The sequence below is a fragment of the uncultured Dokdonia sp. genome (assembly GCF_947492815.1).
Lineage (GTDB): Bacteria > Bacteroidota > Bacteroidia > Flavobacteriales > Flavobacteriaceae > Dokdonia.
The window spans coordinates 57672-110484 of record NZ_CANLOB010000017.1 but is presented as its reverse complement, the minus strand read 5'-3'; the positions used below and the strand labels follow the sequence as shown (position 1 = coordinate 110484).

General features: G+C 34.2%; 40 protein-coding genes and 1 tRNA gene (1 of these 41 running past the window's edge). 21 read left to right on the top strand and 20 right to left on the bottom strand.

The annotated features are described in order from the left end of the window. Positions 1–165 precede the first annotated feature (165 nt). From Q1A01_RS15395 to prfB, 11 genes are all read right to left on the bottom strand, one after another. Positions 166–241 (bottom strand) — tRNA-His (locus tag Q1A01_RS15395). Between the two features lie 113 nt (positions 242–354). Further along, the gene (locus Q1A01_RS15390; RefSeq protein WP_299682791.1) at positions 355–1431 is read right to left on the bottom strand and encodes a M28 family metallopeptidase; all 1077 of its coding nucleotides are present in this window, start codon (positions 1429–1431) and stop codon (positions 355–357) included. Positions 1432–1554: 123 nt separating this feature from the next. Next, positions 1555–2673: a DNA polymerase III subunit beta gene (dnaN, locus tag Q1A01_RS15385; RefSeq protein WP_299682788.1), complete on the bottom strand. Its 1119-nt coding sequence runs from the start codon at positions 2671–2673 to the stop codon at positions 1555–1557. Between the two features lie 121 nt (positions 2674–2794). Continuing rightward, on the bottom strand, positions 2795–4483 hold the full coding sequence (gldG, locus tag Q1A01_RS15380) for a gliding motility-associated ABC transporter substrate-binding protein GldG (RefSeq protein WP_299682785.1): 1689 nt from the start codon (positions 4481–4483) through the stop codon (positions 2795–2797). A 16-nt stretch (positions 4484–4499) separates the two neighbouring features. Then, positions 4500–5213 (bottom strand): gliding motility-associated ABC transporter permease subunit GldF, encoded by a 714-nt coding sequence (gldF, locus tag Q1A01_RS15375; protein ID WP_299682782.1) that lies wholly within the window; start codon positions 5211–5213, stop codon positions 4500–4502. 361 nt (positions 5214–5574) lie between these two features. Continuing rightward, a complete protein-coding gene (locus Q1A01_RS15370) occupies positions 5575–7320 on the bottom strand; it encodes a helix-turn-helix domain-containing protein (RefSeq protein WP_299682778.1) in 1746 nt (581 codons plus the stop codon). An 83-nt stretch (positions 7321–7403) separates the two neighbouring features. Continuing rightward, positions 7404–9839 carry a TonB-dependent receptor gene (locus Q1A01_RS15365; protein WP_299682775.1) on the bottom strand — a complete coding sequence of 812 codons (2436 nt, stop codon included), beginning with the start codon at positions 9837–9839 and terminating at the stop codon, positions 7404–7406. Between the two features lie 89 nt (positions 9840–9928). Continuing rightward, positions 9929–10282: a hypothetical protein gene (locus Q1A01_RS15360; protein ID WP_299682772.1), complete on the bottom strand. Its 354-nt coding sequence runs from the start codon at positions 10280–10282 to the stop codon at positions 9929–9931. Positions 10283–10331: 49 nt separating this feature from the next. Next, a complete protein-coding gene (arsC, locus tag Q1A01_RS15355; protein ID WP_299682769.1) occupies positions 10332–10673 on the bottom strand; it encodes an arsenate reductase (glutaredoxin) in 342 nt (113 codons plus the stop codon). 48 nt (positions 10674–10721) lie between these two features. Beyond that, a complete protein-coding gene (locus tag Q1A01_RS15350; RefSeq protein ID WP_299682766.1) occupies positions 10722–11339 on the bottom strand; it encodes an HAD family phosphatase in 618 nt (205 codons plus the stop codon). 84 nt (positions 11340–11423) lie between these two features. After that, a protein-coding gene (prfB, locus tag Q1A01_RS15345; RefSeq protein ID WP_299682763.1) for a peptide chain release factor 2 occupies positions 11424–12528 on the bottom strand; the annotation gives its coding sequence in 2 pieces (ribosomal slippage) (positions 11424–12464 and positions 12466–12528; 1104 coding nt in all). Positions 12529–12712: 184 nt separating this feature from the next. On the opposite strand from prfB, the gene Q1A01_RS15340 reads away from it, so the two are divergent. The 4 genes from Q1A01_RS15340 (at position 12713) to Q1A01_RS15325 (ending at position 18686) form a co-directional block, all read left to right on the top strand. Next, a complete protein-coding gene (locus Q1A01_RS15340; RefSeq protein ID WP_299682760.1) occupies positions 12713–13807 on the top strand; it encodes a hypothetical protein in 1095 nt (364 codons plus the stop codon). 99 nt (positions 13808–13906) lie between these two features. After that, on the top strand, positions 13907–16306 hold the full coding sequence (locus Q1A01_RS15335) for a zinc-dependent metalloprotease (RefSeq protein ID WP_299682757.1): 2400 nt from the start codon (positions 13907–13909) through the stop codon (positions 16304–16306). A gap of 49 nt (positions 16307–16355) precedes the next feature. Beyond that, a complete protein-coding gene (locus tag Q1A01_RS15330) occupies positions 16356–17378 on the top strand; it encodes a GntG family PLP-dependent aldolase (RefSeq protein WP_299682754.1) in 1023 nt (340 codons plus the stop codon). Positions 17379–17579: 201 nt separating this feature from the next. Then, positions 17580–18686, top strand: a complete 1107-nt coding sequence (locus Q1A01_RS15325) for an OmpA family protein (RefSeq protein ID WP_299682752.1) — start codon at positions 17580–17582, stop codon at positions 18684–18686. Between the two features lie 153 nt (positions 18687–18839). Here the strand turns inward: Q1A01_RS15325 and Q1A01_RS15320 are convergent, their stop codons facing one another. From Q1A01_RS15320 to Q1A01_RS15300, 5 genes are all read right to left on the bottom strand, one after another. Further along, a complete protein-coding gene (locus Q1A01_RS15320) occupies positions 18840–20027 on the bottom strand; it encodes an aspartate aminotransferase family protein (RefSeq protein WP_299682749.1) in 1188 nt (395 codons plus the stop codon). Between the two features lie 11 nt (positions 20028–20038). Further along, complete coding sequence (locus Q1A01_RS15315) at positions 20039–21859, bottom strand: OstA-like protein (RefSeq protein ID WP_299682746.1); 1821 nt, start codon at positions 21857–21859, stop codon at positions 20039–20041. 148 nt (positions 21860–22007) lie between these two features. Continuing rightward, a complete protein-coding gene (locus Q1A01_RS15310; RefSeq protein ID WP_299682743.1) occupies positions 22008–23282 on the bottom strand; it encodes an adenylosuccinate synthase in 1275 nt (424 codons plus the stop codon). Positions 23283–23291: 9 nt separating this feature from the next. Then, positions 23292–23744 (bottom strand): transcriptional repressor, encoded by a 453-nt coding sequence (locus tag Q1A01_RS15305; RefSeq protein ID WP_089371066.1) that lies wholly within the window; start codon positions 23742–23744, stop codon positions 23292–23294. A 29-nt stretch (positions 23745–23773) separates the two neighbouring features. Next, positions 23774–25978, bottom strand: coding sequence for a bifunctional (p)ppGpp synthetase/guanosine-3',5'-bis(diphosphate) 3'-pyrophosphohydrolase (locus Q1A01_RS15300; RefSeq protein ID WP_299682794.1), 2205 nt, complete (start codon positions 25976–25978; stop codon positions 23774–23776). A gap of 156 nt (positions 25979–26134) precedes the next feature. On the opposite strand from Q1A01_RS15300, the gene Q1A01_RS15295 reads away from it, so the two are divergent. Both Q1A01_RS15295 and Q1A01_RS15290 read left to right on the top strand, forming a co-directional pair. Continuing rightward, positions 26135–27079, top strand: a complete 945-nt coding sequence (locus Q1A01_RS15295; RefSeq protein WP_299682739.1) for a calcium/sodium antiporter — start codon at positions 26135–26137, stop codon at positions 27077–27079. A 3-nt stretch (positions 27080–27082) separates the two neighbouring features. Beyond that, positions 27083–27508, top strand: a complete 426-nt coding sequence (locus tag Q1A01_RS15290) for a hypothetical protein (protein ID WP_299682736.1) — start codon at positions 27083–27085, stop codon at positions 27506–27508. A gap of 114 nt (positions 27509–27622) precedes the next feature. On the opposite strand, the gene Q1A01_RS15285 is transcribed toward Q1A01_RS15290, so the two are convergent. Continuing rightward, complete coding sequence (locus Q1A01_RS15285; RefSeq protein WP_089371064.1) at positions 27623–28633, bottom strand: glutamine synthetase beta-grasp domain-containing protein; 1011 nt, start codon at positions 28631–28633, stop codon at positions 27623–27625. A gap of 199 nt (positions 28634–28832) precedes the next feature. Between Q1A01_RS15285 and Q1A01_RS15280 the strand changes: the two genes are divergently transcribed. The 10 genes from Q1A01_RS15280 to Q1A01_RS15235 all read left to right on the top strand — a co-directional run bounded on the left by Q1A01_RS15280 (position 28833) and on the right by Q1A01_RS15235 (position 42747). Next, entirely contained in the window at positions 28833–31019 is a 2187-nt protein-coding gene (locus Q1A01_RS15280; protein ID WP_299682730.1) for a glutamine synthetase III, read from the top strand. 491 nt (positions 31020–31510) lie between these two features. Further along, positions 31511–32956 carry a hypothetical protein gene (locus tag Q1A01_RS15275; RefSeq protein WP_299682728.1) on the top strand — a complete coding sequence of 482 codons (1446 nt, stop codon included), beginning with the start codon at positions 31511–31513 and terminating at the stop codon, positions 32954–32956. Between the two features lie 305 nt (positions 32957–33261). Further along, positions 33262–34701 carry a curlin gene (locus Q1A01_RS15270; RefSeq protein WP_299682726.1) on the top strand — a complete coding sequence of 480 codons (1440 nt, stop codon included), beginning with the start codon at positions 33262–33264 and terminating at the stop codon, positions 34699–34701. 97 nt (positions 34702–34798) lie between these two features. Then, positions 34799–36259: a curlin gene (locus tag Q1A01_RS15265; protein WP_299682723.1), complete on the top strand. Its 1461-nt coding sequence runs from the start codon at positions 34799–34801 to the stop codon at positions 36257–36259. Positions 36260–36366: 107 nt separating this feature from the next. Further along, positions 36367–37821, top strand: a complete 1455-nt coding sequence (locus Q1A01_RS15260) for a hypothetical protein (protein ID WP_299682720.1) — start codon at positions 36367–36369, stop codon at positions 37819–37821. Between the two features lie 172 nt (positions 37822–37993). Next, a complete protein-coding gene (locus Q1A01_RS15255) occupies positions 37994–38539 on the top strand; it encodes a hypothetical protein (RefSeq protein ID WP_299682702.1) in 546 nt (181 codons plus the stop codon). A 30-nt stretch (positions 38540–38569) separates the two neighbouring features. Continuing rightward, positions 38570–39364, top strand: coding sequence for a CsgE family curli-type amyloid fiber assembly protein (locus tag Q1A01_RS15250; RefSeq protein ID WP_299682700.1), 795 nt, complete (start codon positions 38570–38572; stop codon positions 39362–39364). 7 nt (positions 39365–39371) lie between these two features. Beyond that, positions 39372–39779, top strand: a complete 408-nt coding sequence (locus Q1A01_RS15245; RefSeq protein ID WP_299682698.1) for a curli assembly protein CsgF — start codon at positions 39372–39374, stop codon at positions 39777–39779. 24 nt (positions 39780–39803) lie between these two features. Further along, positions 39804–41231, top strand: coding sequence for a CsgG/HfaB family protein (locus tag Q1A01_RS15240; protein WP_299682696.1), 1428 nt, complete (start codon positions 39804–39806; stop codon positions 41229–41231). Beyond that, positions 41221–42747 carry a carboxypeptidase-like regulatory domain-containing protein gene (locus Q1A01_RS15235; RefSeq protein ID WP_299682694.1) on the top strand — a complete coding sequence of 509 codons (1527 nt, stop codon included), beginning with the start codon at positions 41221–41223 and terminating at the stop codon, positions 42745–42747. The genes Q1A01_RS15240 and Q1A01_RS15235 overlap by 11 nt, the downstream gene beginning before the upstream one ends. A 353-nt stretch (positions 42748–43100) precedes the next feature. Here the strand turns inward: Q1A01_RS15235 and Q1A01_RS15230 are convergent, their stop codons facing one another. Continuing rightward, positions 43101–46448, bottom strand: coding sequence for an ankyrin repeat domain-containing protein (locus Q1A01_RS15230; protein WP_299682692.1), 3348 nt, complete (start codon positions 46446–46448; stop codon positions 43101–43103). A gap of 346 nt (positions 46449–46794) precedes the next feature. Here Q1A01_RS15230 and Q1A01_RS15225 point away from each other — a divergent pair, with 346 nt between their 5' ends. Then, positions 46795–47976: an AIR synthase related protein gene (locus tag Q1A01_RS15225; RefSeq protein WP_299682690.1), complete on the top strand. Its 1182-nt coding sequence runs from the start codon at positions 46795–46797 to the stop codon at positions 47974–47976. A 170-nt stretch (positions 47977–48146) separates the two neighbouring features. Here Q1A01_RS15225 and Q1A01_RS15220 read toward each other — a convergent pair whose 3' ends face one another. Continuing rightward, entirely contained in the window at positions 48147–48332 is a 186-nt protein-coding gene (locus Q1A01_RS15220) for a hypothetical protein (protein WP_299682688.1), read from the bottom strand. Positions 48333–48575: 243 nt separating this feature from the next. On the opposite strand from Q1A01_RS15220, the gene Q1A01_RS15215 reads away from it, so the two are divergent. Next, entirely contained in the window at positions 48576–49700 is a 1125-nt protein-coding gene (locus tag Q1A01_RS15215) for an aspartyl protease family protein (RefSeq protein WP_299682686.1), read from the top strand. Here the strand turns inward: Q1A01_RS15215 and Q1A01_RS15210 are convergent. Next, positions 49690–50190, bottom strand: a complete 501-nt coding sequence (locus tag Q1A01_RS15210) for a peptide-methionine (S)-S-oxide reductase (RefSeq protein ID WP_299682683.1) — start codon at positions 50188–50190, stop codon at positions 49690–49692. The genes Q1A01_RS15215 and Q1A01_RS15210 overlap by 11 nt on opposite strands. 90 nt (positions 50191–50280) lie before the next feature. On the opposite strand from Q1A01_RS15210, the gene prfA reads away from it, so the two are divergent. The 3 genes in view from prfA to Q1A01_RS15195 are tightly spaced (at most 9 nt apart) and all read left to right on the top strand, a layout consistent with a single transcriptional unit that may run on beyond the window. Continuing rightward, positions 50281–51360, top strand: a complete 1080-nt coding sequence (prfA, locus tag Q1A01_RS15205; protein WP_299682680.1) for a peptide chain release factor 1 — start codon at positions 50281–50283, stop codon at positions 51358–51360. Next, positions 51360–52181 (top strand): orotidine-5'-phosphate decarboxylase, encoded by an 822-nt coding sequence (gene pyrF / locus Q1A01_RS15200; RefSeq protein WP_299682678.1) that lies wholly within the window; start codon positions 51360–51362, stop codon positions 52179–52181. Before prfA ends, pyrF begins: the two co-directional genes overlap by 1 nt. A gap of 9 nt (positions 52182–52190) precedes the next feature. Beyond that, on the top strand, positions 52191–52813 hold the 5' portion of the coding sequence (locus Q1A01_RS15195) for a helical backbone metal receptor (RefSeq protein WP_299682675.1). 163 nt of this gene lie beyond the right edge of the window; 623 of the gene's 786 nt are visible here — the first part of the coding sequence; its start codon is at positions 52191–52193; its stop codon lies beyond the right edge, outside the window.

Genomic DNA, 52813 nt, shown 5'->3' with positions numbered 1-52813 from the left:
ACAATTCAGAGGTGTCAAAAATGTAGAATTCTTCCTCTTTAGATTAACTAGAATATTTGCATAAACACAACAATTGGTCTTGATCCGTATAAACTTTTCTCCTTATTATTTTGATGATATTATTGTAAACAAAAAAAGTCCTTCAAAAGAAGGACTTTATAATCTGGGTGGAAGATGGGGCTCGAACCCACGACCCTTGGTACCACAAACCAATGCTCTAACCAACTGAGCTACAACCACCATTTTAATTAGCGACTGCAAAGATAATCAATATGATCATATAACCAATTATTTTATAAAAAAAGCTTCGTATTTTTTTTACGAAGCTTTCTATATATGGTTGGTTACCCTAAATTATGATTTAGGAACTGCTTTGTCTACAACTGGTCGGTCTTTGCGATTTGCTAATTCCCAAGCAGTTGCAAAAACAAGCTTCACACGTCTTAGATATAATGGGTAATTAATTTTATCAGGAGTGTCTGTTATTTTATGATAATCTTCATGTACCCCATTAAAATAAAATATGATAGGAACATTGTGTTTTGCAAAATTATAATGATCTGAACGGTAATAAAAACGATTTGGTTCGTTTTCCGCATTATAACGGTAATCCAAATTCATATTGAAATACTTCATATTTACTGCTGCAGAAATTTGATGAAGTTCTGTACTTAATTTATCAGACCCAATAAGATATATATAGTCATTGTCATTTAGGTGTTCAAAATCATTACGCCCTATCATGTCTATATTTAAATCTGCAATAGTGTTAGCAAGTGGATATACAGGGTTTTCTGCATAATATTTTGAACCATAAAGACCTTTCTCTTCTCCAGTTACGTGAAGAAATAAAATAGAACGCTTAGGCGGGTATCCATCTTTAATAGCTTGTTTAAAAGCCTCTGCCATTTCTAATAAGGCAATAGTTCCAGATCCGTCGTCATCTGCTCCGTTATATACATTTCCTTTAGAATCCATTCCAACGTGATCTAAATGCGCCGAAATGACTAATACCTCTTCAGGTTTTTCAGATCCTTTTATAAAAGCAAGAACATTTTCAGAATCATTTAATCCGCTATTTCGTCTAAAAAATTCCTTTGGGACTTTTTGAAAGTAGTTTCCATCTGGTGTTCCAGAGGCAATACCAATTTCTTTATAATAGTTACGTAAATATTCGACTGCTTTTTTCTGACCAGGCTCTCCTGTATTTCTTCCTTCCATTTCATCACTAGCATATACATAGAGCATTTCCTTAAGCTCATCTTCTGTAATTGTGGCTAAATATTTAGGAAGTACCTTGTCACCATCTCCTTCTAGTGAAGTAACATCTATATAAACAGGTTTGTCTGGAGTACTGATCTTCTTTGATTCTTTACAAGAAATTGTAATAGCACTCGCACTACAGGCGAGTATAAAAAGTAGTTTTTTCATTAAAATGATATTATAACAGGAGCTAAAGTACTTAAAATTAATGGGAAAATACGAGGAAAATAATTCTCAAAAAAAAAGCGACTTCACAATATGAAAGTCGCTTTTTTACAATTAACACTTAATCTAGTTATTGAGCATCACTGGCATTACAAGCATTGTAACGCTTTCTCCTTCGTCTAGGCCGTCTATAGGCGTTAGAATTCCAGCTCTGTTGGGTAGGGACATTTCTAAAGAAACGTCATTTGCATTCATATTATTAAGCATTTCTGTTAAGAAACGCGAGTTAAATCCAATTTGCATATCATCACCTTGATAATCACAGGTAAGGCGCTCTTCTGCTTTATTACTGTAATCAATATCTTCTGCAGAAATATTTAATTCTGCTCCTGCAATTTTTAAACGTATTTGATGTGTGGTCTTATTAGAGAATATAGACACACGACGTACAGAGTTTAAAAATTGATTACGATCTATGGTAAGTCTATTCGGATTCTCTTTTGGAATTACTGCTTCATAATTAGGGTATTTCCCATCTATAAGACGACAAATAAGCTCTACATTATCAAAAGTATATCTCGCATTAGAATCATTGTAAGCTACTGTTACATCATCATCATTAGCTCCAAGAATACTCTTTAATAAATTCAACGGTTTCTTAGGCATGATGAATTCAGCGGTTTGTGAAGCTGTTACATCTGTACGGTTATACTTTACAAGTTTATGAGCATCTGTAGCTACAAAAGTAAGCCCATCTGTAGCAAATTGGAAAAATACACCACTCATTACGGGACGTAAATCATCATTTCCACTAGCAAAAATGGTGTTACTGATCGCTGTTGCAAGAATGTTTCCTGGTATTTTAACTACACTAGGATCTTCTAATGATACTGCATTTGGAAATTCAGCACCATCTGCATAGGCAAGTGCATACTTACCATGATTAGAACTAATCTCTACGGTATTGTTTTCTTCCTGTGTAAACGTAAGTGGTTGCTCAGGAAATGTTTTTAAAGTATCAAGAAGTAACCTCGCTGGTAGTGCAATAGTTCCTTGATCTTCAGATTCAACCTCCAGTTTTGACATCATGGTTGTTTCTAAGTCTGATGCAGAAACCGTAAGTGAATTACCATCTAATTCAAATAAGAAATTATCTAAAATGGGAAGTGTGTTGCTATTATTAATAACACCACCTAAGACCTGTAATTGTTTGAGTAAGTATGAACTAGAGACTATAAATTTCATAGTAAATGTTGGGTTTGCTATTGCAAAATTTGAATTGTTTGAAATTGTATTTCTGATACAGAAATATCTACTTACAAATATATTTTAAAAGCTACGGTCTAAGAAAGAAACTTATTAACAGCTATCTTGCATATTTACGTTTGCGAAGTGTAAAAAATAGGGTTCCAAAAATTAGAAGTATCGCTAGCGGAAGCCCTATTGTTAAGGCTTGCCACTTGTTAATGCTGTTTACAACTTTTGGAGTGTCCAGAAATGGAAGGGCAATATCTTTGCTGCGTATGTTAATAAGACCATTGTCATCAAGAAGATAATTGACTGTATTCAGCAAAAACTCTTTATTTCCGTACTGTCGTCTGGTAAAATAATCAAAGCCTAATTCTAATGGGTTTCCTTTGCCATCAACATCATTTGCAATAAGATCTCCGTCGGCAATAACCACCATTTTAGATGTTCTTTTTGCGCTTTCGCGAAAGCGTATACTGTCTAACGTAAATGGGCGAATTCGATTTTTAAATGCTGATTCAAATGGTCCTTCTAAAAGTACAGCCAGTGGTTGTGGACCTGCTTGATAATCTTGCTCATTAGGTTCGATTGATATTTGATCTAATGAAATTTCTTGAGGAGTGCCTTCTAATCGTGTAAGCACGCTAGAAGATAGTAATACTGTTTTTTTAATAGAAGATGTATTGTTAAGAACTTCTATTTGATTGGCATAGTTAAAGCGTACAGGACGTTCAATATTCGTATTAATAGGATGTGTGTTAAAAGAAGGAGTGACGGGTTGGTAAAACCAAGGTAACTCCTGATACTTTGATTGACTTCCATCTCCAGAAGCTAGACTTAAAGGTGCTGAATATAAATCTTTCACCAATACAGGATTGATGCGAATACCATATTTAAAAAATAGATCGTTTAGATTTAAATTTCTAGGAAATGCTAATGCTTTTCCATCAGTATTTCGCAGGCTGTCATTCTCCATTGCCACAGCATCGATAAGCCATAAGGAGTTTCCCCCATTAAGTATATATTGATCCAATACAAACTTTTGAGCATCTGTAAATGCTTTGGTAGGTTTTGCAACAACGACAAGATCAAATGTGTTTTGTAATGCGCGTAGCGCTTTTTCGGGATCTTCAGAAACAGCACTCATGGGAAAAGGAGCAATGCTATAAGTTTCTCCAAGTTTAAGAAACATATCTGCAATCTTAGCATCCGGAAGTTCTCCATTATCTTTTAGTACAGCAATACGCTTAGTTTTTGCATTTAAAATACGGTTAAAACCATCTATAAAAGCATATTCTAAGTTTTGAATAGAAGCATACACAAATTGCTCTGGCGATGCTCCAGCAATATTTTTAATAAGGGATATGGGTACCGCTTTTCCATGATGATTTGCAGTCGCCCAAGGAAAAAGTGTCTGTTTTGTTTCTTCTCCATTACGTTTTACGGTAAGTGGAAGTGGTGTCATACCAAAACTAACAAACTGTTGTGTGACAGCATTTGCGTCGGCATTATTTTCTACAGGATTTGAAATCGAAAAAGTAACATTTGGATTGTAATTGGAAATTTCTTCTAATAAATATCGTGTCTCGTTTTGAAGCTTTCTAAATTCAGGTTGAAGATCACCTTCCAAGAAAACATCTACAATAAGCGGACTTTTTATTTGGTCAATGACAGCCTTTGCAGGATCGCTTAGGGTGTATCTTTTATCTTGCGTAAGATCATAACGTTTATGAAAATGGGATGCTATATAATTCACTACGATCAAGGCAATGATAGCAGGAATAAGAGCAGGTATTTTTTTTAACATTTTCACGAAAGGATACTTATCTGGTTTTTTGTAATTTATTTTTGGTTAGATATATGAAAAATGCAATAAGGCTTATAAAATAAATGACATCTCGTGTATCGATAACACCTCTACTAATACTGTCATAATGTGTTTGCATTCCGAAATTAGCTATAAATGTACTTGTGTAACTCGCTATACCTTCTATTCCAAAATAAAATATAAAGCAGAACAGTACTGCTGTGATAAATGCAACAATTTGGTTGTCAGATAGGGTGGAAGCATAGATTCCCATGGCACTAAAACTAGCGGCTAAAAGAACTAATCCTATATAAGATCCTATAGTAACACCTACATCTAAGTTTCCAACTGGATTTCCTAATTGATGAATGGCTATTACATAAATAAGTGTAGGAAGTATAGCAATAATTAAAAGCACTAGGGCACCAAAATATTTTCCTAAAACAAGTTGTAATGTAGAAATAGGTTTTGTTAAGAGTAATTCTAGGGTTCCTGTCTTTTGCTCATCACTAAAACTACGCATAGTTATAGCAGGGATAAGGAAAATAAAAATCCAAGGCGCTAACTGAAAAAAAGGAGCTAAATCTGCAAATCCAGAACCAGGAATATTAAACTCTCCTTCAAATACCCATAGAAATAAACCCGTGACAACTAGAAATAAACTAATCACCAAATATCCTATTGGGGAAGCAAAAAATGAATTAATTTCTTTTTTTAAGATTGCTAGCAAAGACTCTATTTTTAATAGGGGTTGTTTAGAATGTAAATCTAGTATAGTTTTTTAAACTGTAAAAGTTTATTAGTTATAAATACTAATACTCGTATAACTTAGATGTGTTATAAATATTTCATAACATGTTTAAAAAGAATATAAAATCCATAATCTAATACGTGATGATGGGAGTGAGGTTTCTGTTTTATCACAAGGTCATTGATTTTAGTTTATTTGTGTGTGCAATTCATAGAATGCATATACGTTATAAAATAATTTCAATATGTTACAATATAGCAATGGTATTAAACTTAGGTATAGAAACTTAATATACTTTCTTAGTATAAAAATAATTCTAAAACTTTTATGAAAAATTAATTCAGGTTTTTGCCTGTTTTTTTAAGTGTTTTATAAAATAAGATGGATTAAGACCCGTAGCTCTTTTAAAGGCCGCGGTAAAAGATTCGGAATTATTAAACCCAGCTTCTTCACTTATCCCTTTAATTGTATAGTGTTGGATTTTAGAATTATTTTTAAGTTCTCTTATGGTGTAATCTATTCTAAGATCATTTATATAGTGAATAAATGTTTTCTCTTTATAGATATTAATTATTTTAGATAAGTATCGTGTATTTGTTGAAAAACGTTTTGCCAATATATTTAAAGTAATATTTGATTTTAAAAAATGATTGCCTTGTTCAAAATGTTTTAACTGATTTAAAATACTTAAAACCAAATCCTTGTCTATTTTGATTTCTTTGTCATCTATGTTTTTGTGTTTTCTGGTCTTTTTTTCTTCTGAGTTAGGTTCTGAAATTAATATGTTAAAACGCTTTTTATAAATTTTATGCTTTCTTAATTGAAAAATAAGTAATAATCCTAGAAGGCATACAATCATTATTAAATAAGCTGTTCTATTTGAAAGAGAAGAATTTGTATGTTCTAAATTCTCAATTGCTTTCTCCTTACTTTTTAATAAAGTAGGAGTATCATATTCGGCATGGAGTTTATTTAAGGTCTTTATTTTTCGTTCACTTATGATGCTATCAAAAACTAAGATTTTATTGATGGTTTGTATTTGAGAAATGTATTTTTTTTCTTTCTCATACTTTTTAGATAGGAATTCGTAAATTTCTCTAGTTTCTGGTATAACGGTATTATATGCATCTAGCAAAGAATCTGTTGTAAGGAAATATCTTTCTGTTTCTTTTTCGTTTTCTGATAATGCTAAATTTAGTTTTCCTAAGTAAAATTGAGATAAAATATAATGTTTAGGAAAAAAAGTAGTGAAATCGTTTACGTTTATACGTCCACAAACATCTTCAATTTTTTCTTTAGCATCTTTATAGTTTCCTTTATAATATTGATTTATTCCTTCATTAATTGTAGCGGCATCCTTATAAGTTTTAAATAAGGAATCATTAATTGATTGACTGGAAATACGATTATAGTAATAGGTGGCAGAATCGTATTTTTTTAGATATCTCATAGCTTCTGCTATGCTAATTTCTAATTCCATTTTTCCAATTGGATTTAATGAATCTCTTTTGTTAGTAGAAGTTAGATAAGAATATCTTTTTTTGTAAAGGGAAATCGCTTCATCATATTTTCCTATAGCGCTTTTTATTGTTGCGATTGATTGAATGTTAAGACCTATATAGAAGTCTGACTCATATTTTTTTGATAGTTCTAATGCCTTTAAACGATATACTAATGATTTCTCATATTCATATTGATTACTGTAAATGATGCCAGCTATTCCATATACTTGTATCAATCTTGGGTTTTCTACTCCTTTACTTTCAGATATAGCAGTTTCTATTAGACTAATTTGCTTTTCTTTATCTTTTTCATATGCGGCTAAATTACTGAGCGCATAAAGTCTATGAATAGTATCATTATTGACTGTTGCCTTTTCTAGATAAGTAGAAAGGTAGGAATTAACTTTTTTGGAGTTATTAATATTTTTATATAGCTGCTTATATAAGTAACCATAGGACTTATCCTTAAGCGAATCTGGAATAGTATAAGGAGTTTTGTTTTGAGAATAGGTGTGAGTTGTAAAACTTAAAATAAGGAAAAGTATCGAGGCGTAAAATATTTGTTTATACGTTTTTACGTTCATGAAATAATAACTTTTTTTGAAAAATACTCATTTTAATTATAAGTATCTATTATCAATCAAAGTAATTATCTATCATAGATAATTTATCCTTCAAAATCTTCTTCTCCACCACCGAATCCTCTTCCTGAACGCTCTCGTTTTTTCTTTTGATTAAAACGATATGTAAATGATAGATTTATAGAACGTTCTCTAAATTGAAACTCACTTTCTCCAGGAAAGGGAAAGTTTACAGTAGCTCTACGTACACGAGAATTAAAAATATCTCTAATGTTAAGTGCTAAAGAAGCTTTTTCCTTAAATAAATCTTTACTAAATGCGAAGTCTGCTGAGAAGATCCCTTCATTTTCATTTTGTGCATTTACAGAGGGACCACGATAATTGATACGTGTTTGCCAATCAATACGACCTGGTAAAGTATACTTGTTGTTAAGTCTAGCTGTCCATGTAAAGTTACTAGCCCCAAAATCAATACCATCAAACTCTCCAACAGTTTCTGAGTTAAATACATTAATATTTGCGTTTACTCTCCACTTTTTCGTAGGTGAATAGGTAAGTGTTGCTTCGACACCAATTCTATCATTCCTTGATAGATTGATGGGGGTTCTTGTTAAAACAGCTTCTTCTTCACCATTTACAATCGTAGTAGTTCCTGTATCTAAGAAAACAAACTGGAAGGTGTCTTCGGTACGCCTAAAGAATATAGAACCATTCAGGGTGAGTGATTTACTAATTTTATTAAGGTATCCTAAGTCTACACCATTTGATAAACTTGGATTAAGGTTAGGGTTACCCTGAAAAAACGTCGTAGCACTTGATCTAGATGGAAACGGATTTAAAAAGAACCCACGAGGCCTTCTAATACGTCTGTTATAACCAAAGCTAACAGTCTCCTTTTCGTTTAATTCATAGTTTAAATTTACTGTAGGAAAAAAATTGGTAAAATCTCTACTATTAAAATCACTAACAGTCTGCTGGTCAATTTCAATATCAGTATATTCCATACGTAAGCCTAGTAAGAAATTGAATTTATTTATTTTGCTTCCGTATTGTGTATATAATGCATGAATATTTTCTTTAAATATCAAACTGTTGGTCAGGTCTGTATTCAATAATAATGCTCCATTTTGATTATCATCATCTATACTATTATCAAATACAATAAAATCAGTATCTAAATCTCTAATATTTCCTCGATACCCAGCTTCAAAACGAGCATTATCTCCAAGAGGTTGTACAAAATCTACTTGTGCAAAGAAACGGGTTTGATCTTCTATCGTTTCGTTAGTTTCTAGTTCAGTAGGAATACTTGTGTTTAGCGAACTATTTCTAATATCAGTAAATTCTGTTTCTTCTGAGTTTTCATATTGAAATTCTATAGACAGATTTCCATCGTTTTCCCATCTTTTATCAAAATTTAAACTAAACTGTGTTGTAAGATCTACTTCTGTTTCTGGTGCAAAACGTTGTGATAAAAAGATATCACTCCCAGAGGTTTGTGTAATATTATTTACAGATTCATTTTCATTATCACTATCTCTAACTACCGCAGAAGCTGTAATGCTAGTATTATCATCTATATAATACTCAACACCAAAGTTTGCAGTAAGACCACCACGTTCTCTACTAAATTCTCTTTCCTCAAGTAGCGAACCATCATTTTCTATACGACTTGTAAAGCTATTACCTTCAGAACCTCTGATGTTATAGCCTCCAGTAGCAAAAATATTGAAATCGCCAGTTCTGTAGTTTACATTTCCAGAAATACCTTTTGTTCCAAAGTTTCCTATGTTGGCAGTAACGGCACCATTTAACCCTTGTAATTTACTTCTTCTAAGAATGATATTAAGTATTCCAGCACTTCCCTCTGCATCATATCGAGCAGATGGAGATGTAATCACTTCTACACGCTCTATGGACTCTGCAGGAAGTTGTCTTAAAGCATCAGTTCCGCTTAATCCTATAAGACCTGAAGGTTTTCCATTAATTAAGATACGTACATCATCATTGCCTCGCAATGCTACATTCCCTTCTACATCTACAGTTACTGATGGTACATTGTCTAAAACATCAGAAACGGATGCTCCTCTTACCGTTAGATCTTTACCTATATTATAAATTTGTTTATCTAATTTATATTCTACCGTTGTTTTTTCTGCGATAACAGTTACTTCTTCTAAGGTAGCAGCATCAATTTCTAAATTAACAGTGCCTAAAGAAGTGTTTTTAAATAATTTTTGAGCTTTGAGTATAACAGGTTGAAATGAAATATATTCTATTTTTATATCATATACCCCGGCAGATGTTTTAATCGAAAATGTTCCATCTGTATTTGTGATCCCTCCATTAACGTTTTCTGGGTTACGACTATTTATAAGTGTAATGGTCGCATATTCTAAAGGCACAGCACCTTGTTTGTCTTGTACCTTACCAGATAGTGTGATTTCTTTTCCTTGTGGCGATTGTGCTTGAAGCGAAAAAATAACAAAAAAAAGTAAAATAGCGATAATGATTGGTTTCATTTTATGAATTTTCGTCGAAATTACTCCATAAAAAAACGCCAGTTGTTAAACTGGCGTTAATCTGTATGTTAAACAGTAGTTAAAAGAATTTATCCTTTTCTAATGTCCTTTGCTAGTTCTTGGAATTTTGCATATTGAGTTTCATCAAGTATGTTTTTCATATTTGAATCTTCTCTATCGTTTATTTTTTTAAGCTTCTCTGCTTTTAAATCTGCTGTCATTCCAGTAGACTCAGTTACTGTTTTTCTAGATTGAGCAAAAACACCCATAATTTTAGTTACTGAAGCAACTTGCTGTGGCGATAGATTTAATTTCTGAGTTAACATCTCAACAACTCCTGTTTGTAAAGAACTTTTAACAGGAACTTTCTGAGCTGATACTTGTGCTTGAGCAACTCCTAATCCTAGGAAACATAGCGCTACAATTGCGATTATTTTTTTCATAATGAATAAGTAATATTATTTAGATAGAATTTAATTTTATGGTGTCAATTTACAAAATAGATTTAATATTTGAGGGTGGACGACCTATAATTGCTTCTTTTCCATTCACAACAATGGGTCTTTGTATTAATTTTGGGTGAGTCGCAAGGGCTTTTATGATTTCATTATCAGTTAGTTCTTTGCCTTTATAACTTTCCTTCCATATCGTTTCTTCTATACGTACAAGTTCTATAGGTTTAACCCCTAATGTATTTATTAGACGCTCTAATGTAGGAACAGGAAGCTGTTCATCCATATACTTTATGATTTGAAAGCGCTTGCCAGAGGCTTCAACAATGGCTAATCCTTCTCTACTTTTTGAACATTTCGGGTGGTGATATATTTTGATCATAATGGGTTTGCTTTCGTAAAAGCGGACTAAAAAATTAATGGTTGTTATTTATATAGTAATTCCTAAGGTTCTTAATTGTATTTCTAATGTAGGCGCATTTTTAAAATGAATACCAGTAATACCAACAGCTTCACAGCCTTCTATGTTTGCATAGCTATCATCTATAAAAACGGCCTCTTCTGGTTGTATATGATATCGTTCAAGCATAAGGTTATATATATTGGCAAATGGTTTGCGCATATGTTCATCTCCGGAGACAAGAATTCCTTCAAACCATTGTAACCAAGGGAACTTTGCAATAGCTTTTGGCCATGTCTCTCCACTCCAATTGGTTAATGCTAAAACCCTATAATTAGGGTTGTCTATTAATTTTTTTAAGATGGCTAGTGTTCCCTCATGAGCAAAACCTAACATTTCTTCCCAGCGTCCATAATACATTCTGATAAGGGATTCATATTCTGGAAATAGAGCGATACGTTCTTCGGTAGCTTTGGCTATTGGATAGCCAGCATCCTGATTTACATTCCAATCCCAAGCACATATATGCTGTAAAAACCAATCCATTTTTGCGCGATCTCCTCTAAATTCTTTGAGATACACATATTCTGGACTCCAGTCTATTAAGACACCTCCTAAATCAAATATGATTGTTTTAATTTCTTTCATACTTCTTTTTACGCTTTATCGCTTTGCTCTCCCTCTGGTCGTGAATCTCACAAGTTCGATTTCGCGAAAGCGTATATATCTTACTTATAATTGATCACTTGCTTCTTCTTGTCCCATAGCCATAAGATAACTCTTTAAAAAGGCATCTATTTCTCCGTCTAATACTTTTTCGGGCTGTCTATATTCGTAATTTGTACGATGATCTTTTACACGCCTATCATCTAATACATACGATCGTATTTGTGATCCCCATTCTATTTTCATCTTACTAGCTTCTATATCCTGACGCGCTTCCATGCGTTTGCGTAATTCGATTTCATATAATTGCGATCGAAGCATTTGTAGAGCAGTAGCTCTGTTATCATGCTGAGATCTACTATCAGAACAAGAAATCTTAATACCGCTAGGGAAGTGGGTAAGCTGAACTTTAGTTTCTACTTTGTTTACATTTTGTCCCCCTGCTCCAGAAGATCGTGCTGTGACAATTTCATAATCTGCAGGATTTAGATCAATTTCTATAGTATCATCTACGAGTGGGTATACGTATACAGAGGCAAATGATGTATGACGTTTTGCATTACTGTCAAAAGGAGAAATACGAACCAATCTATGTACGCCATTTTCACTTTTAAGCCATCCAAAAGCAAATTCTCCATCTATTTCTAGTGTTACGGTATTAATACCAGCAACATCACCTTCTTGAAAATTAAGCTCTTTTACTTTATATCCTTTCTTTTCTGCCCACATTAAATACATACGCATAAGCATACTCGCCCAATCACAGGCTTCTGTACCACCAGCACCAGCAGTAATTTGTAAGACAGCACTCATTTCATCTCCCTCTTCAGAAAGCATATTTCTAAATTCAATATTCTCTAATAGATCTAATGTAGTGTCATATTGATTGAGAACCTCTTCTTCAGAAGCGTCACCTTCCTTTGCAAACTCATACAATACTTCAAGGTCTTCAGCTAGAGAATTTACCTTTTCATAATCTTTGACCCATTTTTTCTTAGAGCGAAGTATTTTCATAAAAGCTTCAGCTTCTTTTGCATTATTCCAAAAGTTGGGATCAAACGTTTTCTCTTCTTCGTTTGCTATTTCAATAAGCTTTCGATCTATGTCAAAGATATCTCCTTAAGCTAGTAATGCGCTCTTGGAGTGATTTTAATTGTTCTGCTGTAATCATAATGGTTGTAAAGTAGATATCAAAAATAAAAGATTACAATAGAACTTCAATGATTTAATTGAGATACTTATTAAGTTTATATGATGATTCATTGAAATTTCTGACATAGTATTTATATAGAAATTTTGTAATTTTATTGAATAACACCGACATAGCAAAGTATACTATTAAAAAACTACACGCTATGATACGTACTTCTTACCTTTTATTATTTCTAACGATGTTCCTTTTTTCTTGTACTTCAGATACGGGAGAAGATGAATTACTTGTTTCTAATACAACAACACTTTCTGAATCTATAAGTGATGTTACAGATAATCAAAATGAAATACAAACATTAGGTGAGATTCAAGACATACGAGGTAATGACGGCTGTACCAATGTGGTAGTTGTTAATGGATATGCATATGCTACTTGTGGCGCTACCATTCAAATAGCAGAATTAGCAACAGATCAACGTAGTGCTGTATCTATTGCGGCAGATGATATTGCTGTAGATCCTGTTAATGAATTATTATTTATACAAAGAGGGACTACGATCCAAATGCTTACCTATTCAGATCCATCAGCGCCTGAAGTTGTGGCTACTGTTTCTGCAAACTTTGCCATCTTTTCTGGGCTATCAGCAGCCAATTGTGTACTTGCTGTTTCTGGAGGTGCTGGCGGTTCGAACACTCAAATTTTTAATTACTCAGCATCACAAGGTACATTAGAATTAGCTACCAACGGTATTCCAATTGTCGATAATCGCACAGGAGCTCCAGATGTTTTTGTAAGACCTGTTTCGGGAGGAGCACAAGGGTTTTACTCGCAAGATTTAGGAAATGTAGCCAATTGGGGTATCCAGATTGTAAATTTTAATGGAGCGGGAGAAGTCTTATCTATACCAGATGTTATTGTTTTGACTCCAGGACAATTCCAAGGACCGTTTGGAGCGCCTTTTGGACCTGCAAACTTTCCAGTAGAAAGTGAATATCTTAATGGAAGCTTGTATGTCGCAAACTTTGCTGCAAATGGAATAGAAGTCATCGATCTTGATGCTAATAATGCAGTGTCTCAAATCCCTTTAGGGTATGAGCCTACTAATATAGGCACAGATGGCGAATTTCTTTTTGTAGTTGGCGTTACTCATACGGAAGTAGATGTTATAGATCCTTCGTCTTCAAGTGTGATTATATCTTTAGGAACTTTAAATCAACCTACGGGTGTTGCTGCAAATGAGACACATGTGGCAGTTGCTGATCAGTCATTAGGTCTTGTCGTTATTCCTAGATCATAGTTGTTTATAACTGTGTATATTTTATGTTGATGGATTTCTAATTACGCTTTCGCGAAAGCGTACAAACCCCTATCTTAGGTCTCTTCAAATACAAGAGATATGAGAAAGACGTTATTAGTATTATGTATCGCTGTTTTTTATGCTGTAACTGCTAATGCCCAATTTTTAGAAGGCAAAAAAGATCTTCAAACACAGGATGGATATTTTAAGGTGCATTACGATGAAAGTGCAGATAAACTTTATCTTGAAGTTGATAAAATAGATCAAGAGTTTTTATATGTACATTCCTTGCGTACGGGTCTTGGTTCTAATGATATTGGTCTTGATAGAGGGCAGTTAGGAGGCTCTGCAATTGTATACTTTAAAAAAGCAGGTAATAAATTATTATTAGTACAACCTAATCAGAATTACAGGGCAAATACCTCTAATGAGTTAGAACGTAAATCTATACAAGAAGCTTTTGCGACATCTGTATTATATGGTTTCCCTATTAAAGAAACAAAAGGGAATACTTATGTGATTGATGTTACACCTTTTCTAATGGAAGATACACATGGTGTTGCGTCGCGTTTAAAATTTCAAAAAGAAGGAAATTATAAAATAGATAAGAATAGAAGTGCTTTAGCTATGGAGCGCACAAAGAGTTTTCCTAAAAACACAGAATTTGAAGCATTACTAACATTTAAAGGACAACCTACAGGTAGAAATATACGATCAGTGGCACCAGATGCTTCTTCAGTATCTCTTGTACAGCATTATTCTTTTGTAGAATTACCTGATGATGGATATACACCTAGAGCTTTTGATCCTAGAGCAGGAAATATTTCTACTACCTATTTAGATTATGCAACTCCTGTACAGGAGCCTATTCGTAAGCGATATGCGAATAGACACCGATTACTTAAGAAAAATCCAAATGCTGCCGTAAGTGAAGCTGTAGAGCCTATTATTTATTATTTAGATCCAGGAACGCCTGAGCCTGTTCGCTCTGCATTATTAGAAGGTGCTAGTTGGTGGAATCAGGCCTATGAAGCCATTGGTTTTAAAGACGCTTTTCAAGTAAAGATGTTACCTGAAAATGCAGACCCTATGGATTTACGATACAATGTCATTCAATGGGTGCATCGTAGCACACGGGGTTGGAGTTATGGAGCAAGTGTTACCGATCCTCGTACTGGAGAGATTATTAAAGGGCATGTTAGTTTGGGAAGTTTACGTATACGACAAGATTTTTTAATTGCGCAAGCACTTATGAACAAGCCTTTTGCACAAAGTGATGACAATTACCAGCCTATGTTAGAAATGGCATTAGCACGTATACGTCAGTTAAGTGCTCATGAGGTTGGACATACTATTGGTTTTGCACATAATTTTGCCGCAAGCCCTAATGGTAGAGCTAGTGTGATGGATTATCCGCACCCAACATTACGATTAAAAAATGGTACTGTAGATTTTTCAGATGCATATGCTACAGGAATAGGAGAGTGGGATAAAGTAACAGTGGCGTATAGTTATGGGATTGTACCTACAGGTGTGACAGAAAATGATTATTTAAATAATGTACTAGAAACTGCAGAAAAAAACGGATTGCGTTATATTACAGATAGTGACGCAAGACCACAAGGTGGTGCTCATTATAAAGCTCATCTTTGGGATAATGGTACGCAAGCAGATGAAGAATTAGAAAATGTACTTGAACTACGTAAGCATGCTATTGCTAACTTTTCTGTTGATAATATACGTACAAATGAACCGTATTCTGTATTGGAAGATGTTTTTGTGCCTCTTTATTTTTATCACCGTTATCAAACGGAAGCAGCTGTTAAAATGATAGGAGGACTAGATTATAATTACGCAATAAAAGGTGATACTCAGATTAAAGTTACAGAAGTGTTAGATGCTAAAGCACAAAAACAAGCGCTAGAAAGTGTGCTTAAGACCTTAAAAGCAAATGCACTTATGATCCCTAAAGATAAACTGGCATTATTCCCGCCTAGAGCTCATGGGTATAATCGAACGCGTGAGAGTTTTAAAAGTAAAACAGGTGTTGCTTTTGATGCGTTAGGTGCTCCGGCTACCGCAAGTGATATGACATTAGGATTATTATTACATCCAGAACGTGCTAATCGATTAGTGCAACAAAAAGCACTAGATGCAAAACAATTAGGTTTACAAGAGATGTTAGAGATATTAGTTAAAGAGACATTAAATAGTAAAGAGAAGGATGCTTATAAGAATGAAGTTCAGACTACAGTTAATTATAATGTGGTGAAACATCTTTTAAACTTGTATGTGCATCCTAATGCAATTCCACAAACAAAAGCAACTGTAAAGTATGTGTTGCGTTCTAAAATTCTTCCTTCTTTAAGTATGACGAATGCGAATGATATGAATATGATAGATCAAATCAAGAAAACATTGGATAAGCCTGAAACATTTAAAGTGCTTCCTTCTCCAAAAATTCCAGATGGTTCTCCTATTGGATGTTTTCAAGAATAGTATGCACACATTTATTAGAATGATATAATTAATTCGCTATAATTTTTTTATGAAAATAGATTTACGATCAGATACACTTACTAAGCCCACTCCAGAGATGTTGGAGTTTATGATGAATGCCGAAGTAGGTGATGATGTATATAAGGAAGATCCATCTGTAAATGAATTAGAACGTCGTATTGCAACTATGTTCGGAATGGATAGTGCATTGTATTTCCCGACAGGGAGTATGACAAATCAAGCAGCTATAAAAATTCATACACAACCGGGGGAACAATTAATCGCAGATGCGTATGCACATGTGTATAATTATGAAGGAGGAGGTGTCTCTTTTAATAGTGGGGTGTCTTGTAAACTATTATCAGGACATAGGGGGATGATTACAGCTTCCCAAGTAGAAGAAGCCATCAACCCACCAGATTTTTATCATAGTCCGCTTACGACTTTAGTTTGTTTAGAGAATACCACTAACAAAGGAGGAGGTGCTTGTTATGATTTTGAGGAAATTAAAAATATAAAGAAGGTTTGTGATCAACATGGTTTAGGGTTTCACTTAGATGGAGCACGTCTATGGAATGCTATGGTGGCTAACAATGAAGACCCTAAAAGTTATGGGGAAGTATTTGATACGATTTCGGTATGCCTATCTAAAGGGTTAGGAGCACCTATGGGATCTGTACTCGTAGGTAAACAACAATTTATGGACAAGGCTATTCGTGTGCGTAAAATACTAGGAGGAGGAATGCGTCAGGTTGGATACATGGCTGCTGCGGGTATATATGCGTTAAATCATCATATAGATAGAATGGCTATTGATCACCAAAGAGCTAAAGAATTGGGGAGCCAATTAGAAAAAATAGCTGTAGTTACATCTGTTGAACCTATTGATACAAATATTGTCATATTTAAGCTTGCTGAAGGACCTTTAAAACAGCGATTTATGGAGGAGCTAACGGAAAAACAAATTTTTATAAGTGATATGGGGCAAGGAAAGTTACGTATTGTTACACATTTGGATTATTCTGAAGCACATCATGAACGTTTCTTAGCGTTTTTACAGAAATTTAAATAGATGATTTTCTTCCAATTTTAATGATAAATGTAATTGTACTAGTTAAAAGTCATGTAATTTGTGTCGTTTAACGGTTTATTAGTGTATTTCATCTATGTTAATGCTTTCCCAATTTATGTTAAAGGATATGTTAAAACGAATCATATATTTTTGTACTTTTAATATGATTTCCAACACATTAACTTTAAACTATCAATTATTATGAAGAAAATTTTATTATTATGTGCTGCTTTCGGTCTTGTTTTCGCTTCAGCTAACGCTCAAGACTTACCAGCAAATCCAGAACCAGGAAAATGTTACGTGCGTTGTACTACTCCTGATATTTATGAAACGCAAACGGTACAAATTCAGAAGACTCCAGCTTATAAAGTATTAAAAGTTGTACCTGCTCAATACGAAACTCAAACAGAAAGAGTATTAGTAAAAGAAGCTTCTAAGCGTCTTAAAGTAATACCAGCTACATATAAAACAGAAACTGTTTCTTATGTAAAAAGTACTTCTGGATCTTCTTTAAAAATTATTCCAGCTTCTTTTTCTAATGGATCAGAAACTATCGAAACTAAATCTGCATATGCTCAGTGGGAATTAGGTGCTCCAGCTCCTGATTGTGCTTCTAGTAATCCAGATGATTGTCGTTACTGGTGTTATAAAGGATACCCAGCAGAATATCAAACAGTATCTATCCGTACATTAGCTGCAGATGCAGCGGTACAATCTACTCCTGGTGGATCTAGAGATGCTACATACACAAAAAGAGTAGTTGATCAACCAGCTCGTGTAGTAGAAGAAGAAATTCCAGCTGAGTATGCAAATATTACAAAAACAGTACTTACTAAGGACGCTACCACTTCAGAAGAAGTAGTTCCTGCAACATTTACTACAGTATCTAAAGAAGTTCTTACTCAAAAAGGAGGATTAACTACTTGGAGAGAAGTAGAGTGTGCTCTTGTTGAGTATCAGGCGCTTCCAATTAACTGGAATACGAATAGTGCTACATTAACTTCTGCAGCTAAAAATATAATAGACACACGTTTATTACCATTATTAGCTCAAAACCCAGGAGTAAAATTAGAGATTGCTTCTCATACAGATTCTAGAGGTAATGCAACTTCTAACCAAGATCTTTCTGAGCGTCGTGCACAGTCAGTAGCAAACTACTTAATTTCTAAAGGGATTAACAATAGTTTATTAGTTGCTAATGGATTTGGAGAGCGTAGACTTAAAAACAGATGTGCTGACGGAGTTTCTTGTACAGAGCGTGAGCATGCTGCAAACAGAAGAACTGAATTCCGTTTAATAAATAACTAAGATTATATTCTATATAATCGGCCAAATGAAAAGGCGTTTCTTTATTGAAACGCCTTTTTTACGTGTGAAGTTTTAAGGAAGTATTATTTTGTATGTAATGAGATCTTGCTTGGTATGCTTTCGCGAAAGCGTATAAAATAATTGTAGAATTTACTATGATTTAGCATTTACTTGATCTAGTACACGTAGCAAAATGGCACATCCTTCTCGTATTTCGTCTTCAGAAATCGTAAGCGGTGGTGTAATTCGAATAGCTCTTTCTTCAAAAAGCAACCAAAATAAGATAAGACCTTCTTCTTGACATTTTAGAATTACCTGTGTTGTTGTTTCTGCATTAGGAGTTAGTGCTGCAAGCATTAGTCCTTTGCCTCGTATTTCTGTAAGCAATGGATGTACCAATAATTTTCTAAAAAGTTGTTCCTTTTTAAGGGTGTCTTCTATGAGCGTGGTTTCTGTGATTTCTTGCAATGTAGCGAGGGCTGCTGCGGCAATAACTGGATGTCCTCCAAAAGTGGTGATGTGTCCTAACTTAGGGTTGTCTGATAATAATTGCATATGTTCATACGAAGCAGTAAATGCACCAATAGGCATGCCGCCACCCATACCTTTTCCCATTACTAAAATATCAGGAACTACATGGTAATGTTCGAAGCCAAAAAGTTTTCCTGTACGACCAAAACCGGGTTGAATTTCATCAAGAATCAATAGTGCACCTACTTTTTGACAACGTTCTTTTACTTTTCTTAAAAAATCATGTTGAGGTACTATAAAACCAGCACCTCCTTGTATGGTTTCCAGAACAACTGCTGCTGTTTTGGTGGTAATTCGTTCTAAGTATCTCTGGCAATTAAACTTGATAAATGAAACTCCTCCAATAACAGGTTTAAATGGAGCAACACGTTCTTCATGACTCATAAGACTAAGAGCCCCGTATGAGTTCCCATGATATGCGTCTAAAGCAGCAATAATCTCACTACGACCTGTAACTCTTCTGGCTAATTTAATAGCACCATCTATCGCTTCTGTACCACTATTTACTAAATAGGTGCTATTTAAAGAATCTGGTAGTAACGAAGCTAAAAGTTTTGATAATTGTATAGGAGCTTCTTGTGCATATTCTCCATATACCATGACATGAAGATAGGTGTCTAATTGTTTATGAATTGCTTTTTTGACTCTTGGGTGCTGATGTCCTAAACTACAGGCAGAAACCCCTGCGACAAAATCAAGATATGCTTTTCCGTTTTTATGATAAATGTAACTTCCTTCGGCACGATCTACTTCAAAACTTAGTGGATGAGGTGTTGTTTGTGCTTGATATTTTAGAAAATCAGACTTCATATTTATTGGGATTAACCATCTCCTTTTTTCTTCTTTTTCTTTTTAGGATTTAAAATACTAGGTGTATTATCCTCCTTAGAAGTAGCTGTCGCTTTATTTCTATTAATTAAATATTCCCGTTGCCGTCTTGCAATTTCGTCTTCTTTTTCGGTGCCTATTTTGGGCTTATCCTCTTCACGATTGGATAATTCTTTTTCAGACAAATTGGAGGCACTCGGAGTATCTGGGTCTCCGTCTTCTGGTTCTTCAAAGAAATCACTATCTATTACAGGGAGAGGGATTCCTTGTATTTTTGTTAAGGTAAAAGGCGGTTCTCCTTTAAATATATCTTCTTTACTTAAAAGACGTTCATCGCCACGCCATTCAAAATTTTCAAAGGTTTGCTGTTGTTGTATAAATTGTGATTCTGGCCATATATTACCACCAGGGTTCTTATATTTTATAACTTCATCTATCGCTTTGTCTACAAATAGAATAGTAATAGATGCAGATTTACTTTTGTCAATGCCTTGTAGCGCTCCGTTTTCTTCACGCATGTATACAATACTCTCTGCATTGTTAATGATATTTACAGAGTCTAGTTGGTTTTCTTTATTAAAGAAACCATAGAGTTTTTGACCTTTTACTTGATTGTAGCCATCTATAGAATCTTTTTGAATAATAAAAGCATTATCAAACACTTTTAAAGAGTCTAATTTTTCGGTTACAGCATCATTGATAAGGTGTATACTATCTCCTGTTATTTGGTTGGCTTCATTCCATAAAATCGGTCTGCGTATCATTTGGGTAAGCCCTGTCTTTTGATTGATGTGAATGGAGTCACACTTACCACTCATGTCGCTTTTATACATGCGTACATTATAATATCCTCTTACAATTCTATTTTCAGGTTTTCCAGTAATAATAAGTCTATCGCCATGTACATATACAGAATCCCCTTCTTGTTCGGTGATAGCGACCGCACGTTGTGTAATAAATACAGAATCTTTTGCTCTGTAGACTTCGGCATAATGACCTTTGATAAGGCTTTTGTTTAAAGTGTCTTTTACCCTAATATTATTGGTGGCGCTTGCAAAATTTGTGGTTCGGTCAAAATATAAGCTATCTCCAAAAACTTGCCTATTATCATAATCTATCCGAGAGTTTTTGACAAAATACCCATAATCATTTTTGGTGTCATAGAATCCTCGTTCACAATATACTTTTGAGGTTTCACTTGTAATGGTAGTTGGACCGTATAGATAAGCGTGTTCTGTCTCGCTATAAAAATCTAATTGCTCACTATTAATAACATATTCAGGATTGGTTACTTCTACATTGCTGATAAAAGATATTTTGTCTTCTTCGAGATAATAACGTCCTATTCGGCTTGTAATTTTACTGTTGGGAGAGGTAACAACACCTCCTGTACGATAGTAAGACTGCTGTTTATTACGATCAAAATACATGGTGTCTGTAGTAACTACTGTTGTGTCTTTTTTAAGCCATACATCACCTGCGGCAAAGGCAAATTTAGTATCACCATTATACTCGGCATAGCGACTACGCATAGATACAGAGTCTCCTTGTTTTATTTTAACATTACCCAATGCTTTTACAAAGTTTTCTTCTTTGTAATGAAAAGCAAGATCGCACCACATTTCTATACCTTCATGAATGATATATACTTGTTTCTTACTCTTATTCATAATAAAAGCACCAGGATATTTTTCTTCATCTATTCTAGAAACATCTGAGGTAATGTCTATTTCTTTGCGTTCTTCTTGTGTATACGCTTTCGCGAAAGCAAAAACAGAAACAATAACGATAAGTATGTATTTTTTGATATGCATTTGTAGCAAAAATAAACAAATTGGCTTCTGGAAGCGTTAATGTAGTCTCAAAAGGTAGTTAATAAAGTCTCAAAAGCAAGTTCTATATTTATATAAAAAACCCGCAATGTATGATACTTGCGGGTTTTGTGTGATCGTGAATGCTATTTTATCTCATGATTGTTTGTGTACGATCTGGTCCTACAGAAACAATTTTGATAGGTGTTTCTAATTCTTTTTCTAGAAAATCGATATATTCATTAAGTGCTTCAGGTAATTCAGAAGCTTCTGTCATGCCTGTTAAATCTTCTTTCCAACCTTTCATTTCTTTATAAACAACTTCTACATTTTCTGGTTCTATATTATAAGGAAGATGTTCAATAGTTTCTCCTTTATATTTATAGGCAGTACATACTTTTAGGGTGTCAAAACCAGAAAGCACATCTCCTTTCATCATCATTAGTTGTGTTACTCCATTTACTTGTACAGCATATTTAAGCGCAACAAGATCTAACCATCCACAACGACGCGGACGTCCTGTGGTAGCGCCAAACTCATTACCTACACGTCCCATGGTTTCTCCATCATTATCAAATAATTCAGTAGGGAAGGGGCCTGATCCCACGCGTGTAGTGTATGCTTTAAAGATTCCAAATACATCACCTATCCTATTAGGTGCAATCCCTAATCCAGTACATGCACCAGCAGCTGTAGTGTTTGAAGAGGTTACATATGGATACGTTCCAAAATCAATATCTAATAATGATCCTTGAGCACCTTCGGCTAAAATAGTTTTTCCCGATTTTTGAGCTTGGTGTAAATACTCCTCAGAATCAATAAATGTAAGTTTTTTTAATACTTTAATTGCTTCAAAGAACTCTGTTTCTAATTCTTCTAAATCGTATTCTATTTTTGCATCATAGAAATCGATCATAGAAATATGTTTTGTACGTAACGCAGCATACCTATCTTTCCAATCAGCTAATTCTAAATCTCCAACACGTATTCCGTTACGTCCTGTTTTATCCATATACGTAGGACCAATCCCTTTGAGAGTAGATCCTATTTTTGCTTTTCCTTTAGAAGCTTCAGAAGCAGCATCTAAAAGTCTATGTGTAGGAAGAATTAAATGCGCTTTACGTGAAATCAATATTTTTGAAGTGTAATCTAATCCTTCAAACTTATCTAGGTTTTGTAATTCTTTTTGAAAAATTACAGGATCAATAACAACGCCATTTCCTATGATATTCATTGCATTATCATGAAAAATCCCTGAGGGGATAGTATGTAATACATGTTTGATACCATCAAACTCTAAGGTGTGTCCTGCATTTGGACCTCCTTGAAATCTAGCGATGATATCATAATCTTTAGTAAGTACGTCTACAATTTTTCCTTTTCCTTCGTCGCCCCATTGGAGCCCTAGTAGTAAGTCTACTGCCATTCGTATATATTAATTAGAGGTGTTTTTCTTTCCGTAAAAATAAAGAGAGTGTTTGTCTATGGTTATATCAAAAACTTCTTCAATGGTCTTTTTTATAGCTTGTATACGAGGATCACAAAATTCAATGACTTCTCCATTGGATAGAATGACATGATCGTGTTGTTTGTCAAAGTAGGACTTCTCATATTGAGCCTGTGTATTCCCAAATTGATGTTTACGAACTAAACCGCATTCTAATAAAAGTTCTATAGTATTGTACAAGGTTGCACGACTCACACGATAGTTTTTGTTTTTCATGTTGATATAAAGAGACTCTATATCGAAGTGCTCATCGTTATTATAAATTTCCTGTAATATAGCGTAACGCTCAGGTGTTTTACGATGTCCTTTTTCTTCCAAGTATGTTGTAAAAACATTCTTTACAACTTCTTGATCTTTGTTTATTGTAGAATTTACACTCATAGTGCTATTAAAGATGTAAAGTTACGGAATTATAATCTAGTGACTTTGTCAATTCCATTGATTTTTTTAAGATTATCCATTAACTTTTTAAGATGCTCTTTATTTTGAATGATTACAGTGATATTTCCATTAAAAATACCTCCGTTTGTTGTAAAACTTATGCCTTTTATATTCACGTGCATATGATCGGAAATCTCTTTAGTAACTTCATTTACAAGTCCTAAATTATCAATTCCTGTAAGTTTAATGTCTACTTTATGTCCCTGTGCACTTGAGTCTATCCATTTTGCAGGTATTACTCTGTAGGCATATTTACTTCGTAAAGAAATAGCATTAGGACAGTTGTTTTTATGCACTTTTATGCCTTCATTGATAGTTGTAAAACCAAATACAGGGTCTCCAGGTATTGGATTACAGCAATTTGAAAATTTATAATCTAACTTCTGTTCATCTGAACCAAAAACGAGAACGTCATATTTATTGGTAATCTCATCGCGGTCTACATTTTCTATATTGTTTGGTTTTCGGATTTTATTTTTAAAGAAACTCACAAATGCGTTGCTGCGTTGTGCTGCAAATTCTTTGATCATTTTATTATCAATAGTTCCAATACCAACTCTGTAGAAAAGATCTAAACTAGTATTTAATTTAAAATACGATACAAGCTCATTAATTGTCTTTTCGTTAAGCTGTATTTTTTGTGATTTTAGCTTTCGCGAAAGAATTACTTTACCGTCTTCGGCAGTTTCTTTTTTCTCATCTTTTAAAGATGATTTGATTTTAGCTCTTGCTCTTGCTGTTGTTGCGTAATCTAACCAGTTATTTGTAGGCTTTGCTTGCTCTGAAGTAATAATCTCTACCTGATCACCACTTTTTAGTTCTTGACTAAGCGGGACTAATTTTCCATTTACACGAGCACCTCTCGTATGTAATCCTACTTCTGTGTGAACACTGAAAGCAAAATCTAAAGGTGTAGCTCCTTTTGGTAGGGACTTTAAATCTCCTTGAGGAGTAAAGACAAAAATCTCTTTATTATATAAGTTGAGTTTAAAGTTTTCTACAAAATCAACTGCATTCGTATCTGGATTTTCTAATGCTTCTTGCAATCTATTGATCCATTCGTCAAGTCCTTTATCTCCATCATCTCCCTGTTTATATTTAAAATGAGCCGCATATCCTTTTTCTGCAATTTCGTTCATGCGTTCAGAGCGAATCTGAACTTCTACCCATCTTCCTTTCAATCCCATTACTGTAATATGAAGTGCTTCGTAACCAGTAGATTTTGGGGAAGAGATCCAATCTCTTAAACGAGTAGGGTTGGGTCTAAAGTGATCTGTAACAATAGAATATATTTTCCAAGCTAAAAACTTTTCATTAGCCACATCACTCTTATAGATAATGCGTATCGCAAACTTGTCATAAATCTCATCAAAACTGATGCCTTGATTTAGTATTTTACGTCGTATGCTATAAATAGACTTGGGACGCCCTTTAATCTCGTAGTTTAATCCTTCTAAATTAAGGGAGTCTTCAATAACCTTTTTAAAATCTCTAATGTATTTATCTTGCTCTTCTTTACTCTCTTTAATTTTGTCTTTGATATCCTTATAGACTTCTGGCTCTGTATACTTAAGACTTAAATCTTCAAGTTCTGTTTTGATATTGTAAAGTCCCATTCTATGAGCAAGAGGCGCATATATGTATAAGGTTTCACTAGAAATTTTTGCTTGTTTGTCAGGTCGCATGGCATCCATCGTTTGCATATTATGTAAACGATCTGCTATTTTTATAATAATAACACGTGGGTCATCATTAATAGTTAATAGCATTTTTCTGAAATTTTCAGCTTGTAGAGATACATCTCTATCCTTTTTTAAATTGGATATTTTTGTAAGTCCGTCCACAATACGAGCAACTGTTTCTCCAAAAAGCTGCTCAATATCTGCAAGTGTATATTCAGTGTCTTCTACAACATCATGTAGTAGGGCAGATGCAATAGATGTTGCGTCTAGTCCTATTTCACTCGCCACTATTTGTGCTACGGCAAGCGGATGGAATATATACGCTTCTCCAGATTTACGGCGTTGATCTTTATGAGCGTCTACCGCAATATTAAAAGCTTTTCGGATCATTTTCTTATCCTCGGTAGTAAGTGTTTGATAACTTATACGTAATAGCTTTTTATATTGGCGCGTAAGCTCCTTATTTTCTGCTTCTATGTACTCTTGGGTCAGTTCCATATCAATAACTAATGTACTGCTTTATATGTAATAGACAAAGCAAAAAGTATTCCCTTATTAACAATGTCATGCACAAAGTGGTGAAAACATTAATTTTTGATATGTGTGCGACGATTACTATTTATTATCTTCGTCGCAAAGTTCATATAGATGAGTATATTTTATGTCCTAATTGGATTGTTGTTATTGGTAGTAGGGGGTGAGTTTTTGGTGCGTTCTTCTGTGGGGTTATCTTTTAAACTGAACCTTTCTAAGATGGTAATTGGGCTTACAGTGGTTTCTTTTGCGACATCAGCTCCAGAGCTATTAGTAAGTTTACAAGCAGCCTATGATGGCCTTTCAGATATTGCATTAGGTAATGTTATAGGATCTAATATCGCTAATATAGGCTTGGTGTTAGGTCTTACGGCAATTATTTCTTCACTTACTGTAGATCGTGATTTTTACCGTTTCAACTGGCCAGTCATGTTGTTGTTTTCTATAGGGCTTTATTTTCTGTTGAAAAATGATGAACAACTTACACAAATAGAAGGAATAGGATTAGTTACATGTCTTATTATTTATCTTTTTGTATTGATACGAAGAGCACGTAAAAAGAAAGTAATAGATGAAGATGGTGTAGATGACGGACTTGCAAAGAGTTCTTATTTCAAAATTTTTATATGGCTAGCTATTGGAGGAGTTGCCTTGTATTTTGGTTCTGAATGGCTCGTTAAAGGAGCAACAGAACTAGCAAAGGCAGTAGGTGTAAGTGATTATGTAATCTCTGTAACAGTAATAGCTATAGGGACAAGTGTTCCTGAGCTTGCAGCTTCTGTTATTGCTGCACTTAAAAAGGAAAAAGCACTATCACTAGGAAATCTTATAGGTTCTAATATTTTTAATATTGCTTCTGTCTTAGGTCTTACTTCAATTATCAAACCTATTTCAGTGGTAGATGATGCCATTTTATCTACCAATATTTTCTGGATGATTGGTTTTGCAGCTGTTCTTTTGCCTTTAGCGTTTATTCCTAAACGTTTGCAGTTATCTAGATATAAAGGACTAATTCTTTTTGTAGCGTATATTCTATTTGTAGGGTTTACTTTTTTGTAGATATTGAGAAAAAACAAATACATAAAACTGCTAGAGTATTTAGGTATTCCTAATAGATGGAGTCGATTAAACGCTTCCTATGCATTAGAATCCAAAATAGTATCTTTTGAAAAGATTAAAAATTATTATTCTACTAATGTAAATGGGGGTATTCCAGATGCTATTATTCTTGAAATAGCTGAAATTATAGCTAACTATCAATATGATTCTTATCGAAATTTATGGAAAGAATATCCGAAATCTAGAAAACGGTACTCAATATTTGATACGAAAGATCTTAAAAACCCTTTTGTGTACTGGAAAATTATGGATTATTTGAAAGTAGCCTATACTGAATCTTATCAGGAGTATGCATGTGTGATTTTGGGTGTAAATAAAGAGATCTTGCAAAAACAAGAAGTCTATAAAGGTTGGTATGATATAAAGTGATTGCTATTTAGTGTGGTAGGTGATGCTTCTTTTTACGCTTTCGCGAAAGCGTATACATAAAAAACCCTGCTAGATAACTAACAGGGCTTCTCATGAATTAACTATAATAACTAATTAAATTTTTGCACTTTTTACAGTCTTAACGATACGACCTGCAATTTTGTATGGGTCACCGTTAGATGCAGGACGACGATCTTCTAACCATCCTTTCCATCCTTGTTCTACTGTAATGATTGGGATACGAATAGATGCTCCACGATCAGATACTCCATAGCTAAAATCATGAATAGAAGCTGTTTCGTGTAATCCCGTTAAACGTTGATCGTTATAAGCTCCATATACAGCAATATGCTCTGCAGCTACAGGGCGGAATGCTTCACAAATCTTTTCATAAATCTCTTGAGATCCACATGTACGAAGTGTTGTGTTTGAGAAATTGGCATGCATACCAGATCCATTCCAATCTCCTTTTACTGGCTTAGGGTGATATTCTATATACCAACCATATTGTTCAGTAAGACGATCTAGTAAGTAACGAGCTACCCAGATTTCATCACCAGCTTTCTTAGCTCCTTTTGCAAATAATTGGAATTCCCATTGTCCAGAAGCAACCTCTTGGTTGATTCCTTCAAAGTTAAGTCCAGCAGCAATACATAAATCAGCATGCTCTTCTACAAAATCACGCCCGTGTGTATTTCTACCACCTACAGAACAGTAATACATTCCTTGAGGCCCAGGATATCCACCTACAGGAAACCCTAATGGTAACTGTGTAGCAGAATCCATAATGAAATATTCCTGCTCAAATCCAAACCAGAAATCATTGTCATTATCATCAATTTGTGCTCTGTGATTAGACTCATGTGGAGTTCCGTCTGCATTTAAAACCTCAGTCATTACAAGAAACCCATTGTTACGTTGTGGATCAGGGTAAATAGCTACCGGTTTTAATAGACAATCTGATGCTCCACCAGATGCTTGCTTTGTTGATGATCCATCAAAAGACCATATAGGACAATCTTCTAGTTTTCCGCTAAAGTCATTTACAACTTTAGTTTTACTTCTCATGTTTTGAGTTGGTGTGTATCCATCTAACCAGATGTACTCTAATTTAGATTTGCTCATAACGGCGTGTTTTTTTAATTACGATGCAAATATATAATTAATATGTATTGTGTGTAATTTTTTAGGGGCTATTTATTAAAAATTTAAATATAGTTATTAACACCCCCTATTTTTTAGGGGGTAGGTAATAAATAGCTTGTGTTTTTGAAATACTCGTATATTTGTTTTCAATTAATAGTTATTCATATATCATAATATTATGCCTATTCTTAGATTTCAAGCGCTTCAGGATGTACAACATCGCTCTATTCAAGTTCCAAAAGAAGAAAGAATACGTTCTTTGTCATATAATATGAATGTATTTGGAGAGCAGTCTATGCGACAGCATTTACCGCAATCGGCTTTTGAAAATGTGACACATTCTATTAATAAAGGACGCAAGATAGATCGCGTTACTGCCGATGCAGTTGCATCAGGTATGAAAGCTTGGGCATTAGATAAAGGGGCAACTCATTATACACATTGGTTTCAACCACTCACAGGTGCAACCGCCGAAAAGCATGACGCTTTTTTTGAAATTACACCAGAAGGACATGTTATAGAGAAGTTTGACGGGGCACAACTAGTGCAGCAAGAGCCAGATGCTTCTAGTTTCCCTAATGGAGGGATACGTAACACCTTTGAGGCAAGAGGGTATACTGCATGGGATCCTACGTCACCAGCATTTATATATGGTACTACATTATGTATTCCTACAGTGTTTGTAGCATATACAGGGGAGGCGTTAGATTATAAAACACCTTTATTAAAAGCATTGCAAGCTGTAGATGTTGCGGCAACAGATGTAGCACGTTATTTTGATAAAAATGTCAGTAAAGTACATGCTACACTTGGTTGGGAGCAAGAGTTTTTTCTTATTGATAGCGCTTTAGCAGCAGCACGTCCCGATATTGAATTAACAGGAAGAACACTTTTAGGACACGCTTCCGCGAAAGGACAACAGCTTGATGATCACTATTTTGGTTCTATTCCTTCTAGAGTACTAGCATATTTGAAACAATTGGAACAGGAATGTTTGGTTCTTGGAATTCCTATTAAAACAAGACATAATGAGGTAGCTCCTAATCAATTTGAGATAGCACCCATTTTTGAAGAGGCAAATCTAGCGGTAGATCATAATTCACTATTGATGGATGTAATGGAGAAGGTAGCTGAACGTCATTATTTCAAAGTATTGTTTCATGAAAAACCATTTGCAGGTGTTAATGGAAGCGGAAAACATAATAACTGGTCGTTGGCAACAGATACAGGAATTAATCTTTTAAGGCCTGGAACAACTCCAATGAAAAATTTACAATTTCTTACTTTCTTTGTTAACACGATTAAAGCAGTGCATTCTTATGAAGAATTATTAAGGGCTTCTATTGCTAGTGCTGGGAATGACCATCGATTAGGTGCAAATGAAGCACCTCCAGGAATTATCTCTGTTTTTATTGGTTCTCAATTAACACAGGTATTAGATGAACTAGAAAAAGTAACCGATGGTAAATTATCTCCACAAGAAAAAACAGATTTAAAACTTAATGTAATAGGGAAGATACCAGAAATATTATTAGATAACACTGATCGTAATAGAACATCCCCCTTTGCGTTTACAGGTAATAAATTTGAATTTAGAGCTGTAGGGGCTACTGCAAATTGTGCACATCCTATGACTGTTTTGAATGCGATAGTAGCTAGTCAGTTAAAATCATTTAAGAATGAGGTAGATGAACTCATAAATGAATCTTCTATGAAGAAAGACGATGCTATTTTTAATATATTAAGAGAGTATATTAAGGAGAGTAAGAATATTCGATTTGAAGGGGATGGTTATGGAGAGCCTTGGGAAAAGGAAGCTAAAAAAAGAAAGTTAAGTCATCATAAGAATACTCCAGACGCATTAGAAGAGAAAACATCTAAAAGAGCTATTGCCTTATTTGAATCATTAGATATTATGAATGCTGTAGAAATACAAGCGCGTTATGAAATAGAAATAGAAGAGTACATAAAACGAGTACAGATAGAAAGTAGGGTACTAGGGGATGTAGCTCGTAATCATATCATTCCGACAGCATTGCGTTATCAAAACGTACTTATTACCAATGTAAAAGGATTAAAAGATATATATGGGGATGATGTCTATACATCTCTTGCAAAAGAACAAATAAGCATTATTAAAGAAATTTCAGGTCATATAGCATCTTTAAATACTTGTATTACTGAGATGACAGAAGCTCGTAAAAAAGCTAATCAAATGGAATTAGTTCAAAAATCTAAAGCATATTGTGGTAAAGTGCTTCCTTATTTAAAAGAAATTAGACGTCATTGTGACAAGCTAGAGTTACTTGTAGAGGACGAATTATGGCCATTACCTAAATATAGAGAGTTGCTATTTGTTAATTAAGAATTATTTTTCTAAATATTTGACATTCTATATCTTATATTATTTTTTTTCACCTCAAAACAAGTCATTTATTTAATTAAAAAGTTAAATAACTGTACGAAATACGTAGTTATACGTAGGAAATTACTTTCAAGTTTTTTTGCTTAATAAATTCGTTCTATATTTTTTTTTAATGTAAAGCATAGTTTTTATAGGCTTTTAGGTGAAATATGACAAAATTTCTATGTTCATTTGATCGAAAAGTTGTGATTCCTATTTGTATCGTTGTCTTATTTATATAATTTAGCTCTCGTATTTAACAATTCTCCCCCCTCTAAATACATATTTAATATAATTACATTATAGTACCCCATATTATAATTTGTTGCCAAACATTTATATAATATAATAAGCATAGATTTTTCTGTGTGCATTAAATTATGCATGTTTGTTTTTGAAGGTCAGTTGTTAACAATTTTAATTTTTAAAAATTTTAACTACTACTTTTTATTATGAAAAAATTATTGGTAAGCGCAATGGCGTTGACATTTGGTGTCGCAGTATATGCACAAGACACAGGAGCCCAGAAGGCAGTGCAAGTAGCACAGATTCCTGGTGCAGCTACAGGAGCAAACACAGGGGAGTCTATTCAGAATGGAGCAAGCAATGCTGTTCAAGTGCGTCAAGCTGGAACAGAACAGTCTGTTTTAACAACACAAGATGGAACTAGCAACTTAGCTAGATTAATGCAGACAGGAAATGTAAATGGTAACCAAGCATTGAGTGGTCAAGGTAACTGGGCTCAAGTAGATCAAGATGGTTACAATAACGAATCTACAACCGTACAAGAAGGAGATTTCAACAATGCTTACACAAGTCAAAATAATGACGCTGGTGAAGAGTCATTAGGAAACCGCGCTCAGATTATGCAAGGTACTGGTCAACAGGCAGAAATGAATGATGCTGCTATAGAACAGGATGGTCAAGATAACTCAGCATATACTTTACAAACGTACGATAATAGTGATGCTTGGACAGTTCAAAATGGAGTAAGTAATACTTCTGAAATTAGTCAAAATGCTGGTCCAGAAAATAGCGCAGGACACTTTGCTATTGTAAACCAAACAGGAATGAATAATGCATCTCGCGTAAACCAGTCTGGTGCAGATGGAGATCAAGATCGTAACACTGCAATTGCTCGCCAAACAGGTGTTGGAAATGCTGTTGAGCAAATCCAAGTTTCTTCAGGAAGTGCAGGAGGTAATACTGCAGATGTTTTACAAGGTTTTTCTGGAGACGTAACAGTTTATTCAGCTGGACAAGATGATATCTTTGACGCTGTAAATGCATTCGATCCATCTTTAGCTGGTGATGATGACGGAGCTGGTCTTGAAGCGACAAACGCAGTAGCTTTCCAAACACAAACTGGAGGTGAAAACGATGCTGCAATTGTACAGTTTGGAGATGGTAATAATTCTGCTCAGTCTCAAAATGGAGACGGGAACATTGCACAAGCAATTCAAAACTTAACACCAGATGCTGGATTTGGTAATGTATCTACTCAAACACAAGTAGGTAATGATAATGCAGCAACAATCGTTCAAAATGATAGATTACATACTTCTGTACAGTCACAGACTGGTGATGAAAATACGATAGTAGCTTCTCAAAGAGGAACAGCAAACTATTCAGATGTAACTCAAGAAGGAAACGGTAGTTACGGAAGAACATTACAACATGGTAATAATAACATGGCTTTCCTTACGCAAAGAGATGGTCAAAGTTATACAATCCGTCAGAATGAAGGTCAATTTGGTAACAATGGAAATAACCAAGCAGATATTCTTCAAGAAGGACCATTAGGAACTGGAGTTCAAAGAGGATTTTCTGCTTTTAGTGCTTCAGGTGTAACAGCTCCACATTCAGTGAGTTCTTTTACATTAGCACCTATCAACTAATACGTTCAATTATTTAAAAACTATATACATTAGTTTGTTAAATAATTTTCAATATTAAACTATATAATACATATCCCCTTAAGATAGTTTCTAGCTGTCTTAAGGGATTTGTTAGACACTTTATAGTTTTAAAAATAATGTATTTTAAAGATTCTCCCCCGAAATACATTTTGTCTAGTCTATATGCTAGATGAGTTAATAAGTCGGACAGATTTGCAAACCATATTCTTAATACAAATATGCCTTTGCATGTAAGTTCGTAATAGTATTTGTTTAACAATTTTATTTAACTAATCCTTTTTATTATGAAAAAAGTAATTTTAGGAGTTGCAGCATTATGTGTTAGTGTTGTAGCTATGGGGCAACAAGAATCTGGAGCTAGAGCTGCTGTTCAAGTTCCACAGATTTCTGGTTCAGCTGCAGGAGCAAACACAGGGGAATCAATTCAAAATGGTACAAGTAATGCTGTACAAGTGCGTCAAGCAGGAACATCACAATCTGCATTGACAAATCAAGATGGAACAACAAACTTGGCAAGAATTTTCCAGACAGGAGAAGTTCAAGCACAAAGTGGTGTGTTAAACTTCGCTGAAGTAGATCAAGATGGATTCAATAATGAATCTACTATTGAACAACAAGGAGATGGCAATAATGCCATGATAGAGCAAAACAATGATAATGATACAGATGCAAACCGTGCATTAATTATGCAAGGTGTTGGACAACAGGCTGAAGATAACGAAGCAATGATAGATCAAAATGGGGAAGGGAACTCAGCTTCTACATTACAAATTTTTGATAATAGTGATGCTTGGACGATTCAGAATGGAATTAACAACACTTCAGAAATTATCCAAAATGCAGGACCTAACCAAAGTCAAGGGCAATTTGCTCTTGTTACTCAATCTGGAGAGGATAATGAATCTTTAGTAAATCAAAATAATGCATCTGGAAGTGATGCGCGTAATAGTGCATACACAGCACAATCAGGTAGTAACAACAGGGCAGAGCAAAATCAAAGCGCTGAGGGGTCTACAGGAAATATTGCTGTTATAAGTCAAGGTGTAAGTAACCAAATATTTCAGGCTCCAGCATCACAGCAAGCTTATTTAAATACAGCAGCTTTAGATCCTTCTATAGTAGGAGGTACTAATAATATTTTAGGTTCTGATAATGGTGTAGCTTTCCAACAACAAAATGGTGATGGAAATCAAGGATTTATAGGGCAATATGCAGATACAAATGATTCTAATAATGGAGCTCAAATACAAGATGGTAACAATAATGGTGCTGCCTTGCTTCAGAATGCTTTTGGAAGTCCAAACGGTAATGGAAATACAGCTAGACAAGAACAGTATGGATCAGATAACTCTTTAGGATTAATGCAGAATGGTAATAATCACCGTGCTCTTCAAGTACAATCTGGTGATGGGAACTCTGCTCTTTCTACACAAAGAGGAAGAAACAATGACCTGAATATATTCCAAGAAGGAAATGGTAGTTATGCACAAAGTATCCAACATGGAAGAAATAATGTGGCGTTAATTACTCAACGTGATGGTCAGAGTTATACAGTTCGTCAGAACGAAGGTGCTTTTGGTGCTGGAACAGGAGGTAATCAAGCAGATATCCTTCAAGAAGGACCATTAGGAACAGGAGTTCAAAACTCTTTCATACAAGTTAATCCTCAGTCAGTAAACGCTCCACAAGCAGTGAGTGCATTTACATTGGCGCCAATTAACTAGTAATATTAAAATCTCATCATAGGATATATTCTTATGATGAGATTTTATGTAGTAAATATCACCCCCGCTTATTATTTAATAAATAACAAATTAAATTATGAAAAAAGTAATATTTAGTGTTGTCGCATTAGCGGTTGCTAGTGTTGCAATGGCACAGAGCCCAGCAACTAATGATACTGGTGCTCGTGAAGCTGTTCAGGTAGCTCAAATTTCTGGTTCAGCTATAGGGGCAAATACAGGGGAAAGTATCCAAAATGGATCTTCTAATGCTGTGCAAGTACGTCAGGCAGGTACATCTCAATCTACATTAACAGATCAGAATGGTACGGCTAACTTAGCTAGAGTAATGCAGACTGGAAATGTAAATGGTAATCAGTCTTTAAGTGGACAATTAAATTTTGCAGAAGTAGAACAAACTGGTTTTAATAACCAGTCAACGATCTTCCAAGAAGGTGATTACAACAATGCAATGATTGATCAGAATAATGATAATGATACAGCGGCAAACAGAGCTATGATTATGCAGGGTACTGCTAATCAGGCAGAGATGAATGCTGCTACTATAGAACAAGATGGAGAAGATAACTCTGCTTATACATTACAGACTTGGGATAATAGTGATGCTTCTACCGTTCAAAGTGGATCAGGAAATATTTCTGAAATAAGTCAAAATGCAGGTCCTGAAGATAGCCAAGGACAATTTGCAGTTGTGACTCAAATAGGAGTAGATAATGAATCTCGTGTAGATCAAGATAATGCTGCTGGTAGTGATGCGCGCAATGTTGCGTATACTGCACAAACAGGGAACAATAATAATGCAGAACAAATTCAAAGTGCTAATGGGTCTACAGGAAACATAGCAGTTGTTGCTCAAGGTCAAGGAAATCAGTTATTTCAAGTACCGGCATCAGAGCAAGTTTGGTTTAATACGCTAGCTTTTGATCCAAGTGTAACAGATGGAGGTAATAATATAGGAGACTCTGATAATGGGGTAGCTTTTCAACAACAAAATGGTGATGGAAATCAAGGGTTTATAGGGCAATATGCTTCAACCGTTGATTCTAATAATGGAGCTCAACTACAAGATGGTAATAATAATGCAGCTTACTTAAGTCAAAATGCTTTTGGAAGTTCAAATGGAAGTGGTAATATAGGAAGACAAGAACAAATCGGAGATGGAAATGCTACTGGCGTATTACAAACCGGGAATGATCATCTTGCTCTTCAAGTACAAACTGGTAACGGTAATAGCAATATTTCTACGCAAAGAGGAATGAGCAATAACCTTAACATCTTTCAAGAAGGTGATGGTAGTTACGGCCAGACTATACAACACGGAGAAAATAACGTAGCGTTGCTTACACAACGTGATGGACAAAGCTATACTATTCGTCAAAACGAAGGAGTGTTTACACCTGGTGTAGGAGGAAATCAAGCAGATATTCTTCAAGAAGGGCCATTAGGAACAGGAACTCAAGCAGGATTTATTCAAGTAACTCCTCAAGGAGTAACTGCACCACATTCAGTTTCATCTTTCTCTTTAGCTCCAATTAATTAATAATTTCAAAAACCTCATCATAAGATGTATTCTCTTATTGATGAGATTTATACAATAAAAATCATCCCCTACTCACGCATTTAATAACTAACAAATTATAACAAATTATGAAAAAAGTAATATTTAGTGTTGTTGCATTAGCAGTTGCTAGTGTTGCAATGGCACAGAGCCCAGCAACTAATGATACTGGTGCTCGTGAAGCGGTTCAAGTTGCTCAAATTCCAGGTTCTGCTATGGGAGCAAATACAGGAGAAAGTATTCAAAATGGAGCAAATAATGCTGTACAAGTACGTCAAGCTGGAACATCTCAATCTGCATTAACAGATCAAAATGGTACGGCTAACTTAGCAAGAGTAATGCAGACTGGAAATGTAAATGGTAATCAGGCTTTAAGCGGACAATTAAACTTTGCAGAAGTTGAGCAAACAGGTTTTAATAACCAGTCAACAATCTTCCAAGAAGGTGACTACAACAATGCAATGATTGATCAGAACAATGATAATGATACAGCAGCAAACAGAGCTATGATTATGCAAGGAAATGCTAATCAAGCTGAGGAGAATGCAGCTACTATTGAGCAAGATGGAGAAGATAACTCTGCTTATACATTACAAACTTGGGATAATAGTGATGCTTCTACAGTTCAAAGTGGATCAGGAAATATTTCTGAAATAAATCAAAATGCAGGTCCTGAAGATAGTCAAGGACAGTTCGCAATTGTAAGTCAAACAGGAGTAGATAATGAATCTCGTGTAGATCAAGATAATGCTGCTGGTAGTGATGCTCGTAATGTAGCATTAACATCACAGTTAGGATCTAACAATCAAGCAGAGCAAATCCAAAGTGCTAATGGTTCTGTAGGTAACAGAGGGCAAATTAATCAAGGTGCTAATGGAGGTGTAACTGTTTCTTCAGATGCATTTGCAAGATTTAATGAAGTTTCAGGTTTTGATACATCTGTAGTTAATAGTATTCCAACAGAAGATTCAGAATCTGGTGTTGCTTTTCAAAACCAATCTGGTGATGATAATGATGCTTTTATTGGACAAGCTAGTTCTGTAGCGGGATCAAATAATGCTGCTCAAATCCAAGAAGGTAATGGTAACTCTGCTTTTATTACACAAAGTTTCCTTGCAGTTGGAGGAACAGATAATATTGGAAGACAAATGCAAACAGGAGATAATAACAACGCAGGACTAAATCAAGATGGGGCTGATCACAGATCATTACAGTCTCAATCAGGAGCTGGTAATACTGCTGTTGCTTCTCAAGCTGGTATGGGTAATAACTCTAACATGTTCCAGACAGGAGCAGGAAGTTATGGTCAAACATTACAGCATGGAGAGAATAACGTAGCACTTCTTACACAACGTGATGGACAAAGTTATACAGTCCTTCAGAATCAAGGAGTGTTTACACCTGGCGTAGGAGGAAATCAAGCTGATATCCTTCAAGAAGGGCCACTAGGAACGGGAACTCAAACTGGATTTATTCAAGTAACACCACAAGGTGTAACTGCTCCACATTCAGTTTCATCATTTTCTTTAGCTCCTATAAACTAAAAAGTAGTATGTTAAAAGTAGCAGGTGTAATGTAACTCACCTGTTACTTTTATTTTATAAAATTTAAATTCGTTTATAATTTTAACGAGTTTAATTTTTGTGTTTTATAATAAATTGAAATTCTAGTGTTAAATATATAGTCCAGAACCAATTTTTATTCTAAATTAGAGATATGAAAAATTTTGTCTGCTTATTGATTGCCTTTTGCTTTACTACGTTCTGTAGTATACCGCTCTTTGCCCAAACATTTGATGAAGATCCAGAAGAAGAGGAAGTTAACGGGAATGAGATTGTGTTAGATAATCAGTCTATTAGCTCTGATATATTTTTAAATTTAGGTTTTGATACTGCTCCTAATGTGAGAAATCAACAAATCACAGGAAATAGTGTTTTTTTAACACAAATAGGAGATTTAAATATAGTTTCTGTTAATTCTAATACGAATTCAAGTGAAATTCAAGTAACCCAGAGAGGGAATTCTAATTTTACAGCATTAGATTATCGTGCAAATACGATCGTTACTAACGTGACACAAGACGGAAATTTTAATTTAATAAGAGATTTTGTAAATAATCCAACAGAAGATGCTTCTTTAGACTTGCTACAGCAAGGTGATAATCTTACCTTTGAGCGTTTTGGAACAAATTCTATAACAAGATCATTAAGATTTGTGCAGACGGAGGCTTCTCCAACAATAATTATAAGAAGTTTCCAGTAGGCATACTGATTCTTATAATATACATAAGCTATGAGATTGATTCATAAAATAGCTACAAATGAGATCAAGAAAACATTTCTACTTATTGTTTTCATCATAGCGAATATATCCATAACGTATGGTCAATTCTTTAATAAAGAAATTCAAGCTAAAATATTAGTAGAACGTAATAGTGAGTTCTATACTTTTCATGCTGCTGTCCGTAATAAAACTTCTACAGATATTAATTTGAAGTATGATTATTCAGTTTTCAGGACTGGTAAAGATGGAAATGTTGTAAAAAATAATCAAACTGATTTATTCTTTTTAAAAGGAGATGAAAAAAAGGTGTTATCAACATTAACTGTAAATTATAATGTTGATGATAAAATTATACTATTACTATTAATTTATGACAAAGACAATAAGCCTGTTGGTAAAGATCGTATTGTACTTGAACAAGGTGGTAAAACAGTTATAGATTTAAATAAGAATACCCCAAAAACAACATCACAAGATGAAGCTGTTGCTCAAGATGGTTATAGAATTGAGGGCTTGGTATTGCAAAAAACATTGACTAAATCTGGACGTGATTTTTTTAGAATGTTTTATAGTGAATATTATAATAGACAAATACAGTCTCCTAAAAATATATTAATAAAAGAAGTTCCTGGAAGAAGAAGGAATACGTTAATTACTGTGCAAGTTGATGGAAAACTAGTTTGGCAATTTTTTGCACAACCTAGAAAAGAATTTCTTAGCAATATGGTTAGAATATCTCTTCAAAGAGTGTTATCTTTCCTCAATAGATTAGAAAAGCAGAATGAACAATTTATAAGATATTAGTTTTATCATGAAAACAACGATCATTACCTTATTTATTACTTTTGTTGTCACCTCAATGAGTGCACAACAATTTGTTTATAGACCCATAAACCCTTTTTTTGGAGGAGACACCTTTAATTATCAACAATTATTAGGTTCTGCCCAAGCTCAAAATGGTTTTACAGCCCCTCAAAACGCTACAGATCAACAATCAGATTTAGAACGATTTGGAGATAATTTGAATAATCAGATTCTTAGTCAAATTTCTCGTACATTAACACAACAACAATTAGACTCAATAGGGCAATTAACAGAACCAGGAACTTTTACATTTGGAACTTTAGCTGTAGAAGTGTTTGAAAGTGGTGAAGGTCTTATTATTAATATTTTAGATACTACAAACGGAGAGGAAACGCAAGTCATCGTTCCTAATTAGTAAGAGAGCAATTAGTATTATAATATGCATTATTTTAAAAAGATTATACTAGTATCACTACTAGTTATATTTAATTCCTGCGGGGCTTATTTTAACCAACCTTTATTTCAAGAACCTTCTCGTGTAGGTGAGTTTTCTAAGTCGACAGATAAACTTTTAGAGCTTCCTGATGCTGCTCAAAAATTAGAGGTAGCTGTATATAATTTTAGTGATCAAACGGGACAGTTTAAACCTGTAGAAAACGGGAGTACTTTTAGTACAGCAGTTACTCAGGGAGGAACCACGATTCTAATTAAAGCATTAGAGGATTCTGGTTGGTTTAAGCCTATTGAAAGAGAAAACCTTAGTAATCTTACTACAGAACGTAATATTATTAGAAATACAAAACAAGAATATATTAAAAATCTAGATCCTAATACACCTCCATTACCTCCTTTATTATATGCAGGACTTATTTTGGAAGGTGGTATTATATCATATGACACTAATATTGTTACTGGTGGAGTAGGGGCTAGATATTTTGGTTTAGGTGCTTCTTCTCAATATAGACAGGATCGGATTACAGTTTATTTGAGAGCGGTGTCTACTACTAGTGGAGAAATTCTTAAAACAATCTATGTTTCTAAGACTATATTATCTCAATCGTTAAATGGTAACTTTTTTAGATTTGTAAAGTTTCAGCGTTTATTAGAAGCAGAAACTGGAATTACTCAAAGTGAGCCTGTACAGATTGCAGTTAAAGATGCGATAGAAAAAGCAGTACATGATTTAATCGTAGAAGGCGTTAAAGATCAATTATGGAGTACTAAAGACGGTAAAGAAGTAAATGACCAATTAGTAGAAAACTATTTAAAAGATAAAGAATTTGAAGAGTCTAAAGCATTATATAATAGACTTTTTGTAGATAGGGAATATAAAAATACGATTAGTTTTTCAGGAGGAGGAAATCTTATAGATGGTGATTTTGCAACGAGGCGCCTTGGTTTTTATGGAGCAGCTACTTATCAACATAATTTAAATACCTTTTTTGATGTAGCGATAGATGGTGCTGTGTTTGATTTGAATAATGGAGAGCAATATCAAAATATATTTGGTAGTGTAGGAATCAATGGTGTTTTTAATGTGTTACCTAAAGATGATTTATCTCCTTTTATTTATGCGGGTCCTGGACTAGTAGTAGATCTTAGAGAAACCGTTAACGAACAAACATTATTTGGTAGGGCATTTTTTAAATTGCAATACGGTGCTGGAATTCAATACAAGCTTAACCCTAGAGTTGGTCTAAAGGTATTTGCAGAACATAATGTTGTTTTTAGTGATGAATTAGATTTCAGAGTGAATGGTAAAAGAGATGATTTTTATTTTAATTTTGGAATAGGTGTTAATTATAATTTCAATTGGAAAAACAAATCCAAAAAAGAAACTATAGAAGATATTGAGAATGAAGATTAATAAATTAATATATACGCTAACATTAGTATTGGTTGTCTTTGCTTCAAGTTGTAGTGAAGATACCATAGAAGATGAATTAACTGGAGGCTTAACCGGAACTGTTATTTCTAGTGAAGATGATATGCCTTTAAGTAATGTAAAGATAACAACAAATCCTTCTTCAAGTACTGTATTTACCGATGACAATGGTTTTTTCTCATTATTGAATATAGCCATAGATGATTATTCAGTAATGGCTGAACTTGAAGGTTTTGATACAGCTTTTGAAGGTGCTGCAGTTATTTCTGAAGAAATTGCTACAGTGGCTTTTGAATTAGATAGAGCATCTATTACAAACGATCCTCCATCTGCACCAGTATTATTAACCCCTTTAGATGGGGCAAATGATATTGAAAGTGAAGTAGAGTTTGTTTGGAATAGTTCTGAATCTAATGCAACAACACTTACATATGATTTAGAATTACGCAATGCGTTTACAAATGAAATAGAGAACTATTCAATAGAACAGGATACTACATTTACGGTATCTGATCTTAATCTAGGGGCTACTTATTTTTGGCAAGTAACCGTGGATGATGGTGAAAACCCACCTGTTTCTTCAACGATAAGTGAATTTTCGACATTGGCATTCCCATCAAATCCATTTTTGTTTGTAAAAAAAGAAGGTGATAATAGTGTCATATTTTCTGGAGGTGAAGTAGAAGATGATGGAAATACTCAGGTAGACGTGAATTTATTTCAGCTTACAGATGATGGAACGAATAGTTTCAGACCTAGAAAGAATAATCAAGCACAGCGAATCGCATTCCTTAGAACAGTAGGAGGAGATACGCATATATTTACCATGGATTTAACAGGTGAAAATGTAGAACAAGTAACTTCTACGATACCTGTTGCTGGTTTTAGGCAAGATGAACTTGATTTTACATGGTCTCCCAATGGAGATCGACTGATTTATTCATTCTTTGATACATTATATAGTATCAATCCAGATGGAACAGGTTTAAGTGAGGTGTATCAAACAACTGATGGTTCATTTATATCAGAAGTAGATGTTCAAGAGTTTGATACCAATTTGTTGTTACTTAAAACAAATAATATTAATGGTTATAATGTTCGAATTTTTGCAGTAAATGCAACTACAGGAGTAGAAGAATTTGTTGTATTAGAAGGAGAACAAGGTGCAGCTGGTGGAGCACAAATAAGTGCTAATGGAGACAAAGTTTTATATTCAAGAGATACCTCCAATTCTGAAAACCCTCAGTATAGAATTTTTTCTAGTAGATTATTTATTTATGATGTAGAATCTGCAACAAGTCAAATGCTAGCTACAGATGTAATTACTGGAGAGAATGATTTAGATCCTAGGTTTTCACCTTCTGAAGGCGATGTTATATTTACTAGAGTAGATAGTAACGTAGGAGCTATTCCTGCTATATTCTTATTTGAAATTGAAGGAAATACCATCAATGATGATGAGTTATTTACCAATGCTAATATGCCTGATTGGGAATAAATTTTTCAAAACGACATAGCATTTATTAAGTTGTAGACAAAAACTCCAAGTTTAAAATAACTAAACTTGGAGTTTTTTTTTGTATTAATATAGTATTAGAAATTTAGAATTGTCTATTGTTTGTATAACTATGAATGAAGTCTATAGTTTTCTATATCATAAGTATAGATACATGTTTTTTAAAAATGGCTGGTCTTGCTAATAAAATAAATTGTCAAGCACATTCTATTTAATTCGTGGAAAACGATTTCTTCAAAATTAAGAGTAACACCTTCCTTAATTTTAATCTGTTTTAGCAATATTTATATATAGAATGCTCAAACAGATTTGGAAAGTTTGTAAAATAATTAACGTTAACTTTTTAGACCTTTCTTTATAAGTGATTTAATCTCTCTTTCTGAAGCATAATCTAAGGCTGTTTTTCCTTTAAGAGTCTTCATCGTTAAATCTGCTTCATTGCTTATCAATATTTTGATAAGTTCGATAAAAGCTGTACCCCTTCGAGTAGCTATATGCATAGCTGTTTCTCCATTGCCATTAGTAGCATTTATATCAGCTCCTTTTTCTAATAGGAAAGTAATGAGTTGCGTATCTTTAGCAGCCATTTCTTGTACATAAATTAGTAGCGGAGTTTCATTAGTATCGTAGATGTGATTTACATCAACGCCATTATTAATAAGTGTCTTTATGCCAGAGATATAATTGACAGAGATTGCATCTTTCAATAGTTCAGGAGATACTTTTGCCCCTTTAGCTAATAGATATTCTAGGATATCATCTTGTTTATAATAAATAGCATCAAATAACCCTTTCTGTATATCGAAATCTTTTTTCTCCGAAAGGTATTTAACCACATTTAAATTCCCTTTTCTACTAGCAATAGAAAGTGCATTATCACTTATAGAAGATGTTTTTTCCATAAGCATAAGGATGATTTCTTCATTGGTAGTTTCCATGGCATCCTTAAGTGCATCATCTGCGGTGGCACCTTTTTCTAATAAGTAACCTGTAATATCAACATTTGCAGTCTCTGCTGCGGCTTGTATAGCATCATTTGCATTTGCATTTCCTTCTTCAATAAGGATTTTAGATAATTCAAGATTTTCTCCTTTTACGGCACTCGTTATTAATTCTGGACTTAAGGTTTCAGCTCCTTCAGATATTAAATATTGTACTATAGGAATATTTTCTACGCGCACGGCAGTTTCTATTCCTTCTGTTGGGTTTGCACTATTATCTACTAAAAGCGTTACCATGTCTAAATTTTCATTTTCTACGGCAATAGGAACAACCTCACTAGTATTAAGAGACTCGTTGTTCTCAGCTAAAACTAATTGTGCAAACGCTAATTTATCTCTTTTTACAGATTCTTCTAAAGCATCTTCATAAGACCCTCCATAGGTAAGTAATGCATCTTCAAATAATTGTAAATCTTCACTTTCTATAGCATAGGCAAAAACGGGTTCTGGTTTTGCTTTATTTTTTAAAGCAACTTCTATGGCTGGTTTATTTTCTTTTACAATAGCATATTCTAGTGCTTCAGAAGGTTCGCCTCCATTTTTTAATCCCATATCAAGAATAGTCACATTCTCATTATCTATTGCTATTTCTACAGCAACGTTGGTATTGATAGTAGCTTCCTTATCGATGAAGTATTCAAATAGTTTTTCGTCATTGATAGAGGCTGCTACTTCAAGAGACTCTTGATTTGCTTCGGTAACAGGAATAACGGTGTTTTTAAGTTCAAGATTTTCTGTTTTTATCGCTTTTTCTAATAGACTCGCATCGGCTGTTGCTCCCATAGCAATAAACTTTTTTGCTAGATCATTGTCATCATTTTCAACAGCAAGGAGTAATTGGTCCATATCGGCTTCAAATACATCATAGTCTTCACTCATAAGTGCTTTTACAGTAGGGTAGTAGCGTAGTTGCAATGCAAATGAAAGGTCGTTGTTACGAGGCTGTGCACCTTCTCTAAAAAGCGCATATACAACAGGGGCACTTTTATAAGCTACTGCTTTGTATATCATATTATTTTTAGGAATAGCACCTCTTTCTAATAATGTAAGTGCATAATCTTCATTAAAATGTTCTCGTTCAAATATGATATCTAAATCTCGTGTAGTGGCACGAACCCCTTTATCTAATATATAATTAAGAATAGCAATCGGTTGCTTGTTTACAATTACGGCTTCTATAAGACCCTGTGCACTAACGTTGGCATTTCTTATAAAGAGTTCTTCTAGTCGTTCTATGTTTCCTGTAGCAGCGGCGGCGACAAGTTCAGAATCTATAACATAATTATATTGTGTATTTGTGTTTTTGAGAAGATCTGTCTCTCTAACAAGCTTCATTGTGTAAACCACTTCATAGATATGATCATCTATAGAAGTCAATGTAATTGTTTTCTGAACGTTGTTTAATAAAGCATCTTTATAGTATGTTTTAGCTTCCTCAGACCCTGCAACACGTAATCGTTTTCTATCAGGACTTTTAAAAAGTTTTTTGGTATCATCCCAAACACTCATATATCCGTACTCAATATCTTCTGGTTTAATCGTTACAATAACATTCTTGTCTAGGGTGACTACTTCATCAGTAATAAGTGTTTCTAGACGAAGACCTCCTCTCTCAATAAGTGGTTTTGTATGTAATAATGCTTCATCTTTTGAAAAACCACCAAAAAAGATATCACCTGTATAATCGTTTCCACTCGTTTTAACAGGCCCCATACTCTTTTTTACAAAACTTATAATCTCTTGCTTAAATCGCAATGAGTATTTTTTAAAAAATGTACTGGATTGTTTTCTACTCACTTCATTACGTGCAGATGCCATAGCAACAGTAGTAATACTGTCTAAGAGTTTTATTTTTGTGGATTTATCTTTTACTTCAGGTAATGGTACTGATCGTAATACCTCTACAATAGGTGTTAATCGCACTTCTATAGGCACTTGGGTGTTTTTAGAAACTGTTTTCTCCCAATCAGTAAACCATAATTGATTTTTATCACCACCTATGGTATATGGTCTTCCTTTTTTAGCATTAATAAACGGATCTGTATCCTTAGTGTTTAATTGTTGTTGTTCTATATCTATAATCACTTTTTCTTTAAAAGCTTCTTTATCATATGGAGAATAGATATAATCATTTTTTGCAATAGAATTTTGAAGTAGAAAAACACCGCCATAGGCAACCTCTTGTGCTATATGTGTGCCATATCTGGCAATAAACCCATTGGGAGTAATATCGCGACCAAGCCTATTAAAGTCTTCTATAAAAGCACTATCTAAAGTGTTGTTTTTTATTGGAAGTAACGCTGTTGCTGTGCCTACTTTCTTTTTGGTATATACCATAAGTACATCTGTTTTTTCAGAAGTATCATATAGTTTGTAATGTGCTTTACTATTATACGCTACATAGGGGTAGTTGATAGTGTCTGCCTCTAAAACCTCTTTTTCAAACTCATAAGAATTAGTTACAAAAACATGCGTTTCTGGAAAGGTTTGTGTATTGGAGGTACGTATAGGATCGCTTTGTAAGAGTGTTTTCCCTTTTGAAGAACTACTCCAGTCTAATGGATCTATATATCGTATATCAAATCCATGTCCAAGAACATCTTGTGTTTGACCGTATGTATTCCCTACAAAAAGTGCTAAAAGTAGTGTAGTTACTACTTTGATTAAGTTGGTTGATTTCAATTTTATAACTATTTTTTGTATATATAAAGGGGGAATAATACACTATTCTAAAATACGTAAAAAGAAGGTCTTAAAATAGATTTTTAGATGTAATTACGCATTCTATATTTGTAACACATCTGCTTACTAAAAACGAGTAGGAATTTTCAGTCATTATACGTGATTTTATATCAATTGAACAAGCATATTTAATACATTTTATACTGAATATCGTATTAAAAAGAATCGAATTATAGGTGAAATTTTCATCTGTACATTGTATTAGATGGTTTTATACGCTTTCGCGAAAGCGTATACTTCAAAATTCTACTTATTATACCTATTTTTGCTACTTCGAAAACAACCTATGAGCCAAGATATTTCAAAACGTTATGCGCTAAGAGGCGTATCTGCAGGAAAAGAAGATGTACATAATGCTATTAAAAATGTAGATAAAGGATTATTTCCAAAGGCATTTTGTAAAATAGTTCCCGATCACTTGACAGGAGATAATGATTACTGCTTAATCATGCATGCCGATGGTGCAGGAACAAAATCGGCATTGGCCTATATGTACTGGAAAGAAACGGGTGATATATCTGTTTGGAAGGGAATTGCGCAAGATGCATTGATTATGAATGTAGATGATTTACTATGCGTAGGAGCGACAGATAATATCATTTTATCATCCACTATAGGACGTAATAAAAATGTGATTCCAGGCGAAGTAATTTCGGCAATTATAAATGGAACTGAGGAGTTGCTAGAAGACTTAAAAAAGTTTGGCGTAACGATACATTCTACGGGAGGAGAAACAGCAGATGTAGGAGATTTGGTGCGTACCATTATTGTAGATTCTACTGTGACAGCACGTATGAAACGTAGTGATGTGATTGATAATGCAAATATCAAACCTGGTGATGTGATTGTAGGGCTTGCTTCTTTTGGTCAGGCTACTTATGAAACAGACTATAATGGTGGCATGGGAAGTAATGGATTAACATCTGCCAGACATGATGTATTTCATACATATCTAGCCGAGAAGTTTCCAGAGAGTTTTGATGCTGCTGTTCCTAATGATTTAGTGTATAGTGGTTCAAAAAAACTAACAGATACAGTCGCTAATAGCCCAATAGATGCAGGAAAATTAGTGTTATCTCCTACACGTACATATGCGCCTATTATTAAAGAAATACTGTCAAAATATGATGCTACAGACATTCACGGGATGGTACATTGCAGTGGTGGCGCACAAACAAAAATTTTACACTTTGTAGAAGATCTTCATATTATAAAAGACAATTTATTTGATGTCCCTCCATTATTTGATTTAATTCAAAAAGAAAGTGGTACCGATTGGAAAGAGATGTATCAAGTATTTAATATGGGACATCGTATGGAGATATATTGTAATGAAACTATCGCAAAAGAGCTGATAGCTATTTCTGAGTCTTTTGATGTACCGGCACAGATTGTTGGTAGGGTAGAAGCGAGTGACACTGGAAAGAAATTGACTATTACGAGTGATAAGGGGGAATTTAAATACTAATTTATTTCCTATGCATAGGAAATCATATAATGTCCACAAATAAAGAATCCTTTAAAACTAATTTTAAAGGATTCTTTATTTAATATTGGTTTGTCTAATTAGAGATGTTCACACAATGTAATTTTAGATAGTTATTAGCCATGTGAATACTACCTATTTTGAATTACAGATTAAAAAAGACATGTGCCTACTGGGAAGGGTATTTCGGTGAAAAATTGACAAATACCACATGCACAGTCATTATCATCGCCACATATGCCTTGTTCACAACCACCCCAAAATCCTCCAGATATTGCTTTTTGTTCAACGTTACTTAATGGCTTGACTCCTTTGATTCCTTTAATTTTTGTAAACATAGTTGTAGTGTTTGATAGTTAATAATACCTTGAAGATAAGAATATTCTTACAATTTAATTTATTGAATAACGTACTTTAACATATATACACATAAATGTAATACGCATATTATTAATGTAATAGGTTTTCACGGCATTGAAATTATAGAAATTGTATTTTTTGTTTCCTCTATTTTGTAAATAACTCATTGTAACAATCATACTATATTTGGGTCTATTCAGTATAAATTACCCAAAATACTTATGAAAAAAGCCATCATTCTTTTATTTTTGTGCAGTTTCGCTATAACGCTTCAAGCGCAAAAACCAGTCGTATTTCAAGATACCATTCCGTTTAGAAATGATCTAGGAATTATTACGATTCCTATAACGTTTAATGGTGTAGAAAAACAGTTTGCTTTTGATACAGGAGCTCAAAGTACTGTTGGTTTTTCCTGGGTGGCAGATGATTTGAAACGCACCTCAAAAACAATTAATGTAAATTCTTCCAATGGCTCTAGAACAAAGATGCGTTATTACAAAAGTGGCACCATTCAATTAGGGAGTAGAGAAATTACCAAGCACCGTATTTTAAAAGCAGGGGATAGTGATATCTTTTCGTGTTATGATATAGACGGTATATTAGGTGTAGATATTACGAAGCATTTTAATTGGACCATAGATTTTGAGAAGAAGATACTCATTATGTCTCCTCCAGATTCTTATCCTGATGAAGTAGATAAAATGCATGCATTAGATTTTGATTTTAGTAATAATCGACCTTCTGTTTTTATGGAAATGAATGGAAAGAAAATCAAGTTCTTATTGGATACAGGTGCTAGGGATTCAGATGTAAATAAAACTAAATATACTTTATTGCATATCGATCAATATCCTAAAGCTGCATTTTATAGTGGGTTTTATGATGTAAATGGCACACTTACTAAAACATATAATACAACTGTACAATTGCCTGAAATGCATTCTGGTAATGTAACATTATTTCCAACGGTAGATTATGGAAATCAAACAACTAAAATTGGAAACAGCTTATGGAAAGGCAAACGGTTATTTCTAAGCTTAAGTACTGATAAATTGTACGTTTCTGACGCAATTATTAAAAATGATACTTGGAATTATGACTGTGTTGCTGTCGTAAAAGATAAAAAAATGGTGGCACTACAAATAAGAGAAGGAAGTGAAGCTTGGAATCTTGGAATACGTCAAGGAGATGAAATTACAAGTCTTAATGGAAATACATTTACAGATTTCTGTGCACTTAACAAGTATCAAAAGCAATTAAGTAAAGAGGAAAAAGATTTTGAATTTGTTTTCGCAACTGGAAAGCGTATCACCATTCAGAAAAAACAAGTGTTTGTTATTCCTTAATCCAATCTGTGTATTCTTTTTGTAATTTCTCTAACTTTGGATGTATATACCGTGTACAGAAAGGAGCATCTGGGTTTCTTTTAAAATAATCTAAAAATGATTCGTCATTCAGTTTGAATCTACTAAGAGGAAGTGCTTTTGTAATAATGGGTTCTGAAAATTGAGGTTGTAGTGTGAATACCGCTTTCGCGAAAGCGGACTCCTGCACCTTATCATAATAATACATAGCAGATCTATATTTGGTTCTAAAACTATGATTGCTTGTAGATTTATGGGTGTGTACGTGTACTTCGATAAGCTGTTCTAATGTAATGACTTGTGGGTCATATTGTACAATCACTCCTTCAGAAAGAGAGTCATTAGGTGCCGTTGAAGCAATAAAGCCTTGTTCAACACTTTGAACGCCTTTGATGGTCTGAAATACGGCTTCAGTACACCAATGACAACCTCCTCCAAACCCTATTCTTTCTAATGATTTAATATGAAGCAATTTTTGTTTAAAACTATACTATGAAAAGCAATGATACGCAAAGAAAATATCAATTGAAAATTGTAAATTCGCGACAAGTAGAAGGCAATTATGTTAGAAAAATTACAGATAGTAAAACAACGTTTTGATGAAGTGAGTGATTTAATCATTCAGCCAGATATTATATCTGATCAAAAACGATATGTACAACTCAATAAAGAATATAAGGATCTAAGGGCTCTTATGGATGAGCGTGCAAAATATATAGAGTATACCGACAATCTTTCTGAAGCAGAAGAGATTCTAGCAGATGGGAGTGATGCAGAAATGGTCGAAATGGCTAAAATGCAAATGGATGAAGCAAAATCTGCGATTCCAGAACTTGAGGAGAAAATCAGGATGATGCTGATTCCTAAAGACCCTGAAGATGCAAAGAATGTTGTGGTAGAAATACGTGCAGGAACGGGAGGAGATGAAGCGAGTATTTTTGCTGGAGATTTGTATAGAATGTATACCAAGTATGTAGATGGAAAACAAGGATGGAGCCATAGTACTGTAGATTTTTCTGAAGGAACTTCAGGTGGATTTAAAGAAATCCAATTTGAAATCACAGGTGAAGATGTATATGGGACCTTAAAGTTTGAAGCAGGTGTACATCGAGTACAACGTGTACCACAAACAGAAACACAAGGACGTGTACATACGAGTGCAGCAACCGTAATGGTATTACCAGAAGCCGAAGAGTTTGATGTGCAAATCGAAATGAAAGATGTACGTATTGATTTTTTCTGTTCGTCAGGACCTGGTGGACAATCGGTAAACACCACCTATTCAGCGGTACGATTAACACACATTCCTACAGGATTGGTAGCACAATGTCAAGATCAAAAATCACAGCATAAGAATAAAGAAAAAGCCTTTAAAGTATTACGTTCACGTTTGTATGATCTTGAGCTTGCTAAGAAACAAGAAGAAGATGCTGCAAAGCGTAACTCCCAAGTAAGTAGTGGAGACCGTAGTGCAAAGATTAGAACCTACAATTACCCACAAGGGCGTGTAACCGATCACCGTATTGGATTGACATTGTATGATCTTCAAAATATTGTAAATGGAGATATCCAGAAGATATTAGATGAGTTACAATTGGTAGAAAATACAGAGAAGTTAAAAGCAAACGAAGGCGAATTATAATGACCACTCAAGAACTTGTTAGTCAAATACATAAAAAGAAATCTTTTCTAATTGTAGGATTAGATACCGATTTGGATAAAATCCCAAAGCATTTATTAGAAGAAGAAGATCCTATTTTTGCTTTTAATAAAGCAATTATTGATGCAACTCATGATCTATGTGTAGGGTATAAACCTAATATAGCTTTTTATGAAGCTTATGGGATTGAAGGCTGGAAGTCATTAGAGAAAACTATTAATTATCTGAATGACAACTATCCAGAGCAGTTTACCATTGCAGATGCAAAACGTGGTGATATTGGAAATACTTCAACCCGTTACGCTAAAGCTTTTTTTGAATCGCTTCAGTTTGATTCGGTGACCATTGCTCCCTATATGGGGCGTGATTCTGTAGAGCCGTTTCTTGCGTTTGAAGATAAACATACGATTGTATTGGCATTGACCTCTAACCAAGGCGCATTTGATTTTCAAACACAGAAAATTGGAGACCAAGAAGTCTACAAAAAAGTACTACAAACCTCAAAAACGTATGAAAATAGCGATCGTTTGATGTATGTAGTAGGTGCTACAAAAGCAGAATACCTAACGGATATACGTGCTATAATTCCTGAAGCATTTTTATTAGTTCCTGGGGTAGGTGCACAAGGTGGTAGCCTTGAAGAAGTGTGTAAGTATGGAATGACAAAAGATATTGGTCTTTTAGTAAATTCTTCTAGAGGGATTATTTATAAATCTCAAGAAGAAGATTTTGCAGAAGCTGCACGTGCATCAGCAAAAAGTATGCAACAAGCTATGCAAACGATTCTTCAAGAAGCTAATTAATCCTTTTATATGGAGTATACAGATCAACTTGGAAGATTACTTCAGTTTTCTAAAGTACCAGTACGTATTGTGTCTTTAGTGCCTAGTCAAACAGAATTACTTGTTGATTTAGGACTGAAAGACCATATTGTTGGTCTTACCAAATTTTGTGTGCATCCAGTGGGCCTTGTCAAGGAAAAAACGGTTGTAGGAGGTACCAAGCAACTTCATATTGATAAAGTGAACGCTTTACAACCTGATATCATTCTCTGTAATAAAGAAGAAAATACAGAACAGATTGTACGTGATATGGAAGCTATTGCTCCGGTGCATGTTTCAGATATTAAAAACTTAGAGGATGCGCTTTCACTTATAACGATGTATGGTGCTATTTTTAAAGTAGTAGATACAGCGTCAGCCTTAGTTCTAAATATTCAGCATAAGTATCAAAATTTTTTAAAAGAGCTTCCTCAAAATAAATCCATTAAAAATGTAGGCTATTTTATTTGGAGAGAGCCGTGGATGGTTGCTGGGAATGATACCTTTATTGATTACTTATTAGAAGTCTGTAACTTTAATAATGCCTTTAAGGCAATAGAAGGAAGGTATCCAGAAATTCAACTAGAACAGCTACAGGAATTAGATTATGTCTT

Bases quoted from the DNA above. Each gene is read 5' to 3' on its own strand.
- Q1A01_RS15390 (WP_299682791.1), bottom strand. From the start codon at position 1,431: ATGAAAAAACTACTTTTTATACTCGCCTGTAGTGCGAGTGCTATTACA.
- dnaN (WP_299682788.1), bottom strand. From the start codon at position 2,673: ATGAAATTTATAGTCTCTAGTTCATACTTACTCAAACAATTACAGGTC.
- gldG (WP_299682785.1), bottom strand. From the start codon at position 4,483: ATGTTAAAAAAAATACCTGCTCTTATTCCTGCTATCATTGCCTTGATC.
- Q1A01_RS15370 (WP_299682778.1), bottom strand. From the start codon at position 7,320: ATGAACGTAAAAACGTATAAACAAATATTTTACGCCTCGATACTTTTC.
- Q1A01_RS15365 (WP_299682775.1), bottom strand. From the start codon at position 9,839: ATGAAACCAATCATTATCGCTATTTTACTTTTTTTTGTTATTTTTTCG.
- Q1A01_RS15360 (WP_299682772.1), bottom strand. From the start codon at position 10,282: ATGAAAAAAATAATCGCAATTGTAGCGCTATGTTTCCTAGGATTAGGA.
- arsC (WP_299682769.1), bottom strand. From the start codon at position 10,673: ATGATCAAAATATATCACCACCCGAAATGTTCAAAAAGTAGAGAAGGA.
- Q1A01_RS15350 (WP_299682766.1), bottom strand. From the start codon at position 11,339: ATGAAAGAAATTAAAACAATCATATTTGATTTAGGAGGTGTCTTAATA.
- Q1A01_RS15340 (WP_299682760.1), top strand. From the start codon at position 12,713: ATGATACGTACTTCTTACCTTTTATTATTTCTAACGATGTTCCTTTTT.
- Q1A01_RS15335 (WP_299682757.1), top strand. From the start codon at position 13,907: ATGAGAAAGACGTTATTAGTATTATGTATCGCTGTTTTTTATGCTGTA.
- Q1A01_RS15330 (WP_299682754.1), top strand. From the start codon at position 16,356: ATGAAAATAGATTTACGATCAGATACACTTACTAAGCCCACTCCAGAG.
- Q1A01_RS15325 (WP_299682752.1), top strand. From the start codon at position 17,580: ATGAAGAAAATTTTATTATTATGTGCTGCTTTCGGTCTTGTTTTCGCT.
- Q1A01_RS15320 (WP_299682749.1), bottom strand. From the start codon at position 20,027: ATGAAGTCTGATTTTCTAAAATATCAAGCACAAACAACACCTCATCCA.
- Q1A01_RS15315 (WP_299682746.1), bottom strand. From the start codon at position 21,859: ATGCATATCAAAAAATACATACTTATCGTTATTGTTTCTGTTTTTGCT.
- Q1A01_RS15310 (WP_299682743.1), bottom strand. From the start codon at position 23,282: ATGGCAGTAGACTTACTACTAGGGCTCCAATGGGGCGACGAAGGAAAA.
- Q1A01_RS15305 (WP_089371066.1), bottom strand. From the start codon at position 23,744: ATGAGTGTAAATTCTACAATAAACAAAGATCAAGAAGTTGTAAAGAAT.
- Q1A01_RS15295 (WP_299682739.1), top strand. From the start codon at position 26,135: ATGAGTATATTTTATGTCCTAATTGGATTGTTGTTATTGGTAGTAGGG.
- Q1A01_RS15285 (WP_089371064.1), bottom strand. From the start codon at position 28,633: ATGAGCAAATCTAAATTAGAGTACATCTGGTTAGATGGATACACACCA.
- Q1A01_RS15280 (WP_299682730.1), top strand. From the start codon at position 28,833: ATGCCTATTCTTAGATTTCAAGCGCTTCAGGATGTACAACATCGCTCT.
- Q1A01_RS15275 (WP_299682728.1), top strand. From the start codon at position 31,511: ATGAAAAAATTATTGGTAAGCGCAATGGCGTTGACATTTGGTGTCGCA.
- Q1A01_RS15270 (WP_299682726.1), top strand. From the start codon at position 33,262: ATGAAAAAAGTAATTTTAGGAGTTGCAGCATTATGTGTTAGTGTTGTA.
- Q1A01_RS15265 (WP_299682723.1), top strand. From the start codon at position 34,799: ATGAAAAAAGTAATATTTAGTGTTGTCGCATTAGCGGTTGCTAGTGTT.
- Q1A01_RS15260 (WP_299682720.1), top strand. From the start codon at position 36,367: ATGAAAAAAGTAATATTTAGTGTTGTTGCATTAGCAGTTGCTAGTGTT.
- Q1A01_RS15255 (WP_299682702.1), top strand. From the start codon at position 37,994: ATGAAAAATTTTGTCTGCTTATTGATTGCCTTTTGCTTTACTACGTTC.
- Q1A01_RS15250 (WP_299682700.1), top strand. From the start codon at position 38,570: ATGAGATTGATTCATAAAATAGCTACAAATGAGATCAAGAAAACATTT.
- Q1A01_RS15245 (WP_299682698.1), top strand. From the start codon at position 39,372: ATGAAAACAACGATCATTACCTTATTTATTACTTTTGTTGTCACCTCA.
- Q1A01_RS15240 (WP_299682696.1), top strand. From the start codon at position 39,804: ATGCATTATTTTAAAAAGATTATACTAGTATCACTACTAGTTATATTT.
- Q1A01_RS15235 (WP_299682694.1), top strand. From the start codon at position 41,221: ATGAAGATTAATAAATTAATATATACGCTAACATTAGTATTGGTTGTC.
- Q1A01_RS15225 (WP_299682690.1), top strand. From the start codon at position 46,795: ATGAGCCAAGATATTTCAAAACGTTATGCGCTAAGAGGCGTATCTGCA.
- Q1A01_RS15220 (WP_299682688.1), bottom strand. From the start codon at position 48,332: ATGTTTACAAAAATTAAAGGAATCAAAGGAGTCAAGCCATTAAGTAAC.
- Q1A01_RS15215 (WP_299682686.1), top strand. From the start codon at position 48,576: ATGAAAAAAGCCATCATTCTTTTATTTTTGTGCAGTTTCGCTATAACG.
- prfA (WP_299682680.1), top strand. From the start codon at position 50,281: ATGTTAGAAAAATTACAGATAGTAAAACAACGTTTTGATGAAGTGAGT.
- pyrF (WP_299682678.1), top strand. From the start codon at position 51,360: ATGACCACTCAAGAACTTGTTAGTCAAATACATAAAAAGAAATCTTTT.